Annotated in this window: 53 protein-coding genes and 3 pseudogenes (1 of these 56 cut by a window edge); 22 read left to right on the forward strand and 34 right to left on the reverse strand. The window is 37.7% G+C overall.

What is annotated here, in order from left to right; translation table 11 throughout:
* From ACQKNS_RS24960 to ACQKNS_RS24970, 3 genes and pseudogenes are all read left to right on the forward strand, one after another.
* Positions 1-115 carry the 3' portion of an FAD-binding oxidoreductase gene (locus ACQKNS_RS24960; protein ID WP_427645928.1) on the forward strand. The gene continues 1,295 nt to the left of window position 1, outside the view, so the window shows 115 of its 1,410 coding nt (coding positions 1,296-1,410); its start codon lies beyond the left edge, outside the window; the stop codon is at positions 113-115.
* A 1-nt stretch (position 116) separates the two neighbouring features.
* Complete coding sequence (locus ACQKNS_RS24965) at positions 117-1,421, forward strand: (Fe-S)-binding protein (protein ID WP_427645929.1); 1,305 nt, start codon at positions 117-119, stop codon at positions 1,419-1,421.
* 423 nt (positions 1,422-1,844) lie between these two features.
* Positions 1,845-1,967, forward strand: a pseudogene (locus tag ACQKNS_RS24970) (YitT family protein); the annotation flags it as partial.
* On the opposite strand, the pseudogene ACQKNS_RS24975 reads toward ACQKNS_RS24970, so the two are convergent.
* The 22 genes and pseudogenes from ACQKNS_RS24975 to ACQKNS_RS25080 form a co-directional block, all read right to left on the reverse strand.
* Positions 1,958-2,385 (reverse strand): annotated as a pseudogene (locus ACQKNS_RS24975) (IS110 family transposase); the annotation flags it as partial. The pseudogenes ACQKNS_RS24970 and ACQKNS_RS24975 sit on opposite strands and share 10 nt — an antisense overlap.
* A 387-nt stretch (positions 2,386-2,772) precedes the next feature.
* Positions 2,773-3,008, reverse strand: a pseudogene (locus ACQKNS_RS24980) (CorA family divalent cation transporter); the annotation flags it as partial.
* A 102-nt stretch (positions 3,009-3,110) separates the two neighbouring features.
* Positions 3,111-4,325, reverse strand: coding sequence for an MFS transporter (locus ACQKNS_RS24985; RefSeq protein ID WP_427645930.1), 1,215 nt, complete (start codon positions 4,323-4,325; stop codon positions 3,111-3,113).
* Between the two features lie 535 nt (positions 4,326-4,860).
* Positions 4,861-6,507 carry an amidohydrolase gene (locus tag ACQKNS_RS24990; protein ID WP_427645931.1) on the reverse strand — a complete coding sequence of 549 codons (1,647 nt, stop codon included), beginning with the start codon at positions 6,505-6,507 and terminating at the stop codon, positions 4,861-4,863.
* A gap of 343 nt (positions 6,508-6,850) precedes the next feature.
* Positions 6,851-8,095: a M20 metallopeptidase family protein gene (locus ACQKNS_RS24995; protein ID WP_427645932.1), complete on the reverse strand. Its 1,245-nt coding sequence runs from the start codon at positions 8,093-8,095 to the stop codon at positions 6,851-6,853.
* A gap of 150 nt (positions 8,096-8,245) precedes the next feature.
* Entirely contained in the window at positions 8,246-9,007 is a 762-nt protein-coding gene (locus ACQKNS_RS25000; protein ID WP_427645933.1) for a class II aldolase/adducin family protein, read from the reverse strand.
* A gap of 1,328 nt (positions 9,008-10,335) precedes the next feature.
* On the reverse strand, positions 10,336-10,815 hold the full coding sequence (locus ACQKNS_RS25005; protein ID WP_427645934.1) for a hypothetical protein: 480 nt from the start codon (positions 10,813-10,815) through the stop codon (positions 10,336-10,338).
* Between the two features lie 820 nt (positions 10,816-11,635).
* Positions 11,636-12,478, reverse strand: coding sequence for a conjugal transfer protein TrbL family protein (locus tag ACQKNS_RS25010; protein WP_427645935.1), 843 nt, complete (start codon positions 12,476-12,478; stop codon positions 11,636-11,638).
* A gap of 13 nt (positions 12,479-12,491) precedes the next feature.
* On the reverse strand, positions 12,492-12,980 hold the full coding sequence (locus tag ACQKNS_RS25015) for a hypothetical protein (RefSeq protein WP_427645936.1): 489 nt from the start codon (positions 12,978-12,980) through the stop codon (positions 12,492-12,494).
* A 1-nt stretch (position 12,981) separates the two neighbouring features.
* Complete coding sequence (locus ACQKNS_RS25020) at positions 12,982-14,571, reverse strand: VirD4-like conjugal transfer protein, CD1115 family (RefSeq protein ID WP_427645937.1); 1,590 nt, start codon at positions 14,569-14,571, stop codon at positions 12,982-12,984.
* A 1-nt stretch (position 14,572) separates the two neighbouring features.
* Positions 14,573-15,007 carry a hypothetical protein gene (locus ACQKNS_RS25025; RefSeq protein ID WP_427645938.1) on the reverse strand — a complete coding sequence of 145 codons (435 nt, stop codon included), beginning with the start codon at positions 15,005-15,007 and terminating at the stop codon, positions 14,573-14,575.
* 62 nt (positions 15,008-15,069) lie between these two features.
* The gene (locus tag ACQKNS_RS25030; protein WP_427645939.1) at positions 15,070-15,666 is read right to left on the reverse strand and encodes a hypothetical protein; all 597 of its coding nucleotides are present in this window, start codon (positions 15,664-15,666) and stop codon (positions 15,070-15,072) included.
* A 12-nt stretch (positions 15,667-15,678) separates the two neighbouring features.
* Positions 15,679-16,731: a lysozyme family protein gene (locus ACQKNS_RS25035; RefSeq protein WP_427645940.1), complete on the reverse strand. Its 1,053-nt coding sequence runs from the start codon at positions 16,729-16,731 to the stop codon at positions 15,679-15,681.
* Positions 16,732-18,084: a type VII secretion protein EssB/YukC gene (locus tag ACQKNS_RS25040; protein ID WP_427645941.1), complete on the reverse strand. Its 1,353-nt coding sequence runs from the start codon at positions 18,082-18,084 to the stop codon at positions 16,732-16,734.
* A gap of 14 nt (positions 18,085-18,098) precedes the next feature.
* Entirely contained in the window at positions 18,099-20,072 is a 1,974-nt protein-coding gene (locus ACQKNS_RS25045; RefSeq protein WP_427645942.1) for a VirB4 family type IV secretion system protein, read from the reverse strand.
* A gap of 24 nt (positions 20,073-20,096) precedes the next feature.
* Positions 20,097-20,756 (reverse strand): TrsD/TraD family conjugative transfer protein, encoded by a 660-nt coding sequence (gene trsD / locus ACQKNS_RS25050; protein WP_427645943.1) that lies wholly within the window; start codon positions 20,754-20,756, stop codon positions 20,097-20,099.
* A complete protein-coding gene (locus ACQKNS_RS25055) occupies positions 20,749-21,147 on the reverse strand; it encodes a hypothetical protein (RefSeq protein ID WP_427645944.1) in 399 nt (132 codons plus the stop codon). The genes trsD and ACQKNS_RS25055 overlap by 8 nt, the downstream gene beginning before the upstream one ends.
* A gap of 14 nt (positions 21,148-21,161) precedes the next feature.
* The gene (locus ACQKNS_RS25060; protein WP_427645945.1) at positions 21,162-21,491 is read right to left on the reverse strand and encodes a CagC family type IV secretion system protein; all 330 of its coding nucleotides are present in this window, start codon (positions 21,489-21,491) and stop codon (positions 21,162-21,164) included.
* A gap of 11 nt (positions 21,492-21,502) precedes the next feature.
* The gene (locus ACQKNS_RS25065) at positions 21,503-22,624 is read right to left on the reverse strand and encodes a hypothetical protein (protein WP_427645946.1); all 1,122 of its coding nucleotides are present in this window, start codon (positions 22,622-22,624) and stop codon (positions 21,503-21,505) included.
* 416 nt (positions 22,625-23,040) lie between these two features.
* A complete protein-coding gene (locus ACQKNS_RS25070) occupies positions 23,041-23,184 on the reverse strand; it encodes a hypothetical protein (protein WP_427645947.1) in 144 nt (47 codons plus the stop codon).
* A 439-nt stretch (positions 23,185-23,623) separates the two neighbouring features.
* Positions 23,624-24,097, reverse strand: a complete 474-nt coding sequence (locus ACQKNS_RS25075) for a hypothetical protein (protein ID WP_427645948.1) — start codon at positions 24,095-24,097, stop codon at positions 23,624-23,626.
* A gap of 57 nt (positions 24,098-24,154) precedes the next feature.
* Positions 24,155-25,405, reverse strand: a complete 1,251-nt coding sequence (locus ACQKNS_RS25080) for a hypothetical protein (RefSeq protein WP_427645949.1) — start codon at positions 25,403-25,405, stop codon at positions 24,155-24,157.
* 678 nt (positions 25,406-26,083) lie between these two features.
* Here ACQKNS_RS25080 and ACQKNS_RS25085 point away from each other — a divergent pair.
* Positions 26,084-26,986 (forward strand): hypothetical protein, encoded by a 903-nt coding sequence (locus ACQKNS_RS25085; protein WP_427645950.1) that lies wholly within the window; start codon positions 26,084-26,086, stop codon positions 26,984-26,986.
* A 1,006-nt stretch (positions 26,987-27,992) separates the two neighbouring features.
* Here ACQKNS_RS25085 and ACQKNS_RS25090 read toward each other — a convergent pair.
* Positions 27,993-29,114, reverse strand: coding sequence for a hypothetical protein (locus tag ACQKNS_RS25090; RefSeq protein ID WP_427645951.1), 1,122 nt, complete (start codon positions 29,112-29,114; stop codon positions 27,993-27,995).
* Between the two features lie 1,370 nt (positions 29,115-30,484).
* Here ACQKNS_RS25090 and ACQKNS_RS25095 point away from each other — a divergent pair.
* Together ACQKNS_RS25095 and ACQKNS_RS25100 are read left to right on the forward strand one after the other, a co-directional pair.
* A complete protein-coding gene (locus ACQKNS_RS25095) occupies positions 30,485-30,958 on the forward strand; it encodes a hypothetical protein (protein ID WP_427645952.1) in 474 nt (157 codons plus the stop codon).
* A gap of 11 nt (positions 30,959-30,969) precedes the next feature.
* Entirely contained in the window at positions 30,970-32,628 is a 1,659-nt protein-coding gene (locus tag ACQKNS_RS25100; protein WP_427645953.1) for a helix-turn-helix domain-containing protein, read from the forward strand.
* A 500-nt stretch (positions 32,629-33,128) separates the two neighbouring features.
* On the opposite strand, the gene ACQKNS_RS25105 is transcribed toward ACQKNS_RS25100, so the two are convergent.
* The 5 genes from ACQKNS_RS25105 to ACQKNS_RS25125 form a co-directional block, all read right to left on the reverse strand.
* On the reverse strand, positions 33,129-33,719 hold the full coding sequence (locus tag ACQKNS_RS25105) for a hypothetical protein (RefSeq protein WP_076371727.1): 591 nt from the start codon (positions 33,717-33,719) through the stop codon (positions 33,129-33,131).
* Positions 33,706-34,116: a hypothetical protein gene (locus ACQKNS_RS25110; RefSeq protein ID WP_427645954.1), complete on the reverse strand. Its 411-nt coding sequence runs from the start codon at positions 34,114-34,116 to the stop codon at positions 33,706-33,708. Before ACQKNS_RS25110 ends, ACQKNS_RS25105 begins: the two co-directional genes overlap by 14 nt.
* 238 nt (positions 34,117-34,354) lie before the next feature.
* Positions 34,355-34,654, reverse strand: coding sequence for a hypothetical protein (locus tag ACQKNS_RS25115; protein WP_427645955.1), 300 nt, complete (start codon positions 34,652-34,654; stop codon positions 34,355-34,357).
* A gap of 637 nt (positions 34,655-35,291) precedes the next feature.
* Entirely contained in the window at positions 35,292-35,573 is a 282-nt protein-coding gene (locus ACQKNS_RS25120; protein ID WP_427645956.1) for a hypothetical protein, read from the reverse strand.
* Between the two features lie 5 nt (positions 35,574-35,578).
* Positions 35,579-35,845: a hypothetical protein gene (locus ACQKNS_RS25125; RefSeq protein ID WP_427645957.1), complete on the reverse strand. Its 267-nt coding sequence runs from the start codon at positions 35,843-35,845 to the stop codon at positions 35,579-35,581.
* Positions 35,846-36,061: 216 nt separating this feature from the next.
* On the opposite strand from ACQKNS_RS25125, the gene mobQ reads away from it, so the two are divergent.
* From mobQ to rbsK, 7 genes are all read left to right on the forward strand, one after another.
* Entirely contained in the window at positions 36,062-38,074 is a 2,013-nt protein-coding gene (gene mobQ, locus ACQKNS_RS25130) for a MobQ family relaxase (protein WP_427645958.1), read from the forward strand.
* Positions 38,075-38,277: 203 nt separating this feature from the next.
* On the forward strand, positions 38,278-38,439 hold the full coding sequence (locus ACQKNS_RS25135) for a hypothetical protein (protein ID WP_307273756.1): 162 nt from the start codon (positions 38,278-38,280) through the stop codon (positions 38,437-38,439).
* 707 nt (positions 38,440-39,146) lie between these two features.
* Entirely contained in the window at positions 39,147-40,169 is a 1,023-nt protein-coding gene (locus tag ACQKNS_RS25140; RefSeq protein ID WP_427645959.1) for a LacI family DNA-binding transcriptional regulator, read from the forward strand.
* 101 nt (positions 40,170-40,270) lie between these two features.
* On the forward strand, positions 40,271-40,936 hold the full coding sequence (deoC, locus tag ACQKNS_RS25145; RefSeq protein WP_427645960.1) for a deoxyribose-phosphate aldolase: 666 nt from the start codon (positions 40,271-40,273) through the stop codon (positions 40,934-40,936).
* Between the two features lie 50 nt (positions 40,937-40,986).
* Positions 40,987-42,333 carry an L-fucose:H+ symporter permease gene (fucP, locus tag ACQKNS_RS25150; RefSeq protein WP_427645961.1) on the forward strand — a complete coding sequence of 449 codons (1,347 nt, stop codon included), beginning with the start codon at positions 40,987-40,989 and terminating at the stop codon, positions 42,331-42,333.
* A gap of 77 nt (positions 42,334-42,410) precedes the next feature.
* Positions 42,411-43,424 carry an aldose 1-epimerase family protein gene (locus ACQKNS_RS25155; protein WP_427645962.1) on the forward strand — a complete coding sequence of 338 codons (1,014 nt, stop codon included), beginning with the start codon at positions 42,411-42,413 and terminating at the stop codon, positions 43,422-43,424.
* A gap of 13 nt (positions 43,425-43,437) precedes the next feature.
* Positions 43,438-44,358 carry a ribokinase gene (gene rbsK, locus ACQKNS_RS25160; RefSeq protein WP_427645963.1) on the forward strand — a complete coding sequence of 307 codons (921 nt, stop codon included), beginning with the start codon at positions 43,438-43,440 and terminating at the stop codon, positions 44,356-44,358.
* Between the two features lie 615 nt (positions 44,359-44,973).
* On the opposite strand, the gene ACQKNS_RS25165 is transcribed toward rbsK, so the two are convergent.
* The 4 genes from ACQKNS_RS25165 to ACQKNS_RS25180 all read right to left on the reverse strand — a co-directional run bounded on the left by ACQKNS_RS25165 (position 44,974) and on the right by ACQKNS_RS25180 (position 47,985).
* Positions 44,974-45,501, reverse strand: coding sequence for an isochorismatase family protein (locus ACQKNS_RS25165; protein WP_427645964.1), 528 nt, complete (start codon positions 45,499-45,501; stop codon positions 44,974-44,976).
* A gap of 359 nt (positions 45,502-45,860) precedes the next feature.
* Positions 45,861-46,688 (reverse strand): hypothetical protein, encoded by an 828-nt coding sequence (locus ACQKNS_RS25170; protein WP_427645965.1) that lies wholly within the window; start codon positions 46,686-46,688, stop codon positions 45,861-45,863.
* A 164-nt stretch (positions 46,689-46,852) separates the two neighbouring features.
* On the reverse strand, positions 46,853-47,512 hold the full coding sequence (locus ACQKNS_RS25175) for a TetR/AcrR family transcriptional regulator (RefSeq protein WP_427645966.1): 660 nt from the start codon (positions 47,510-47,512) through the stop codon (positions 46,853-46,855).
* 269 nt (positions 47,513-47,781) lie between these two features.
* Positions 47,782-47,985 carry an alpha/beta-type small acid-soluble spore protein gene (locus ACQKNS_RS25180; RefSeq protein ID WP_230163494.1) on the reverse strand — a complete coding sequence of 68 codons (204 nt, stop codon included), beginning with the start codon at positions 47,983-47,985 and terminating at the stop codon, positions 47,782-47,784.
* 307 nt (positions 47,986-48,292) lie between these two features.
* On the opposite strand from ACQKNS_RS25180, the gene ACQKNS_RS25185 reads away from it, so the two are divergent.
* On the forward strand, positions 48,293-48,559 hold the full coding sequence (locus ACQKNS_RS25185) for a DUF3784 domain-containing protein (protein ID WP_427645967.1): 267 nt from the start codon (positions 48,293-48,295) through the stop codon (positions 48,557-48,559).
* Between the two features lie 211 nt (positions 48,560-48,770).
* On the opposite strand, the gene ACQKNS_RS25190 is transcribed toward ACQKNS_RS25185, so the two are convergent.
* On the reverse strand, positions 48,771-48,902 hold the full coding sequence (locus ACQKNS_RS25190) for a hypothetical protein (protein ID WP_427645968.1): 132 nt from the start codon (positions 48,900-48,902) through the stop codon (positions 48,771-48,773).
* 203 nt (positions 48,903-49,105) lie between these two features.
* Here ACQKNS_RS25190 and ACQKNS_RS25195 point away from each other — a divergent pair, with 203 nt between their 5' ends.
* The 6 genes from ACQKNS_RS25195 (at position 49,106) to ACQKNS_RS25220 (ending at position 55,442) form a co-directional block, all read left to right on the forward strand.
* Entirely contained in the window at positions 49,106-49,684 is a 579-nt protein-coding gene (locus tag ACQKNS_RS25195) for a sensor domain-containing protein (protein ID WP_427645969.1), read from the forward strand.
* A gap of 94 nt (positions 49,685-49,778) precedes the next feature.
* Positions 49,779-51,566 (forward strand): response regulator, encoded by a 1,788-nt coding sequence (locus tag ACQKNS_RS25200; RefSeq protein ID WP_427645970.1) that lies wholly within the window; start codon positions 49,779-49,781, stop codon positions 51,564-51,566.
* A gap of 415 nt (positions 51,567-51,981) precedes the next feature.
* Entirely contained in the window at positions 51,982-53,331 is a 1,350-nt protein-coding gene (locus tag ACQKNS_RS25205; RefSeq protein ID WP_427645971.1) for an erythromycin esterase family protein, read from the forward strand.
* A gap of 346 nt (positions 53,332-53,677) precedes the next feature.
* Positions 53,678-53,857, forward strand: a complete 180-nt coding sequence (locus tag ACQKNS_RS25210) for a DUF6440 family protein (RefSeq protein ID WP_403062916.1) — start codon at positions 53,678-53,680, stop codon at positions 53,855-53,857.
* 296 nt (positions 53,858-54,153) lie between these two features.
* Positions 54,154-54,681, forward strand: coding sequence for a sigma-70 family RNA polymerase sigma factor (locus ACQKNS_RS25215; protein ID WP_350302787.1), 528 nt, complete (start codon positions 54,154-54,156; stop codon positions 54,679-54,681).
* Positions 54,678-55,442 carry a LolA family protein gene (locus tag ACQKNS_RS25220; protein WP_427645972.1) on the forward strand — a complete coding sequence of 255 codons (765 nt, stop codon included), beginning with the start codon at positions 54,678-54,680 and terminating at the stop codon, positions 55,440-55,442. The genes ACQKNS_RS25215 and ACQKNS_RS25220 overlap by 4 nt, the downstream gene beginning before the upstream one ends.
* Positions 55,443-55,472: 30 nt before the next feature.
* Here ACQKNS_RS25220 and ACQKNS_RS25225 read toward each other — a convergent pair whose 3' ends face one another.
* On the reverse strand, positions 55,473-56,012 hold the full coding sequence (locus tag ACQKNS_RS25225) for a peptidoglycan-binding domain-containing protein (RefSeq protein ID WP_427645973.1): 540 nt from the start codon (positions 56,010-56,012) through the stop codon (positions 55,473-55,475).
* A gap of 512 nt (positions 56,013-56,524) precedes the next feature.
* Here ACQKNS_RS25225 and ACQKNS_RS25230 point away from each other — a divergent pair.
* Together ACQKNS_RS25230 and ACQKNS_RS25235 are read left to right on the forward strand one after the other, a co-directional pair.
* Complete coding sequence (locus tag ACQKNS_RS25230) at positions 56,525-56,704, forward strand: hypothetical protein (RefSeq protein WP_427645974.1); 180 nt, start codon at positions 56,525-56,527, stop codon at positions 56,702-56,704.
* Positions 56,692-56,883 carry an anthrone oxygenase family protein gene (locus tag ACQKNS_RS25235; protein ID WP_427645975.1) on the forward strand — a complete coding sequence of 64 codons (192 nt, stop codon included), beginning with the start codon at positions 56,692-56,694 and terminating at the stop codon, positions 56,881-56,883. Before ACQKNS_RS25230 ends, ACQKNS_RS25235 begins: the two co-directional genes overlap by 13 nt.
* The last annotated feature ends 204 nt before the right edge of the window (positions 56,884-57,087 follow it).

Genomic DNA, 57,087 nt, shown 5'->3' on the forward strand with positions numbered 1-57,087 from the left:
AGGGGTAGCCGGCCTCGATATTATGAAACGGATTAAAGCAGTATGGGATCCAAATAACATAATGAACCCAGGGAAAATTTTCGCTGAACCGGGACAAAAATTGGAGTTGAGCTAACATGGAAACAACTCTTAAACAGTTAAGAGAAGAATTACAATACAACAAAACGACAAACTGCGTCCAATGCGGCTATTGTTTACCTGTGTGTCCTACTTATACAACATTCGGAAAAGAGACACATTCACCTCGTGGTCGGATTAACTTAGTGAAAATGGTCGGTGAAGGAAAAATTACAGACTTATCTGTTCTTGAAGAACCATTCGATTTGTGTTTAGGCTGCAGGGCGTGCGAAACAGCCTGCCCGACGGGTGTAGAATATGGTTCCATTTTAGAAGCCACTCGCGCAGCACTTGTCAAACGCAAAACCTTTTCTATTCCTGTGCGACTACTTCGAAAATCAATGCTGAAAATGGTTTTCCCAAGTAGGAAGATGATGAACGTCACTGGACACTCCATTTGGCTGTACAAAAAAAGTGGACTACAAAAAGCGACTCGTTCATCAGGTATTATGAAAAAGTTACCTTATAATCTTGGTGCCTTCGAAGCAATCATGCCGGAACCTGTTTCACCGGTGGAACGAGGGCGTGCCCTGACAGAAGTGAAAGTAAAAATGAAGCAAAAATATAAAGTAGCCTTTTTCACCGGTTGTATTATGGATGCGATGTTCCACCATATTAACCAATTATCCATTAAGCTTCTTTCAGAAGCCGGCTGTGATGTTGTAGTTGTATCAAAACAAACATGCTGCGGCGCACTGCACGCCCATTCTGGAGAAATGGATGAAGCACGCAATCTTGCGAAACAAAACATTCTTGCTTTCGAAAAAGTGGAAGCTGATTTTGTTGTCAATAATGCTGGAGGATGCGGCGCCATGTTATATGAATACGGTCATTTACTTTCAGATGACAGCGAATGGGCAGACAGATCAAGAGCTTTTTCATCTAAGTCAATTGATATCAGCCAAATTCTTGTTAAATGCGGATTGCCAGAGATAGTGGCCCGGACTGGAGAGAGAGTTACGTATCAGCGTTCTTGCCATATGACGAACGTGCAAAAAGTAACACAAGAACCAGTCGAATTATTGAAAAAAGTGCCTGGAATACAACTTATTGAAATGGATCAGGCTGACATGTGCTGTGGATCTGCAGGCATTTATAATATAGTAAACTATGATGCATCCATGCAGATTCTTGATGAGAAAATGAAGCACACAATAGCCACAGAGGCATCTGTTATTATTACAACAAACCCTGGCTGCTTATTACAGATGAAACTTGGTATTGAACGTGAAGGACTCACACAATCAATGCGTGCCCTTCATCTAATTGAATATTTAGCTGAAGCTGCCGGAATCGATTATTAAATTCCTTCATTTATTGCCGTTTCCTGAAAACATCCTCTGCATCGGCTTGTGAAATACCCAATTTTCGCAGGTACCTATAAACGATATTAAGCTCTGAACGAACGCTTCTTTCATAATATGTTTTCTTAAAAATTTTACTTGTAAAAACGTACTTTTAAGCTTGGTGATACGCTAGCTTAGAAGCAACTCCAGTAACTTGACGAAATCCTTCTTGAATGATTTCCATTGCTTTTATGGAGCTTCGGTGGATTGTCAACACAACAGCACTGTGCCACCAGAAGAATATATAAAATTGACTATACCTTATGTTACGCATAGAATGGACTTACTTGTTTCAGAAGAATTTTAGAATAAAACAATTATTTAAATTAACCAAACAAAAAGGTCGCTTACTTAGTAAAGTTTAATACAGTAAACGACCTTATTTTTGTCATTTTGGCCACTGGATTAGAAATCTTTTTAATTCCCATTCATGTAATTGATGGTGGCATTACAGGTATTTCAATTATGCTTTCTCACGTTACGGGTATAAAACCGGAAATCTTCTCCTGTTGTCTGGACAAATTCCGAAGGTCTAATAGCTGAATTCCTCTAATTATATGAGGTTCTAAATCCTCTTTGTAATACAGCACACACAACTGGTACGCATCGATAGCGTGCGTTTTTACCTTCCGTAAGCTGTACTTCTTTGCCTGATAAGAAATAAACGGATTTAGTAAGATATATGGAATCCCTTGTTCCTCCAGGTATTGAATAACAGGAGAATGGTAATGCCCTGTAGATTCTGAAATGACCAAAGGCATCTGCCCTGTCACTCTTCAATTTCTTTTAGAAATTCTAAAAAATGCTCTAACTCCTCTTTGATATGCTTCATTGAAAAGCTCTTCCCTTACGGTTTAAATTAATCTAAGAATGCCTGAACTTGAATCTCTCCTTTTGCCACATTCTTATTAAAATCCACCATCTAAACCGACAATTTTCACCCTCTACTCCAATCGATCAAGCTCCGGGCATTGTTTTCATTCATTATTTTGTTCCTGCCAGTCCTTTAAAGACTTCTACTGCTGTTTCTATTATTTCATCCCGGAAATCCTACTCATATGTGTGTACAGATGGATAATTTTCTCCGTTTCCAATATAAAAATAAGCACCCTTTACCAATGTGGCTTCAAGGTGACCGTCTTTTTGTGCAGCGTTTTAAGAATTAAATTGGTGTACTAAATGTTCAGGAAGATTTTTTGGCCCCGTTTAAGTACATTTATTCACAAGCTTCAATGAAGAAGCCTGACAAAATAAAAAAGCAACGATTTATTATTAAATCGACTGCCTTTTTTAATTTATACGTACCAAATTAGAATATCCTTCTTCTCCATAGTGCCAATCCGATCCAAATAACAAAAATTAATGCTATTATTAGTGTATTGATCCAAGAAGAGGGATCTCTATCTGCAATTGGTAAGGTAACATTCATACCAAAGAAACTAAATACAAGTGTTGGAAGTGTTAAAAAAATGCAAATAATGTCAGGGTTTTCATTGTATTATTCAATTCATTAGATATTAGCGAAGAATACGCCCCCGTTAGATTTAACCAAATGTAATCGTTTCACGAACGAAATGATTCTTTTTTTTGCTCAATTATTTCTTTCACAAATTGAGTGAAATTAGCTGTTTGAGTTCATGAACCTCCTTAAAATCCTGCCCTTTGAAAGGCTGGCCTTTCTATTTTTTTCTTTGTACGAATTGTGCTGATTGTAATCATACATAATACAGCAGCCGCTATTAACATCCAGAAGGCTAAATCGAAGCTTCCTGATTTGTCAACAATGAAGCCGATGACCATAGGTGCAATAAAACCAGCTAACTGGCCACCCACATTAACAAAGCCCATAGCAGAACCAGCAACTGCAGTAGGTATATTTTTTAGTAATAGTGCACTTAATAAAATAATGACTACTGCACCGGACAGGCTTACAACCGTTTCACAAATGATAAAAACCACAATGCTTGAAGCAGAAAACATGAAAAACGTTAGGATTGCCATAATACCTGTAATAACGACTCCAAGATATTTCTCTTTACCTTTTGGCATTAAATCCATAATGTAACCGGCAGCTAACATACCGACAAATGAAGCAATGCCCGGAATAATTTGAATCCAACCAATTGAAACTAAATCTAATCCTCGCTCTTTTGATAAGTAACTTGGCAGCCAAGAAATAAGTCCCCAAGAAATAGTATAAATTGCAAAAGACGAAAAAAACAAACTCCACAATAATGGAATTTTAAGTACAATTTTTAACGGATTTTCAGTTTGTTTCAGTGGTTGTCCTGTTTCTGTTGTTGTCACGTGCGGAACTTTAAAGTAGAAAAAATAAAGTATTACAAACAATATACCGGAGCCTCCCATGAGAAAAAACATCCAGCGCCAACCAATAGAAACCATTAAATAGGCAGCAAAAATCGGTGTTAAAATCCCTATTATCCCACCGCTTGATAGTAGAATCGATTGTGCTCGAGAACGTTCTTGCTCAGGAAAGACAGTCGAAATTGCTTTTGTAGACGCTGGCATAAAGCCACCTTCCCCAAGACCAAATAAAAAGCGAATCACTATTATCATCATGAATGAATTTACAGCTCCAGTTAGACCTGTAAATAGGGACAATAATAACATTGAACTCGTGATTACATTCCTTGAACCAAATTTATCCGCTAGCCATCCCCCGGGCATTTGCATAATGGCGTATCCTAAGAAGAAACTACTAAGAACAAACCCTTGTGTTGTTGCTTTTAAAGATAAATCTGCCGAGATGTCGACAATCGCATAGCTCATGACAAATCGATCGAGATTCCCGAGTGCCCAACCAAAAAATAACAGTGCTAAAATAAACCATTTCTTGTTCATAAAAACCCCCTTGTATTCATAATTCAGATTACACTCAATCAAATTCCTATATTTTCTTTACATTTTTCTTTTAAAATAACGGCTTTGTTAAAGTTAGTGTTGATAATTGGGTCAAATTATCATAATTGATGCTCACAAGGCTCAACCATGTTTGTAATCCCAATAACGAGACGTTCCTGTTTGCGAGGGACGAATTGTATATATCAAATTTTCTATTATGATAACTTTTCTTCTAAAAAGACGGCTGATTTTTATTTCTTCTGGATCAGAGACGTCTTTATTCTTTGCCAATTTCGTACATATCCTGGCGATAGCTATTTATACTTAACTCAAGTGCATTTCTTTAAATCATGAACAATTTTCCTTTTTGCCATCTATCAAACTTTTTAATCTTAAAATCCTAAGCAAATTTCATACACAATAAAAATCTTAATCCTCTGGTTTTCTGATACTCTAACAACAGGAAATCAACACTATTCTTTAACATAGCCTTAATACTTAATAATAGAATGATTGATATTATGCAGTTGAATCTTTACATAATGAAATTAACGGTTTCTTCCAACTCATCATCTGCATCCGGGGATTTCCCCAGCTGGTAAACGATTTCCCCGTCAATCATCGTCATTTCAACCCTTAATTGATCAATTCTGTCGATTGTTACATCTAATATTCGGTCGTTTAGCACAACCAAATCGGCTAATTTCCCTACCTCGATGCTTCCTTTTCGATCTTCCTCGAAGCTTGCGTAGGCTCCGTTCCAGGTGTACAGCCTAATCGCTTCCATGACGGAGATTTTCTGCTCTTCCCCAACTACCGCGCCGGACGGCGTCAGTCGGTTGACCGCCCCATGAATGCCGATAAGCGGATTGCAGTTCGAGACCGGGCTGTCGGAGGCACCTGCTACAACAATTCCTGCTTTCAAGCAGGATCCAATTGGGTAAAAATAGTCGCTGCGAGCGCCGAAGTGCTTAATGTATATATCTCCGAACTCAGTGAAAAAGTTCGGGTTAGGAACGGTCACTATGCCCAATTTAGCCATTCGCTCGATGAGATCGGGCATTGCTAAACCCGCATGCTCGATTCGATGTCTGTGATTGTCTCGCGGATATTGTCTAAGCGCTTCTTCGAACGTATTCAGTAACATCTCGATCGCCCGATCACCCTGGGCGTGAGCAGTAATTTGATAACCGTCGCGATGGGCTGCGATGAGAGCATCGTTCATATTTTCTTGCGTGTAGTACAGAATGCCGCTGTCTTCAGGATTGGTCTCATACGGCTGACGCGTCGCAAGCGTAGGCACGCTTGAGGCGCCGTCTATAAAAATTTTCGCCGGACCGATCCGGAACCGCTCGTCGCCGAACCCAGTCGACAGGCACGTCTGTCTCATTCGGTTAAAGTTAGGCTCGTGAACGACCATTGCATACACCCGAACCTTTAAGCGACCGGAACGAACCGATTGATGCAGGATGCGCACATTGACCGGCTCGAACCCACCGGCATCATGAATTGTCGTAATGCCTAACGATACGAAATCGCGCGAAGCGATTTCCGCCGCTCTGGCCAAGTCCTCTTCCGTCGGATTCATGGCATGTTTTACCTGATCCATGGCTGCTTCCACGAGTAGCCCGTTTAATCTCCTGGACTCGTCTCGACCGAACACTCCACCTTCCGGATCGACCGACTGGTCGTTTACGCCTGCCAATTCCAACGCTTTACTGTTCGCAATCATAATGTGGCCGCATGTTCGCATAATTAGAATCGGATGTTCCGTCGACACCTCATCATCCAGCACATGGCGGGTCAAATACCGTCCTTCTAACATAGCCCTTTCGTTGTAGCCTGCTGCTACGATCCAACCTCCCGCAGGAGTAGACACTGCCTTCCTTTGCAATTTACCGATAAGATCTACATTCGATTGGATAGAAGCGTCTTTGCAATTAATCGACAACCTTGTTCTTCCATAACCGATCAGATGCAAATGCGAATCGATAAATCCAGGCAAAAGACTCCTACCTTGTAAATCGATCACCTTGGTCCGCTCTCCAATCCAACGTTTGATTTCCTCGTTCGTCCCGACGGCTTCAATTCGGTTACGTTTAACGGCAACTGCTTCTAGTATCCGATTGTCTGAATCGACTGTAATGACTTGTCCATTTACAAATACAACATCAGCAAACATATGATCACCTCTTATTTTTCTGTAATCAAAATCTAATGACAATGCTTTTGTGGGGTTCTAATTTATCAGGCAATTCAGCCTACAAAACGAATTGATTTCAAGTAAGCTTCTACTTGATTCATAGAATCGGCATTAATAATACTGTTTGAAGGATAATTAAAAACCAATAAACATCTGCCCTCTTCAATCATAGGCTTTGCCCCTCCTAGTATTACCTCTTCCACAAACTGATGGATAAGATACCGTTTGCCTCATCCCTCCAGATAGGATAGCAATTTAGTTAAACTGATTGGTAAACATGATGGATAATAAAGGGTTGGATGAACTTATAAAAGTATATTGGCTAAATAGGCCTCTGTTGAATTTGCGAAAGTAAATCATTTTTTGAATCATCAAGACTCGTTTCCTGGTGTTCGTTAAGATAATGGTAAGTCAGACTTAACATCGTTTTCCCAGCAATCACCAAGGCTCGCTCATCTATATCAAATTTCGGATGATGGTGTGTGAACATTTCGCGGCCATCTGGATTAGCAGCCCCTACATGAAAGAATGCTCCTGGTACACGCTCAAGATAAGCTCCAAAATCTTCCCCACCCGTTATCGGGGGAATTTCCGCCACTTTGTCGGCTCCTAATAGATCCTTGGCGACTTTAAAGAAAAGGTCTGTCTCTTTGTCATGATTGACAACCGGAGAATATCCGCGCTCATATCGAATCTCTGCCTTTGCGTGAAGAGCAGTGCAAACTCCTTCAACGATTGTTTTGAACTCTCTTTCAAGATAACCTCTGACTTCCGGATCAAAGGACCGTACCGTCCCAGTAAAATGGGCCTTGTCAGAAATGACATTGTTAGCGACACCAGCATGGAAGGAACCAACAGAAAGAACGGCTGTTTTTATTGGATCTACTTGACGGCTGACCAACAGCTGCAGTTGATTGATCACTTGTGTTGCAACAATGATGGAGTCAACCGTTTCATGTGGGGCAGATCCGTGTCCGCCCTTGCCATAAATCGTTACCTCAAATGAATCTGCTGCAGCCATCACCGGTCCTTTTCTTGTTCCGACAAATCCGAGGGGAGCAGGTGATGCCAGGTGATAGCCAAAAATCGCATCTACTCCCTCCAGACATCCGTCGGCGATCATCTCAACAGCTCCTCCAGGTGCCTTTTCTTCCGCATGCTGATGGATTAAAACGACATTTCCAGACAATTCTTCCCGAACCTCACTTAATACCTTAGCAACACCAAGCAGTGTAGCTGTATGCCCATCATGTCCGCAGGCATGCATGACACCGGGAACTTTAGATTTATAAGGTACATCCTTTTCATCCTGTATCGGCAGGGCATCAAAATCCGCTCTTAGCGCCACTGTTTTCCCAGGATTTCCCCCTCGAATGATTCCGACAACGCCGCGGCCGCCCACACTAGTTCTTACCTCAATTCCTAAATCAGTAAGAATTTCCGCGATAAGTTTTGGTGTCTCTACCTCCTCAAAAGAAAGCTCTGGATATTGGTGGAAATGCCTTCTCCATTCCACCATTTGATCGTACAAGTCTTCTAATTTTTGATGCCAGTTATTTATTACCATAGGTCCTCCTTTTTAAATCATGTTTTTTGAAAAGATGGTTTATATTAAACTAAAACTTTATGACATTTCGTTATATAAACTTTATTCTAAAGAAGTGGGCGGCGTATACTCCGACATCTGTGAGTGGACTCACAACAACTTAAGAAGTGGCTATTCCAATAAATCAGGCTGTTCTTTGACGATTCGACTCCATAGAGGCTGGAACTGAAACCAACCCGTTTGCGGAGATCCGACATAGTTACTTGTACGCTCTGCATGATGTTCGTCAATGAGTACAGGATTACCGACTGATTCCGCCATTAGTTGCGCTTGACAGGAACGTTCCATTGTGATGAACCACCATGCACACTCATCTACCGTTTTCCCAACAGTGAGTAAACCATGGTTACGCAAGATGACCGCTTTATGAGGACCAAGCGCTTTGCCTATACGTCTACCTTCCTCAAGGTCATGGACCACACCTGTGTAATCATCAAACACCGAATGATCCTTGTAAAAGGCACAGGCATCCTGCGTGATGGGGTCGAGCAAACGCCCCAGGGTCGACCAAGTTTTCCCGTATACGGAGTGCGAATGGGCCGCAGCGATAATATCCGGACGTGCAGAATGTACTTGGGAGTGAATAGTGAACGCCGCCCGATTAACAGGCCTCTCCCCTTCTACCACATCACCATTGTGATTAACCAGGATCAGATCAGAAGCCTTGATTTGGCTAAAGTGCATGCCGAACGGGTTCACCCAGAAACAAGCTTTTTCTCCCGGATCTCTTGCCGTGAAATGACCGGCTACGCCTTCATCAAATCCAAATTTGGAGAACAAGCGAAAAGCAGCTGCAAGACGTTGTTTGATATGTTTCCGTTCTTCTTCAACAGAACTGAAAGTCGGTGGTTCTTTAAAATTTTTTGTTACCATATTTTATCTATCCTCCTTAATTTTTGGCCTCTACCAAAAGGGTTCGGTTAAGTTCCACCACAGATTTTCTGCCGGAAAGGGCCATTGTTAAATCAAACTGCACATCATTACTGTAAGCATCGAAAAAAACAAATATTTTATTGGTAGTGCAAACATCCTATTCTTTAGATTTTTCGGAATATTCAATATATTCACAAATATAGCGTACCAATTTATTTCATTCTGATAAAATAGCTATTAATCATGATAAACATGACTAACAATCATATCTAAGCAAGTAATGGGCGAGTTGGTCATAAGTTTCCTGCAAACCCTTCTGCACCATTTCATATGATCCCCCAAAGGTCTTGGTTTCCTCCTCTATTTGGGATACATGCTCTCCATTCATCGCAAGAGTAAGCTGCGATTATTAAACATAAAAAAATTCCTTGATTTCGATCAAAAATTAAGGAATTTTGGCATTTTAATGGACTTAGGGATACGAATAATCTATGGTTGCATTGTTGAAGAAACGCATCCTTTCGTATTATAAGGTCAGCCAGATATTTAAAGTGTACCCTTTGTAAAGGACAAAAAGGGTACATGGAAAAGATGATTATGTATTGAACAGGATATATTTTTGGGAACAAGGATTCATAATAAAATATATATAAGGATACGGGGAATGATCCATGCATATTGAGCAATTGGAATATATCGTAGAAATATCAGAAACCGGTTCATTTCCAGTAATAGCTATTCCAACAACAGCTGGAACAGGATCTGAGGACCGGCACGTATTGTGGTACGCGTGAATAGCCACATACACAATGTCCTTCAACCCGCCATCTTTTCCAATAATGTCATCAAAAGTGTATTTTACTTTATAATGAGCATTCATCTGCTTTTTAAGCTGCCGGACTTTCTCATTTTGTTTTTGAAGTTCAAGTGACAATTTATGAACTTCAGTTAAGCTTTTGCAGACTGACACAGCGCCAACAACCTGTTCATTGAGAAAAATTGGGGCCATATCGACCGCATATTCCCGGTCTTTTGTCTTTCGGTAGACCCCAAAACGACACTGACAATCTTTTAGTGTTTTTGTAAGTTGCGCCCCGGTCCGATATTTTCCCAGTGGCTTCCCTATGATATCTGGTGTAACACCAGTAATACGTGTATATTCAATCAGTGGAACACCGTCATTGATGGACTCTATAATTGCTTTTCACCAGCATATTCTGTTTTCATTAATTGAAGCTGTGTTTTTATTAGTTGATTGCTCTTTCAAGGAATAAACTCCCTTCACCCTTATATACTATTGTTAATCCAAAATTACCTCATCATTTAGGTCATTTTTCAGCTTTTTTCGCCTGGATCATTTCTTTGATTTTCTCTCTAAATTTCTCATTCGTAAAAATATCCTGTGTGGTTGTTAAGTGTCGCTTGGCATGTCTGGAGAAGTTAGTCGCTGCCAACCACTGACCACAATATGGACATGGAAGCTGTGCGTCTACTTGCCATTGTGTCGTTACGAATCTATTTGTATTTGATTGACTTCTTTTTGCAACCTTCTTGACTTCCTCTGTATTCACATTGACTACATCATCATTCATTTTGTATTCGTCTGTGATTGCTAGTTCTCCAGATACCCTTTCATTCCCTGCCATTTCACGTTCTACCAGCAGACAAATCGCTTCACTGATAGATAAATTCAGTTCGTCACAGTAGCCTTTGAAATCACCGTACAAACTTTCTGGAATGCGCGCCGTTAATACCTCGGTCTTTTCTCTCCTTCTCCGATTACGAGCAAATTGTTCCAAGTATGTCATGTAATTCCCTCCTAAATCATCTTATGGACTTATTCTGTATTCATCCCCGTACTTCCTTCAACTCACCTTGTATACAATCCGAATCACAATCAAATCACTTAGAAACTTTTTCAAATCACTTTAAAGCACTTAATTTAAATACCTTGTATACTGGTATATTTGTTAGAATTATATATTCTATCGAGGTTAATTCTAAAATAATTTATAGGCAAACCTCACTATAGCAACAACTTAAATTTGTCTCTTGGAATCTATGAGGATTGTTCTTTAAAACGCTCATACCGCGTAGTTTTTTGTTCAAATTACTTATGTAGGCCAGAACTAGTACGATGCCCCTTGAATATGAGAATATGTAATTCAACACCTTTGTTCTGCGTGCAAAATAAAAACGACAATTAAGTCGCCTTTTCTCTACCTTTTTTAATAAAAATCTTCTAGCAGCTAGTTTTGTTGTCCCACTCTCAGCCCCCATGGTTCATCCCCCTACCCGAACCAGATGAATACCACATATTTCTTAGAACCGATTGTGAATTCTGTATTAAATACAAGATTAGATGAGTTTCCCCATTACTTAAATCCTCGCCTTTGTTAAGTGTGAAAACTAGATTTGAAAACTAATCTAAACTAATCTAATCTAAAAATTACTGATTGAGGCAACTTTGCTCTGTTTTGAGCATCTACTTTGTATAACTCCATATAAGACTTGAACTTAAATTTCTTTTACCCTAGCCTATAGAATGGGAAAATATAGATATTCAACTCAACCTTTGCCACGTCCTAGGAAGTTTCCTTAAATACGTTTTATGAAGTCGCCCTTCCATTAACGTTTTAATAAAAATCTTCTAGCAGCAAGTTTTGTTGTCCCACCCATAGCCCCCATCATGCCTCTGCCCGCCCCAGATGAATACCACATGTTCCTAAGGACCGAAGGACTCTTAATCAAGAGAATACAGCATCCCATGAGTAATAGAAAATTAAGAAATGTAAGGTTTTCATTGATTAATATACTTAAAGCTATTACGAATAAAAAGATTTTGGAAAGGATCGTTACGATCAGACTTAGTAATTCTCGCCACCAAACCCCTAAGTATTCATTATCATCCGCAATAACCGACACACAAGCAAGCGGACTTAATAAATATAGGAACATGACGTCCGCATGGAATATCGCTACTGAAAGTAAGAAGGCAATAAACGCCAATGCTAAGACAGCAAGCAGGATAAGAAGTGCAGCCCCCTGAAAATGAAGTGTTGAAAAGTTGTTGGGATCTAACATGGTTTCTATTTTACCCTTATTAACCCTACTCCCACTATTAATCATCCAGTTGCCCATATTATAAGCAACTTTTTCTAATAAAATTTTCTGAACAAATGGCATTGCTGGAATCAATAGGGCACTTTTTAACGTATTTACAATCACAGGTCCGTAGGCAACAGCGTCACCAGCCGCATTTCTTGTCATAATCTCAATAATCTTATATAAAATGATCGTTACAGCTATCGTTGAGGTAAGGGCAAGCAAAAGGTTATTGACCGATGAAAAGAACTCGACTTCAGCGTTTTGCTTCAGTAACAGATCATTACACATTAAAAGGGCCCATTCAATAAAATCCTCTAGCATTCCCTGAATGGCTTCTACAATCTTTTCCTTAAAATCAAACAAGTAAAATCACCTCTTATTCAGGATTTTGAACGGTTATGATTTTCCAAATGCCTTCCTCCCTTTTCAATGTAATCAGTGTATGATCGATTTCAAAACGCTCCATATCAAAAACGTATTTCTCTTCTGTTTCATTAAAACTTACATTTTTAATTTTCACTTCTTGACTAAATAGCAAGTTTGATTTTGTCTCTCCATTAAGCTCCTCTGCTTTATTAACAGTCAAAAGATAAAGTAACCTCTTTTGATCTTCCTTTGATAAATCTTTTGAGATAGCTACAGTATTTTTTTCTTTTAGTTTCTTCCAAGCGATTACATTTGCTTCATCCCTTGTTTTCGCTTCAGCCACCTTCTCTTGATCCTCGAATGAAGATAACACACTGTTTATCACGGATGTCGCCTTTTCTTGCTCAACCTTCGGATCAAAGCTTTCACTGTCTCCATTACAAGCAGCCAGGAATAGAAGTAAAACGAACATTGGTATAAAGAACGTTACTTTTTTCAACTTAAGATCCCCCTTCTTTTGATGGAGCGGCACTGGAAGTAGTATTCATTTGAGAAAAGAAGCTCATGGCCAGTTCCTCTTGTCTTTCCGCCTCTTTTTCTGCTTTTTCGATTTGTTTCTCATGCATTTCACTGTCCGCTTTTTCTACTGTTTCTTGCCGTTCCGTTGATCTAACATACTCGTCATATGCCTCTCTTTTCCCTTCAAGCCAATTCAACACTTCTTGTGATGGTTTATTCTGATAATGTAATTGGCTTACACGCAATGAGCTCGTTACATTTGGAAATAAGATGTATTGGTAGGCTTTTTTTACCCTAATTGGGTGTTTTCCAGTAATGATTACGATAGCTTCATCTTTATGCATCGTTAAAATTTCATCCACATTCATCAAGTTGCGTGCTGAATAGGAAAAGCTTGAGGAAGAAGACGAACTGGATGATTGTCCTTTTGATTTTGAAGTTGAACCAGTTTCCATTTTCGCGGTGGTCTTCCCCATTAACCCTGAGAAGTATTTAGCGGTGGTTTCATTGACATTCCCTAAACAGATTTTTGTTCCACAGTTCCCTAAAATGGATTCTGCTTGTTCCCGGCCATACTTCTCCTGCAATTGGGTGATGCTTTGAACGATGGTAAGTACGCCAATTCCGTAGCCCCGGCAGGTGGCCAAGAATTTTTCATAGTCAGGAAACTTTCCTAAGTTCGGAAATTCATCCAAAATGAAAATCACCGGTTGAGGCAGCGTTGCTCTGTTTTGAGCTCCTACTTTATATAACTCCTGAAACATTTGGTTGAAAAATAAGTTAATTAACCCTTCCCATGTAGAATCCATAACGGGAATAATCACATATAAGGCCATTTTCCTTTTTCCCACATCACCTATAAAGAAGTCAGAAAAGCTTGTAAATCGAGAGACCGAACTTGAAGTAAAGTCACCTATCGTCGTAAGTAAAGAAATAATAATATTCGCCCGCGTTTTTTCTTGGGATTTTTTAAAACCTAACTCATAAGCCCTTCTAGCTGGATGTGATTTGTCCATTCTTAAAAACTGGGCATCTAGCTCGCTTGCTCCGTCTTTACTTTCTTCTGGGTCAAATTCCTGTAAGAAATCTAACAAACCCGTCATGTTACGTTGTTCGGGTGGTAATTCATGAACGGCGTATAGGATAAGTGCTTTTAACAAACTAAATTGGGCATTGTACCAAAAATCTTTTCGTTTCGGGTCATTTTTGGAAGCTACTATTGCATTCGCTACTGTGGAAGCCTGTATCTCCTCTCTTACGTAATCAAAGGGATTATATCGATCTGAGTATCCCATTTCTGAAAAATTCACCACATGGACTTCATAGCCTTGTCTACGTTTGACTTCGGAAGTTAGTTCATAGACCTCGCCTTTGGGATCCGTTACCACTAAGGAACATTCCTTTTCATGTAACACATTGGGCACCACATACCCTTGAGTTTTGGATGAACCAGGTCCCCCGACTACAAAGTGGTTTCGGTTTGGAAGGGTTGAATCCGTTGGCTGCACAATCACGGAATGGTTTAAAACGCCTGCTATGATCCCATTATTCTTCATATAATCGGATGCCACGTCATTTCCCTCCTTTCGAATCTGGCATACTCGCATCAAGATCCTGCATAAGCTGTTTGGCCGGTACCTCAACCGTCTCCCCACGCTTGAATATTTCGGATTTTTGAGCAAATCTACTTGAACCATGAACCCCGTATTTATCTGCCAATTCATATGTACCCTTGCCACCCTTCGTAAAAAAGACCATAAAGACGGATAATATGATGACAGCGCCACTACCAATGAAGAAAAGTGGATTCTTCTTTTCGATCATGCTGGTGGATGTTCCAATAGGGCTCATGAGGTTTTCTATGACAAAGTCCATAAACGGGGCACTGGATATGTTGGCTTTATGTGCCGCAAGAAACGGAAGGATCCCCGCTAGGTTGATCACAATCAATTCAAACAGGGCTAATATAAAGGCCATTAACAACAGGCGTATTCCTATCACTTTCAAAAGGATCCACTCCTTTTTGATTACTTTCCATTACTGCAATCCTCGCAAAACATGCGATAGGCTCAATTCTCTTCAAAAGGTTCGAAGGACCCCATTAGCTCTAATTTATCAACGACCCTTTCCTCTCCATCCAATTCGACCGTGACCTCATACAGTTGATTTTTCCTTGGGAATGCACTCCCCCCTACCGAGTATTGTGTTTCCATCATCACAAGCGCTTTTGCTTGGTCTTTTTCAACAGCACTTAGATAGACATGTAAAGACTTCACTTCATTTTTGAATTCAATTTCCATACTCCCCATTTCTCCTGAAGCTTTCAATTTTGACATGACGGACTCTGCTAACCGATCTTTGACCTGATCAAAACGTGCAGCATAATTTTTGTTATCGTAATTAAATAGTCCTCTAAAAGTGTCGTCTACAAAGCTTTTAACCTCTTCACTATGTTCAATTTCATAATTGGTTGCATGTCGTTGAAAAGCAATCAGTTCCTTGTCTTTTGCATTCGCCTTACTTTTCAACTGAACCATCTGTTTTTGGGTTTCGATATTTCGATCTTCTGCTTGAGTCGTCATGGTCTTCTGACCAACATACATAAATCCTAAAATCATATTCGCTAGGATGGATAGTCCTAACAATGTAGTGAAAAATTTATTCATGGTGTTTTCCTCCTAATGGGACACTCTACCAAAACCAGCTACATGAGATTTCCAGTAAGGCGAATGTATGTCATGGATTCCAATACCCGAACCGTTAGAGTCGAACATTTTGCCCTCTCCTATGTATATCCCGACATGTGTGATATATTTGTTGGTTTCATAAGTTCCAGTAAAATAGATAAAATCCCCTGGCTTTGCTTCAGATGGCGGGATTTTCGACGACACATCATATTGCTCTTGGGCAGTCCGTGGTAGCTTTATCCCCACTTTAGCAAATATCCATTGTGTAAAACCCGAACAATCGAATCCCCTATGGGGATCTGAACCTCCCCATACATATGGCCAGCCTACATATTTATTCGCTTCTGTGATAATCGCATTAAATGCTTGTTCCCCTAATGGGGGAACTTCTTCACTCCCGCCAGCAAGTCCCGTCGGCATTAGGTTCCCCATCACTTTCTCCACATACGTATAGTCTCCATAGCAGTAAGGTGCCCGCCAATCCGAACAACTCCATCCTTGTTTTTCAGTTTGGGCCAATGAGAATTGTTGGGCTAATTCAATGGAATGTTTTTTTCCGTTTGAAGAAATAAAATTCAGGTAACCGGAACCGAAATTGTATGACTGAACAATAGCTGGGAAATCCACCCCGTGCTTTTGTCCATCCTCTAACACCGATTTAAAATGTTGAACCCCTAAATTCACGGACATTACCGGGTTTTGAATGGCGTTTGGCGGTAACCCGACAGATTCAGAACTTTGCATGATATCCAAGGTTTGTGAGTTCCCTATTTCCTGATACATGAGGGCTAGTAGAAAATCTGTGTATTCCGGTATTCCGTACTTCGTCGTATATTCTTGAAGCAGGCCCTTCCACTGTTCAATATGAGGTGGAACATTAGCCGTTCCAAAAGGCGAGTTTATATACCCCTTTGGCTCCTCTTGAGTTTGAGTTCCGAGTAACAAGCCCGCCATTAGTATTAAGGAGACTACGACACCTATCGTCATTTCCTTCCAGTACCGAAGGACAAAAACGGTTCCCTTTACAGCAACTGTAGCGGCCACTTAATTAAAACCCGATTTCTTATCAAGTTTATCAAGTTCCGTTTTATAGGTTGTGAGCTCCTTATTCTTTGGATCAAGCTGTTCCTTAATGTCTTTTGGTTTCACGCCTTTCTTTTTCTTGAGATGCTTTATTTGTTGTTCTAATTGAGTCACTTGGTTTTGCAACTCTTTTTTCCTGATCGTCATCGTTAATTCTTTGTTTTTTAACCGCTTATTGAGATCGTTGGCATCTGTAAGATCCCCATGTTCGGCAAAGGCTTTTCCGATTCGAAGTTGTTGGTCCTTATCTTTTGTAAAAGCCTGCATCGATAGCAACATGCTGTAATCATAGCTTACGATTTTCTTTTCGATGTCCAGATAGTCACTGTCGGCTACCAATCCTAATATTTCTTCCTTTCTATTCGCTTTATATAAGGCTTCTACACTAGGTTTTATCAAGGTATCGTCTGCTTCGATTGCCTTTTGATATTCTCCTTTTTCAAAGTACAGATTCGCAAACTCTGACTTTGAACCACCCGTTTTTTCCAACACGGAAAGGGCATCATCATATTTGTCTTCACTTAACAGCTTATAAAATGTAGATGTTTGTTCAGCTTTTTTTAGTTCTGTTGCATAGGCCGTTTCAGCTTCCTTGACTGCCATTTGTTGAAGAAAAAGAGCCAAAGTAAAGACTGCAGCAGAGATTCCGATAGTCATGACTGTCAGGATCCTCTTTTGCCTTTTGATTTTTTGTCTTTCCTCTTCTAATCCGAAAAAATGGAGCATTTCCTCCTCCTGAAGTTTATTCGCGATCAGCTCTTTCAAACCCTCAACGGAGCTAGCATATTCAATCCGGAAGAAAAATTCATCTGTTTCCTTTTTAAGCAGGTTCTCTTTTTCCCGTCTATACTTTTCATAGGAAAAACGGGAAAACATGGATAGGGTTAGGATTTTGTATTGTTCTAGTTTTTCCATCTGGCCTTCAAAGGGCAACCACTGATTGCTTCTGTATAGAAACTTTAGTTTTTTCATATCTTTAAAGAAAATGTTTCTTGGATGAATCAGCACTTTTTGATTAAAATTGTGTAAAGGATCCAATTCTAGCAATTGATTTAATAAAGCAAGCCGTAATACGGTTGAATAGGATTTTGCTAGTTGTAGAGGTTGATAGCCATCCTCCATTTCATAACCAAGAATCAAGCGATCGTTTTCCTTTTTTATATCTTTCAGTGTAAAGAAATAAGGATGTTCTTCCTTAAGTTCTGTAAGGTCCTCTACCCGTTCAGCCAACACCTTATTTGTCGCAATCTCTAAACGATAGAGCCCTTTTTTAAGGATGAATAATGTTCCGAGTTCAAATAATTGGATTTTCAAAGTTGTCTCCCCCTTTACAGAACAAAATTTCGAACTTCTTCTTTTTCAATGGGAGTCATTTCATTCCTTGCCTCATAATCAGGGATTTCATCCGGATCTAAACCATATTTTTCGAAGTACCGTTTTTTATTCCAAAGGCGTAGCTCTTCTTGCGTGAGCTCAACCCGTATAAATGCACGTTGAGACCCGTATACAATTAAGGCCTCTCCCTGACGCTTTGCTCTCAATAAAGATATCTCTTCATCAGAGAATGATAGATTGATTTTTTTAACCACATCTTCAACACCCTTATTGTCCAGTCCAAAAAATAGTTTTGTATGGCTATTTTCAATCATGGCTGCGCCTAGGTTATCCTCGGTATCCAGCACATCGATTATTTGTTGCGTGCCTGCGATAGCGCCGGCATTATACTTCCTAAATCGCTTATAAGCTTGATAAAAGAATCTCATCGAATCCGGGTTCTTTGATAAAAAATGGAATTCATCAATAAATAGGTACACCAATTCCTCATTTGTTTTCGTCACTTCATCCCATAGGAAACCAAAGATATTAAAGTAACAGGCAGCCTGCACATCCACTTCATTCTGTAGCGATTTTAAATTAAAGGAGAATAAAGCGTTATTGATATTCACGTTCGTATGGCCATTAAATAACGAGTTAGATCCATGTACATAACTTTCCAGGATAAAATAAAAATCCTGTATTTTTTCATAACGTTCTACATCAATAGTCTTCAATGTACCTAAATCGTCATAGAAATCCTTGAGAATCGGGAAGTCCTTTGCATCTAAACTGCTGAAATCGCTCTCTTCGTTAATGGAGAAACGATTGTAAAGGTTGATCAGTGTCTTATCTAAAATACTAGATTCCACTTGGGATAAGTCAGCTTTCAAAACTTTGAAAAAGGCCTTAAGACGTTGAACCTTCTGTTTCACAAGGTCCCTAATGAATTCCGCATCATCATTAAAGTCTTCGGTGTCCGTAACTTCTGTGGAGAATATCTCCAAAGGGTTGATTTTCGTCGAACTGTTACTACTGAGATGAACAATCTCTCCTCCAAGGATTTTCACTATATGCGAGTACTCATTTTCTGGGTCAATGATATATATCTTGATCCCCATGGCGTAGCAGCGAAGAATCTTTTGAACCATAAATGTAGATTTTCCAACACCTGATGTCCCAATGACCACCATATTTTGATTTAATGTACGTTGTGTATCCAAATAATCTATCGCCACCAACGAATTGGTTGTCTTATTGATCCCTTCCACCTGAGCCGTCGGGGATAAACAGCAAATCTCTGAATCATCGAACGGAAAGAAAGAAGAGGCCGCTTCACTGTTGCACATCTGATAGGTATAATCCTTTAATTGATTATCCCCTAAAGGCAGAGCCGACCAGAATGCCATCGGTGTTGCGTAATGAGGGTTTAGAGCTTTCATCCTTAGTTTCGTTAAAATCCTCTGGACATTGTCTTCTAAGGTCTTCAGTTCTTCCAAGGATCCAGCTTGAATGAAGATGTATGTATACAGATACATAAAGGTAGAACGGTTGGATAGTACCTGATTTAGTTGATATTTTGCGCTTTCCAGTTCGGATTTCAGCCTGATGCGGGTGGCTGGATCTCTTGTTTTTAATAGTTCCGCCTCCTTATTTTTAATAGAGTCATTGTAATAGCTGATCATGCCTTCTGAATTGGACGGTTCGAGGTACTGGACGAAGGATATGTTTCCTTTTAACCGCTTCAGATCCGATAGCCAGTTCCCTTTTTGTTCTTTAGGATAAGCAACGACCGCCAACACCTTAATAAAGTTGCCACCACTTTCGATATGATCCTTATTTTCTTTCCAGACGAAAGGATAAATGGAATTGAGTTCTTCGGTCTCTAACATCCCATGTAAAATGTCTTCGGGACTCTGTTTCACCTGTTCGTCCTGCTTATTTTCACGTTTTATCAAAGAAAATAAAGTAGCCAAAGAAAAAGGCATTTGACTTCCTCCTTTCCGAACCGGTTAGCCGTATAGTTTTGACATTTCAAAATCAAAGTACCTGTATAACAACGTTAACGTATTTTTCTCAGACAATTTTCGTATCGTGATATCGTACGATTCAAAAGTGGATCGCAGGGAGTTTGTCATTTCCTCCACCCTTTTTGTTAGAATCGTTTCAGCCCGTTCTAAATCTTGGAACGTACGTTTATTCATTTTCTCTCTAATGACAACAAAATGCTGTTTTGTCGACATTTCATCTTTCATCCTTATCTTTTGGAAGTGATCGATGTAAGATGTGATGAGGGTTCGCTTGTATTCATTACCTGTGTTATCCTTATTCTCTAGTTCATGCAAATAACGTTTTTTCCAACCTAAGTTATAGGAACGGAAATCCACTGGAACCGTCATCGAGATGGTTTGTAATTGATCTTGGACTTGACTCATTAAGAATGAACCGTAATCTTCAAATAAACGATTCTGTTCATACTCCGCCAACAAATCAAGGTTGATACCACTCACCTGCAGAATGGTCGTCAGGTAACCATTTTTCAAAAGGACATAGTCCTTGTATATCCCTTCGATGATACTTATGTCTTGAATTGTCGATTTTCCTTTTTTTATAAGGGTCTCTACTTCATAGTCGAATTCTTCCCTATCCATTTTCTTATTGTGATTAACCACGGAAATCATCCCTTTTATTCGTATTCATAAAGAACATCTTCTGTCTATTGTGGTAATGGATCATTCGTTTTAAATAGCTACTATATGTGATATTGGGCCGGGAAGATATGGGACGTAAAACGGCAAAGGTTAAGGAGCCTAACAGCAAAAGGGCCATGAAGAAGCATTTAACCATCATAAATCCCAATGAATAGGGTGGGATGAACAAGATAATGGCGGAAATAACGACCGCCGGGAATATAAATCTAAAGAAATTCATTAATGATAAGCCTTTAACAATGTTATAGGATCGATCGACATTATCAGGGAAAACAAATGTTTTCCCCTTGCGACTATCTTTTTCTCCAAGTAACTCTTTGAGAGCTTCTCTAAGTTCTTCTTTTGCCGTCATCTAGTTCACCTCGATTAAGCGAATAACGCGTACATCCACGGAACAATCCATACGATTGCAGCTGCTAACCCCACCCCTGCCAAAGCCATTCCTACTCCACGAAACATTTCGTTTTTGGTATGAGGATCATCCACGCCTGGCAGTTTTTTAATGATGATCCAGATGGATACGCAGATTCCGACTGTAACCACTAGGCCCGTTAACAGTGTTTGAACTTGTTTCAGTCCCTCTTTGATTTTTGCTGATACATTGGCGGCTGCAGATGCTTGCTCTGGAGCGATATGTACGATTAAAAGAATGGCAGCAAACATCAGTAAGATTTGTAATTTTTTTAACGAAATCATATGTTTCCTCCTTAGTCGGTTTCCAAAATTTCTTTGAAATGAATATCGGTTTCTACCTCTTTTACCTGTCTTTCTTTCCGATTTTCTAGTTGAATGTGATTATTTAAATTTCCCAACTGTTTCTCGCCCTCTTTCTCTGAGAAGTAAGGGGAAACTTTTTTCACTTTGCCATTGCCACCCAATTTCCCAATATACGAGCCAACTTGATTGGTAATCACCTCAAAATCATGTTGTTTCGCTTGGCTTTCTTTCTTTATTTCCATGCCATAAAAGGCAAGGAAACCTTCTGCAATGGAACGACTATCCATGATCACTTCATTAAAGATTACCTCCATTCCGGGATTACCTCTTACTCTTTCCATCCATTTTTCTGCAATGTCAGGCAACCAGACGTCTCGCTCTTTTTGATTCTCAACTAGTGATAGCCTGGTCCCTTGACCATCATTTGAAATAGTTTGGATTGTAACGGTCTTTCCTAAAAGATCTGAAGGGATAAAGTACTCTTCTAAAGCCCTACGAAGAGCTTGTTTTCTAAGTTTAGGATCATTTTTAAGTTCCTCTTTTACAACAAAGGTGCGTGCCTGTTCGATATTTTCATAAGTTGTTAGGGGTTTATAAGATTTTGCTAAATTTAGCCGAAGTTGTTTATTGTCATGGAGGGAGAATGCTTTTCCATCATCCACAATGAAGAATGAGCGCATTCTAAACTTTTCAAACTGGGAGGTTCCGAGTGTATTTTGAAGCAAATCCTCTTTGGTTGGAAATACGGGTGTGACGATGTGCGCTTCCTTAGATTCCTGTTTATAGACCCCGAAGTACGCATCTTTATTTTTCAGAATGGAGAAAATACTTTTTTCCTTATCGACTGGGAATGTTTCCATGCATTTCCCTTTTATTTCAAATAACTGAGGGCGATGTTCCTTTATCATGGCGTAATATAGCTCATACTCAGCTTCTGTCTTCTCTTCGGTTGACCAAGAAGTGGAATCTGGTTTCAAACTCTTCTTTTCCTGGTCCATGAGACTTGTCTTATTTAAACTTTTTTGTTTAGACTGTTCAATCATTTGTAGAATAGAGTCAGCAATCGTAAGCATGGAATCGTTGATCGATCTTTCAATCGAATCATTTCTCATAAGAAGATCATCTCCTTCCTGGATCGAAGTGATTTTACAGAATGAAACAACTTAGCGTATAAGGAAAAAGGATGCTACTGCAATTCCTTTGACGTCTCTCTTGCTTGTATTTTACCAGCGATATTCCTTTTATTGATTAAATCAGCCAAAAAAATACAAAAAATGAACCTATTGATGGGATGCGTAGTCATATAACCCTAACTTTTCTGGTTAGTATTCTAGAGACTTTAGTCTTGTTATTATCCTTTTTACTAATCCTCGGTCTCTTTTCTGGCTAGATCAGCCGTTTGATTTCAATTACGTTTTTTAAGTTCATAACGGAAAAACCCTTCTTTTAAGAAGAAAGAAAACAAAAATACGCGGCTGTATTATTCCTTGAGAATAATACAGCCGCGTATTTTTGTGTTTTATTATCGTTATTGTTCCATCATCTTAACGTCGTCCATATGCTTTGGAACATATTCATTGAATTGATTAAATAAATATTTAAGGTAGGAGTTTAGTTCAAATCGATCTTCCTGAATAAAATGGACAAATGGGGTTTTATTTTCTTCTTCCATCTTTTCCTCCCCTTTACTTTATCTTTAATATCATCCAGAACCTTAAGGACACACCAATTTGAAGTTCATTGCATTTTCTGTTTAGAAATAGTTTAAATTGAATCATCATTTTTATTAATGTTTATTGGCCTTGCCTACACCAACATAACATCGCTTGTTTTCATTATAAAAGAAAACGCTTACATTTTCCAACGCTATTGTCATACAAATTTTGACAAAACCTTCTAATATAAAATGTCCGTCCTGCTTTGAGAACTTTGTATAAAGACCCAGCCACTCGACAGAACCCCCTATATATAAAATTTCCAGTTAAAAAGGGCTCTTTCCATTTGAATTGGGTGTAAAATCAACAAAAAAAGAGGTTGATTCAAATTAGTCGTTATTCAACGACCTTTTGAATCAACCTCTTTCATATATCTAAGCTCTATTTTTTAATGTTTTATCCCTTTAAATTGGTCATCTTCCCCAACTTCAATAGTTTAGAAAGGGCTTCGTTTGATTGACCCTTACCTTCCTTAGCATCTTCTTCATGATTCACAGGCGCTTCAGATGGAACGATTGGTGAGGAAGCTGGCTTACTTTTCTGGGATACCGGCTGCGCCATTTGCTGGGCAAGCGTCGCCCCTTCGGGATTTCCTACAATTAAAGAAACGATATTATAAAGAATCCTTTGCCCTTCCTCCGTTTTCAAAAGTGCTAATTGATCATTCGAAAAGGTGTCTAGTGGAAGGTAAATACCTTGTTCTTTATAAGATCCATTCCGAACCTTTAACCCATCTTCAATAAGCGCGCTAATAAGTTCATTTCTGCTTTTAAAGCTGTCTACCAACTCATTAAATTCATTAGCCCATTTTATCGAGGTTTTTGGGGTATATTGAATGCCCCTACCTGGAGTGATTTTTCTATTGGACAACGTTACCACCACCTTGTATCACAACTAAAAGAAGATGCTGCTCCCACTCTTGAATTTTTATGCTTCAATTGATTGCTTTTCAATTTCAGCAATGATATTTTTCAAGAGATATGCTTTACTTGTAAAGAAACTGGCTTGATCGATATTTGGAGGAAATAGACAATCTTCATCTTTAAGTTCCGCTAGATATTGGTAGGCGAAGAGCAGCCCTCCCCCTACGATAATCATTTGCCCAACGTTGGTATCAACAAAATACCGGATGACTTTATCTTTCACTTCTTCGGCATATTGATTTGTATATTTCTCCACGATCCCGGTGATATCGGCTGTTTTGGACTGCCATGTCGCCTTAAAGACAGGAGAATATTTTGGTTTTTTGACCATTTTATCGATTTCTGGCTTGATGAACTTCCTCATGAATTCTTCGCGTGTAAACGAAATCTTAGGCGTTTTATTAACGCGTTCAAAACGAGCCCTTATGCTGTCGAACTCTTTTAGTTCAGCTGCTTCTTTCATGATTAAATCAATGTATTTATTGGTACCAATCAAATGGTTTGTAGATTTTGTTGAGTTTAATCCATTTTCATCATAAAGAGCTAAATCCAATGTTCCGGCTCCCAAATCAGCTATGGCAAACTCATCATGGATTTGTGATGAAAATTCAGTTTCCACCACTTCCCCGTCCACTAAATCAAAGGCTAAGGCTAAGTAGCTCGTTACGCCCTCCACATTCAGCTGAACATTCGTAATGTTAATGGTTATGGTTTTGCCTTTATAAGGCCCTTTTATTGCCGTGATTTCATGCTCACCCATATATAAGTTGATTTTTTCGGAAGACGCCTGTTTGGCCTCTTCTATTGGAAGACCAAAACTCAATGGGACGTCTACTTTATTGCTCTTACCCGATTTCCAAGCAGCTAAGGCTAATCCAGCTAAAGTGGTTACAACATGTATTTCATTCCCTAATTTATCTCTTGCATCACTGCTGGTTTCCCTTAAATTATTTTTGTCATTCGTTGAAATTTGAGCATATTCCCCTACCGTATAATAAGCATTTGTCCGATTCTTTGGTAAGGCTTTACTTTTAATATGTAAATGAAGGATCATATCATCAGGAAAAGATTTATCTGCGCTTTCATCAGGCATATCTTCGGCTGTCGTTTCCGCGTTTTCCCCGATAATACTCGCGATATTTAATGAAACAACGTTCCCTTTCTGATCGATATACGTAATTTTATTAGAAATGTTCCCACTATCCACTCCTGCAATTAAATAATCCTCTTTAAATAAAAAATCAAGCTTTGTCATGGTCTTCCTCCTTCGGACTAATCTAGTTTAGTCTACTTACTATCCAATATATCGAGAATCCTTGTTAAAGTCAACGGAAAATTAGCGCTAATTTGACGTTATCGCCATTTTAACGCTGTCACCATACCGTTAAATTAGCGCTACCTCATCGCTCAATAAGTATTTTCGAGTATTTCTGTCGTTTATTTGACGGTAATTTGACGTTATCGGTAATTTAGCTTCCTTTATCAATCGATAATTAACTGCAATTTATCGCCAAATTAACGCTATCGATTGTTTAACGTTGTAAATAAAATGCACCTCACTCGCAAACTAATCTAGTCTAGATTAGTTTGATTTAGTATAGAGCTACTCATTCTCAAATTATCGCTGATATAATCATTTTATCGCATGCATTCTACCATCAATCCATGTTTTCAGTTATATATCACAAGAAAAGCAGAAAAAACTCATGTATTATCTAAACTAGATTAGACTAGATTAGCTATTTTTCTCATTCCAATTTAATCTAGATTAGATTAGTATTCATCAAATGCATTCATAATTTCAATTAAAGCAAACAAACCTAGTTGATTAGTCTTTATCTAGTAGGTAAACTATAGATAAAGATAAATTGACGCTTAGCGATAGGGATATAAAATAAGCTAAAGTTAAACTAGCGTTAAGAGGAGGGTTATCGTGACAAACAGAGTCCAAGCAAACAAGGACTTCATTACAGAAGCACTTCGTGATGATGCTTTATTCACTTCATTGGTGCTTGATAAGGAATACAGTGCCAAACTTTTTAAAAAGGATATTCTAGAGTTGGATCCGAATGCCATGTATTCAACCACCGATTGTTCCGATAAAATCTTTAATATCGCTAATTCGACGTTAAGGTATTACGTTAGAATGCTAGAGGGATACTTAGAGATTTATGTAGAAGGTAGAAAGAAGCGATTGCCATTTCTTACTGTTTTTAAACTCCATATGACTTTATTGTCCATTGAGAGGGGAGAAACGATTTCTGATATTCAAGTTAAGTTATCGCTAAAATCGATTCCTCAACAAAATGGTGGAAAAGCAAAAGGGAGTAAATATAATGAGGATACCTTAGATCAATTATTCTCGGAATTTGATAGAAGGCAGAATGTCATGATGAGAACCTTCACGCTACAAAACACAATCAATCTAATTGAAGTGGAGCTGCTGAGAAGGAGAACCGGAATAGCTGATAGACAAAGACAAATTGAAGTGTTAGAAGAAAAGATTAAGAATCATCGGTTAAACCGAAAAATGGATAGACAAGCTGCTATTGTGTTACGAAAAAGTTTGGAGCAAAAGAAAAATACAGGTTTTTTCTCTTTCTTTGCAAAAAAGAGTACAGAAGATACTCTCAATATAGAATCGGACATACTAGTGGATGAAAGGGATATAAAAGCTGACCATATAGAAGTAGAATACATTGAAGAAATAGATACGATAAGGCAGAAGATCAGTCAGATGGAAGAAGAATCACTTGCTTTAGAAAAAAGATTAAAATCCGAAACAGCACTTCTAACAAATGAAAGGAAAGTACTGGAACAAACGATGGAGGATTAATAAATCTTATTTATTTTTAGTCTATGTGATCTTTTAAACGTAGGACGCTTGCTGGTAGATGGGTATTAACATTTCTTTTTGTAGATTCAAATGAGGAATAAGTGTTCCTTTGCTTTATGAAGAACAATGATGTCCATATCTTATCTAAGGGCTCTCTAAGCTCTGTAGCAGGGGAAAAGGGAACTAAGGTCCTTATCCCTTAGTTAAGTAGATCGCATGCATGAATTGGATAGAAGTTTAGACCACCGGCTTGGGTGGTCTTTTTTTACAAAATCTTTTCATTTTTAAAATATGGTTTACAAAATTTTGGGTGAAAATTGATTTAGTGAATAGCTTTATAGAATGCTGCTACTTTCACTAATGCTGAATTTGCATAGTGGTCGTTTTAAGTTTGCCCCAACTGATTGGATGGTTCTTCTGTTGATTGTATAAAACTTATAATAAATGAACTTTAATTTATTTAATGTAGTTGATTGTTTTCTAATGATTGAAAGGCTCATAGTTTTACAGGGAGTAAATGATTCTTACTAATCTATATTTTAAATTTTGTTTGAAGTGATTTATTTCGTAAATAAACAAATTTAATAAAAAGGCATATTTAATAAGAGAAAACAGATTTAATAAAAGAAACAGAAGTAATAGGCATATTTCTATTGTGAGGTATATCCCTTGAGGGACAAGGGTTCTAGCCATTTCTAAGAGTCATTTTAACAGAGTTTCCACTTTCCCACATATCGAATGTAAATGAAGTCACATATACACAGGGCATTTTTTTAACTATTTACATATTCACAGGAAGGGATTTTTAATATTCACTAATTCACAAGGTTACATTCGGAAGCTATTACGCATAAAAAAATAATCCCTCTCAAAAATTCTGCCAGAATCCGTGACAGAAGAGGGAAGGAAAGACATTTGTTTGAAGGGAATAGGTCAATCGTTTTTCTTGCGCCTATGCGAATAGCCCTGTGAATGTCTTATTTTTTCACAAGGCTGGGTTACGCTATTAAATTACACCGTGTAGCTCGGGTGCTTGGCCGGTTTTAGTGTACTCCCTGATTTTGGCTTCATGGATTAATTCATAAGGAATACTTTTTAAGGCCCCAGGAAGATACTTTCTAAAGGCCATTCGGAAAAAGGCACCAATCGAGTAGAAATGGAAAGAACCTTTTCGCTGTTTTTCTGTATGTATATGAAGGCCTATCTGATCCATGGTTTGTAAAAAGAAGGTTTTCATGAATCGATCACGTATGGTAAAGCTTTCAGCGTCTTCATCCATAAGGTAGTTCAGTTTATTCATTACTTCCTGTTTAAAGGAAATCATGACATCGATTTGGTCTCTTGGTTTAAATTTAATTTGGTGTCCATCAAAGAAGTAGGTGAGCTCATTTGATAGTTTCGCCATGAGTGAGTGGACATTGAATTCATCCGTGTTTTCTTCCACACATTCCGGCTTCAAGGAAAAAGTGGCTTTTTTAATCCATAATTGCTTGCCACGAATCTCTATCCCCGTGAATTCGATGGAAAAAAGAGCTTCTAAAACGCTTAAAGTTTTACGAACCCCTTTTGCATTTTTGTTTAGTTGAAGTTTTAGTGTCTTCATCGTCCGTTCTTGTTTTATTTTCTCCATTTCACCTGTCTTGCTGAAAGACAGACCAGTCCGGAACTGGTTAAGTAAGGATAAGAGAAGTTCGATCCCTTCCGGGTTTGAGGTACGTACGAATTCTGCTAAAATATTCGTTTCAAAAAGGGCGTGCGGTATGATTAGATAGTTGAGAGATACACCATTAAGTTCAGGTGTATTATACTTATCAACATCTTTTAACCTGATAACAGGTAACCCTTCGTGGATTTCCTCTTTTACAAAATGATGATCTTCTAAAAACCTTTTTCCTCCCCAAAGGGTGGAATATGAGATTCCAAGTTTCTTTGCCCAGTAAGCAAGATTATATTCCTTAAGCATGCCTCGTTGGTTTTGTTCTACCTGTAATTGGTTTAACATGGTCATATATACGACATAGGCAGAGGCAGGAGGGCGCTCAAATGACTGATCACGAAGAAAATGGAATTCTTTTAAGATGGCGTGATGCATTCTAAAACCATCGATTCTTATTCTGGATTCTTTCATTTTAGGCCCTCCTCTCGTCTATTTTTCTAGTTTGAATTATAGCAGAATGGAAAAACAGGAAATGCTGTCCTTTATTAAGGGAATTTCAAAGTTGCACAACGTGTGCTCATCCCTTGGGGGGCAAGGGATTGAAAAAAACACTAAAAATTTTTGTGTGAAAGGAAACGTCATTTTTTCACACCATTTGTGCATGTTGTGAAAGGAAACGTCATGAATGGATAGGTATGTAAATTAGGACAAATACTGATATATCAATGTTTTCATGAAATAGACCATCCAATAATGGACCAGAATAAAAAAACTTGCACAGAAATGTGTGCAAGTTTGTGTGAGAGCAAACGTCATTTTTCTTCATTTTAGAACAAAAAGAGATAAAGTTAGGCACTATTTTGTTTGGGCCTTTCATTTTTGCTGAAATTTTGTTGGTGATTTAGGGGTAGAAAAGGTTGGTTGATTAAAATGTTGGGAAAAATCTCTGTAAACAAGGGGAATTGTGCACATTGTGAAAGGAAACGTCAAACCAGAAAAAGTTGCACAGCTTATTATGCTGAGCCAGAGATGCAAGAAAGAGCCGAGTTTAGGGGAGGTTGTTAACGGAAGATACACTTGCATCCCCTTATCATTGTGCACATTGTGAGAGCAAACGTCCAATGGAGGAAAAGTTGCAATCTCAAATAATGCTGTGCACATTGTGAAAGGAAACGTCATTCTTTAATCATCTAGGGATGAGGCAATCCCTTGTATATCAACAATCTAATGAAAAAAGCCATACATAATCGAACTAAAATCGTCAAACTTGCACAATAAGGTGTGAACGGAAACGTCAACTCCCTTTTTATTTGACCAGATGCAGAGTCTTATGCGAGGCTTTAGGTAAAGAACCTATAGTTAATAGAAGTTTAATAAGCAGACTTGTGCACATTGTGAGAGGAAACGTCAAAAGTAAGATAAGTTGCAATTTTATGGAGAGTATCCAATCGGTTGCTTTTTTGCTTTATTTTTTACCAGTTGCATTCCTTATGGTGAGGCATCGCAAGCCAAGAAGACAGCCAAAAGATCAACGGGCACCAAACTGCATACATACAGACGCTAGCGTAATTTAAAAAACTAAGTGCACAACATACGCAGGAGCGATTGTTCATGCGAGTTTTTCGTTCTGCTTGCAAAAGGGTAAAGCATCCTTTTTGGTGAAAAGATGCGCTTCGCAAGTTTAAAGGGCACATATTGCAAATGAACAGAGAAGAAGTGTTTTGTGCACATTGTGAAAGCAAACGTCAAAATAAAAAAGTTGCACGGTTGGACCGCGTGTTGACAAAAGCAACAATGCTCACTCATAATTACCATATTACTAGATTAGAAGGGGAACACAGATGGATTTTTTAGTAGGAGTTAAAGAGGTGGGGGAAATTCTCGGATGGGATCGGAGAAAGGTCTCCACCTACCAGCTGCGTGGGGTGCTTCCTAAACCAGTGGTCCATTTATACAGTGGTCCCATTTGGTTTCGAAAACAAATCGAATTTTTTAAGGATGGGAAAGAATTTGGTGTCCGGACTTATTATATAAAAGATGAGATGGTCTATGAATGTATGCGTAATCAACCTTTCAAAGATACAATCTATTCCCCTAAGGACATTACAGAACAGATGGGAAATTATATCCTTTATCAGGAAAAGGACATTCAACAATTGAAAAAAGCCATCCTAGAAAAAAATCCAATCGTTCAGTTCCTTTCTTTTGAGTCCGTTAGCTTTCTGCACGATTTGGGTATTTTGGAAACCGTTGTTTTTCAAGATTACATTCAACAGTACTCATTTGAGGACTTAGAGTCGACAAAAGAAGGGTAGGTTAAAGAATAATGTTACAACCCCTGCAAACGAAATTTTTGAATGTCATGAAAACGATTTTCCCAGATTTTCCTCAACTCTTTGTCGAATGGAATATGGATATCAACCATCTTATGTCCGGTCAAGATGATTACCAGCCTAGCCAAACATTAAAAGCATTTTTTGTGATTTTGGATAGCTTGGTGAAAAATTATGGATTGAAATTCGAGGAAATGGAACAGTGGGTTGATGATTACATAGAAGAAATTAGAAATTTTGTCCTTCCATACATACAGATTATAGGAGAAGAGAATTCAGCACATTCCCCAAAGTCAAACAACAGGGAAGTGATAAATGCCCTGTTGAATCAAAATTTTGCCGAGTCCGGTTCGGCCTTACTATTTCATAAGTTAAGGGAGACCATCAGTAAAAATGAATTTGACATTGCGACGACTGATATCCCTACTGCTAGGATTGCGGAGAGGGCTTTAGAAGCGACGGCTCAAGTGAGGGCTGAAAATGATTATCTGATGATCAAATCCAATGTAGCCATCGAACAATGGAAAAATCTCACTTCTCAAGCGATCACGTCGATGGATGACTTAACCGCAGATATTTTTGATATCGTCTCGATTCTTTGGATGCAACAGGCTACTCATAAGGACCAAATGATCCATTTCCATACGGATGATGCTTTGAATCTAAGGAGATTGCAAGGTCGGAAAGAAGATTTAGACGGCTATCAAATGTCTTATCGAAAAAAAGAACGTGACGATATCATGAAAAGGTTGGCCGCTCTCACAACGATATGGATAAGAATTGAAAAAGAGAATTTGAGGTTCATAAATGAGGACCAGGGAGATTTTGAAGAAATTGGACAAGTCCAGTTTAATCCCTTGTTTTTGGTGGATAGCGTGACGGTGGCCTATCGGGGGGATAATCCGATCGGTATTTATGAATGCAGCATTCGTCCAGGGGAAATGCTCGCAAATTTCTTATACGGTTCCCAAAGGAGTAGTGGGCTGCTTGCATTAAAGACGCTAGAATACCATCCAATTAAGCAAAAGTACCATAAACGGTTATCCAGGTACCTGTCCTGGCAGTGGAGGATCCGCCAGAAGAGTGCAGACTATCTCAGGGCTTATCATATTGGGGGAGACAAGGGGCTTTTAAAAGTCATGGATTTGGACGTGAATCCGCGATACGGTTCAAGGATTAGAGAACAATTTGAGGAAATATTGGACACCCTGCAGCAGGATGGAATCATTAAAGGGTGGAGCTATAAGGAAAAAAACCTTGAGAAACAAATTGAGCAGGAGAGAAATTGGTTCGCAAATACTTGGTTGAGGGCACGTGTCCAAATCATCCCACCTACTGAAATCACGGGAATGGGAGATGACCAGGACTTATTATTGATTGAGGATCAGGACTATGACACAGAAAATTTTCTAACTATGTTGAAAGGGATGACGGACAGGGAAACTGGTGCAACCAAGGAGATGGTTGAAGAAAAGCAAGTTTCCCCCGAAACGATAAATAAGGAAAGAACGGATCGGGGATTAAGCATTTTAGAGGCGGCTAAGGAAATGGGGATCTCCCATAGTACCTTGTCCAGGTATGAAAGGAATCTAATTAAACGTCCATATACAGTCAGTTTAGAAAAGATGAAAGAGTGGTTAAATGCAAAATAAGCATCTAAACGATGCTTATTTTTTTGAAGGTTTTCTTACCCTATCATGCGGAGCAACATCCTCTTAGTTTGCGCTGACAATAGAGTTGCAGGGTGTATGAAGCACCTGATAATTTGCATGTGGAGTAAAAGGCATCCGAATGGGTGAAATGTGAGTTCCAAGGGATGATTGTACATGCTTTAAACAAGAAACAAAAGAACGTATATCGTTCATTGAACAAGCAAAAAAGATTGAGGACATTCAATTTTTTGTGATTGAAGCAGAGAGCAAGGACCACTGGTGAAAGTGCTATTGGTGACTAAGTTTCCTTGCTCGAAATATATTATTCCCGTAAAAGGTTAATGTTACTTATAAGCAACAATCTGTGATAAGAAGAACGGATGTTATGGGATAACGAAGGGGGCTAGTGCAGAACACCAAAATGCATAGGTTCATATTTTGAAATTTAGAAAGTGATTTATGGACGTTCCTCAAAAGCTTTCCCTGGCCTTTCGTATATGCTATTCGGTTTCATCATCAAGCAGGCGCAGGATATTTTCAATGACACCCGCATGATCACCTTTTCGAAATTTATCAATAAAGTCTATATAAAGAAGCTCAAATACCTTTTCTAGAGTGTAGCCATGTTCTGGCTGAACTTCCTCCATATCGGCAAGCAAAATCTCTCCGCGTAAGGCGTATTTCCTTCTCATGCGTAAATTCAACGTTTTTATTTCTTGGTTCTTTTCTTTATGGATTAATTTAAAAGCAGATTCCCCATACTTTTCAAGTCTTGAATCTTTACCAGCATATCGATCCAATGAGGTGAGCAATCGGAATATGGCGTTTGAATCTGGATTCTTTTTCGCAAACAGCAAAAAGTCATTATATAAAAGATTCATCAAGTCGTTTTGTTCGAAATGCAGGTCTGATAGGTCTTGAATATCTTCACAGAAAACTTCTGCTCGTAGAAATAAATTCAAGGGGACGTCTATACTCAGTAAGATGGTTGATGATTTATTTACTCTGTGGAGTAGCTTTCCGATAAAGTTTGTTGATCCGATTAAAGATAATTCTTCATCTATAAGATTGGCTTGGCTATATTTCCCCATCGGTTACTCCCCCTAGTTGCCTTTTTTTGTATGCTTCGATAAATATCCGATGTGCCGCTTTTCGAACACTGCATTTCCAACCGGCCGCATAATCGCCTATCCTTTGATACGTTTCATGATCTACTTTGCAATGAACCGTGTAAGGCTGGTCTGTATAGGTGACGTCAGGGTAGATAAGCACCTGTTCAAGACCAAATAACAGTATTTCCGTGCCCAAGGCTGTTTTGGAGCCATTCCAGTATCGTCGGGATTCCCGCCTTATAATCATGTCCATGGGTTCGTCCACGGGGATTTTTATGTCATGAAGCTTATCCGAACGAACTTTTCTTTTTTGTGGTTCAATCGTTTTTTTATTAGAAGAAGAGAGAACCGGATTCAAATGTTTAACCTTTCCCATTTGGTTTTCCCCTTTCAGAATCGTCTTTTTCTTTGGGTTGGTTGGTCAGTTGGTTACATCGTTACGCTCTGCCAAGAGTGGAGGGAGGTATATTTACTAGGGATTGTGGCAAGGCTTTTTTTAAGTGAGGTGATACGAAATGAGTAAAGATATTTCAAAAGAACTGGCTGAAAAGCTTGCTAATAAGGCATCCACGCTACATTACGTAAAGAGCACAAATGAATCTAAAAAGAAGTAATTAGCCTAAAATAATCTTGATTCCACCCTGTTCAGTGAGTTTGTATGGGGCTTGATTCTGTTTTGTAATATAGTTTTGATCTGTCCAGCAACCATCTTCATCCCGCCCCCAATCCGGGCAGGGGAGAGGGACGTCAGCAATTTTATGTTTTTGAAGGATACTTTTATACTCGTTTGAATGTGCGGCAACAAATAAGGCCAAACGAATGATTTGATTACGGTCCAGGTCGGTCGCTTTAAACACATTCTCTATATAATTCTTATAAACGTCCGGGTATCTTACGGTAGGTCTATACACCATTTTCCTTCCTCCTTTTTAAATAGTATATGGACGTCCGCTGGTTAAAATGACATTTGGTCAAATATGGAATAGTGAAAAAATTCTGAGATTGATCAAGGAATAATTAATCTAGATTAGTCTGGTCTGGTTTTATATAGAATTAAACTAGTCTAATCTAGTTTAGATTAGTTTGGTGTGGTTTAGTTTAGTTTATTAGTTGATCCATGGAACTTCCAATGAATAGGGATCGTTAAAAAAGAATGAATATGTGTCTGTTTGTTTTACTGCAACGCCGTTAGATTAAAAAGGTAGGAGGGGGGCATGTCCTACCCGAAGCAGAGTAAACTACGGGCAATTCAAGATTATGATTGCCAGAAGGGATCCCCTAAAAAAACAAAGTACGTCTGCCACGGTATTAATATCGGTTGTTAACCACTACCTGTAAGGTTAACTCAAAAACTGCTTCATTTAGTCACCTTCTGGGCTATCGGCACCATAGAACATTCTTTGTCTTCCTAAAATTGAAGTAAAAAGGCAAACACATAGTAGTCATGGCTACTATGTGTTTGCCTTTTTTTCGAAGCGAAACAATGAAGAAAATAGCGAAACTGTATATGTGTGGTTAATGTATGGGGCGTTCAAGAATGGCTTTATCTTATTATTTTTCATGGACTTCTTCATCATCCAAACTTTTTATCTGTCGAATTACATATTCTTTATTTTTATTTTTAAAATTAGCTAATACTTTTAGTAAGTTTTCAGTGTCCTTGAGGGACATACTTTCTTCTTCTAAGTACTTTTCCCAAAGGGCTCCTTTTTGAATCAGTCTGCGTGTTCGTTCTTTTCTGGCTTCGTTTGAAACTTTATGTTCTAAAACCCTCTTCTTTTGCTCCAGAACCTTTATTCTGTCCTTCATTTTTTGTAATTCTTCATTCGGCATATGAATTACCCTTTAGGTGGATCCTGTGAAAAATTCTTCCCTTCCTCATCATCCTCTTTTGAAGAAGAGGCTTCACTAAATGATTTCACTTGATGACTAAAGGAATCAATTAATTCCTTTGCTTCCTTCACATCCCCCACTTCCCATGAATCCATAAGATACTTCCCAATTTCCCGTTGAGTGTTGTTTAATATCCTTTTCTGTTTTTCCTTCAATCTTTTGATCTGTTCTTCAATACCTAATATTTGCTCTTTCGTATTCTGTCTTACCAACACAAGCACCCCTCATGGATATTTTTCCTAATTGTAACACTTGTCCTAGAATATGGAAAGTGATAGAATGATCCCGAAGATAAGAATCAAGGGCGCACTTATATACCACTATCGTGATATTGTGCTTTGGCTTCTCCTTTGGAGAAACCAATTTCGTGAAGCGTCTGAAAAATTTGCTTCGCTCATGTTAGGAAAAGAAAGGGAGGTGCATGAACCGTGGCCATCTATCATTTCTCCAATCAGATTATCTCAAGAAAAAAGCAACAAAATGCCGTTGCTGCAGCAGCATATCGTTCCGGTGAGAAATTAGTGGATGAAAGAACCAATGAGTCCAAGTTTTATAAAAGACAAGTGGAACCGATCACTCATATTCTTGCGCCTCGCCATGCTCCTAAATGGGTATATGATCGTCAGCAATTGTGGAATGAAGTGGAGAGAGTAGAAAGACAATGGAATGCTCAACTGGCCCGTGAAATAAATGTCGCCTTGCCAAAGGAGCTATCTCATGAGGAGCAAGAACAATTGGCCATTGAATTTTGTAAGGAGATTTTTGTGAAGGATGGCATGGTCGCCGATTTAGCGATCCATAGGGATGGTGAAGAAAATCCACACTTCCATGTCATGTTGACCATTCGGCCGTTTAATGAAGAGGGAACATGGGGAAATAAACAAGTGAAGGTGAAAGAAGTCAATAATGGAAACCAACATATAAAAGCCATACATACAACGGATTGGAATACCAAAGAAAAGCTTGTTTACTGGAGAGAGCAGTGGGCGACGTATGCCAATCAATACCTAGAGAAAAATGGTTTTCCTGAAAGGATCACACATCTATCGAATAAGGATCAAGGGCTTGAAACTCTCCCGACCATTCATGAAGGAGTTGTGGCAAGGCAGCTGCAAAATGAAGGGAAAGAATCGGAAAGAATTCGGATAAATATGGAGCGTAAAGAGTACAACAAAATCATCATCGAACTGTCAGAAGTGAAGAAAGAAAAACAGAGAAAAGAAAGAACAGAGAAGTTTGTTCGCCGCTTCACTCCTTTAGAGAAAAAACAACTACGCGAGACAGCCAGATCCTTACGGCTTTTTGTCAATGTCGAAAACATCAACACTAGAAGGAACCAGTTGGACAAATGGCATGCCCGACTAAAGTTTAGTCAAGAATCCGTTGATACATTTAAAAAAATGAACCGGATTGAAAGAGAAACGGACATGTTAGATCAAGCTGAAATAATTTTGGAAAATGAGGCTTGTAGGTTTTTAGAAAAGTATTATCCGAATGTTAATATGGAGGATCTATCTAAAGAACAAAAGATTGAAGTGGTAGAAACGACGGTCACGCAGAATAAAAGGTTAAGTAGCCATGAAATTGAAAAAGTCATACTTGATTTAGAGAAAAAACAAATCGAAAAGGACTTGTATGTCTTACTGAATAATAGGCCACAGTTTGTCCTTTCCGTACAAAAAGAAATAAAACGTACAGAAAAACAGTTCGAGGATTTGCGTTTGAAAAATGGGGTTAATTTTGCTGATGGATCAACCATCCAAAATGCTTCTGAAAAAGAGTTACGTAAAATGCGATTAGTATTAAAACAAAAAGAGGATTTGAACAAATCATTAGGCCTGTTGGGACTGCTTTATGACCACCAACTTCAAGCTATGTATCCCAATTGGGATGGACGTAAGTATTTATCGATTGAACAAAAGGAATTCTTTGTCATGGCAGAAGAATACTATGGGAAAAGCATTACGCCTGAGGATTTTTCAAACCCACCAAGAAAATACTCTAAAGACGAACAAATTGAAATCATTTCCTCTATTAATCAAATTAGTAAAGGGCATACGAATTCATCTAGACGAAATCAACCCATTGAGCTCATAAAGAAGAAGTATCCAGATTTCCAAACGGATAATCAGTCGTATAAACATATGTTCTATTATGAGTGCATGCGATATTCAGATGAAATTGGACACGAACGAATGAATCAACTTAAAAGTGTATTTGATGTCCAGTCTGTTGGTAAAGAAAAGGACTTCCAACTTGACCGCTCCACAACTTTTGTTCCGAAATCTAATCATCATTCAAATTTCTTTTCTTATGATGGTTCCGATTTCTTTTCAATTCTTGAGAGTGCAATCCGTGAAGCTGACCGAAAATGGAGAGAAGATGAACTTGAACAGAAGAATAAAAACAAGAGGAAAAGACAAAAGGGAATGGAACGCTAGGTTATTAACATTTTTCATATGTAAACATTAGATACTGGGTAATTGAATTAGTATATGTTTATATAGACCATTATTATGTGAGTTTTTAACAAACATCCGCCTCGTTTCCTACATAAATATGGTATAATTACCGTATGTAACTGGCCGGGTGGGAGGTTGCCCTAACCCTATCTCTTATATCTAAGAGAAGGGAGGTGACCGCAATGGATCTTCTAAAAGACGTACTAGTGGAAGTAGCTAAAACAGTTGCCAATTCGACAGTTGTTTATCTTTTTAGCTTGCTTCCCGCTAAAAAAGTCAAAAAGAAAACCACCCGTTCTCTGTCCAAAAAGCACGGGCGGCCTTCTAATAAGCGCAAAATTTAGGAGCAACCGACCCACTTTGGATTGGTTACTAAGGCGAGATGTTAGCGCATCTCGTCTTTTTTATATATTCCACATTATAACATAAATATACGAAAAACATAAAAAAGAAACTTCATTTTCATAGTTCTTCTTTTATTTTTCTCCGGACAGATGATCCTTTTCCATTCTTATTTAGAACCGCACGAGCAAATCCTTTACGTATGATTACTTTCCTCCTCATTCTATTGAAAGCAGGTAAAATAAGTTTGGTGGACAAACTTTATTATTACCATTTGGGTTTAGGCGGTACGGTTAGCGAATGTAGACCATGTCGTAAGGAAAACTATCATAGACACAAGATAAAAAAGCCTAAATACAGTAAAAAGTTATTATGAAGTAAATAAAGAACTTGTAATTAAACGTGCTAGGGAATCTTTTTCTAAGGGAATCGGAAGGTAAACAAAATGATCCCCGGACAGATATTAACTATACCGGGGCGTCTATTTAAGACATTGTCTTTAATCCCTAAAAGCAAACCGAATTCAACTTTATTTATGTAACCGTATTCAAAAAATTCTTGCTATGACACCACAAACATGCTAATCTAATTCCAAGAACGAAATCTAAACGTTTACATTAATTACATTAGTCATTTAATACTGTTTTCCTTGTTTGATACATTTTTTTATAAAAAAATCTAAACGTTTACATTTTTGGAGTGTTGAAAGATGGAGTCGAAACCAAATATTCATGATGTTGCAAAGCTTGCTAACGTTTCTATTGCAACAGTCTCCCGGGTCATCAATAACCAAGGAGGCGTCCGCAGAATAACAGAGGAGCGGATCCTTAAGGCGATTGAAGAACTGGGCTATATCCGCAGTGCAGCAGCCAGGACCATGAAGCGAAAAGAAACGAATACAATTGGCGTGATTGTTCCTGATATCAAGAACCCGTTCTTTCCTCTTGTAATGGCAGGGATTGAACAAAAAGCACGTGAAAAAGAATACTTTACTATCTTAAGCAGTACAAATGAATCCCCAAAGGTCGAAGAAGAGATTGTGAAGAATTTTATTGAGCGCGGTGTGGATGGTGTGATTATCACAACGGCCAATGAAAATGGTGACCACCTGAAACTGCTTCAAGAGCAGGGGATACCTGTTGTAGCGGTTGACCGCAGCATCAAAAAGTTTGAAGTTGATACGGTTCTTGTTGATAACAAGAAGGGGTCTTACCAAGCGGTTCAGCACTTAATTCTTCAAGGTCATGTAAAGATTGCAATTATTTGCGGTCCACAGGACACGACCCCTGGACTAGAGAGGTTCTTGGGGTATAAAAAGGCACTTGAGGAATACGACATTGAATTAGATGAACGATATGTCCTTCATGGAGATTTCGGGGAGCAAAGCGGTTATCAGAGTACAGAGAAGCTTTTTGAGCTGGATGATAAGCCAACTGCTATTTTTTCTTCCAACAACTTGATGACTATCGGCTGTATGAAAGCGCTAAAGGACTTGAACTGGAGGCTTGGCAGCGAGGTGTCGTTTATTGGTTTTGATGAAGTGGATATTGCGACATTTTTGAACCCGAAGCTTAGTGTAGTTGCAAGGCCAATGAATGCTATAGGAGAGATTGCTTTTCAACTCTTGCATGAGCGGATTTCTTTTAAAGGAGCCCTTCCGAAGAGGGAGTATTTATTGTCTCCAGAGCTGAACATCAGGGAGTCTTGCCGGTTACAAAATCATACATTCTGAATATAGGAAAAGGGCACTAGGAGTCATATTCGTCTAGGCGCCCGCTACCTTTCTATATATTGAAAGCGCTTTATTTAATTTAAGGAAGAGGGGATATCGAAATGAAAACAGCAAAAATGATTGACCATACGTTGTTAAAGGCAGAGGCAACAAAAGAACAGATAGTGAAGCTTTGTGAAGAAGCAAGAGAATACGGTTTTGCTTCTGTTTGTGTAAACCCAGTTTGGGTGAAAACGGCGGCAGAGGAGCTTAAAGGAAGCGATGTGAAGGTTTGTACAGTCATCGGCTTTCCACTTGGAGCTTCAACGTCTGCTGTAAAAGCGATTGAATCAGAGGAGGCAATTCAGAATGGCGCTGAAGAAGTGGATATGGTCTTAGCGATTGGTCTATTAAAATCAGGCGCAGATGAGGCGGTTGAAGATGACATTCGTGCGGTTGTTGATGCTGCTAAAACAAAGGCGCTTGTTAAAGTGATCATCGAAACATCTCTGCTTACTGAGGAAGAGAAGGTGCGTGCTTGCGAACTTTCACTTCGAGCCGGAGCTGATTTTGTGAAAACGTCTACTGGTTTTTCAACAGGAGGAGCAACGGTTGAGGATGTGGCATTAATGCGCAACGTTGTTGGGGACAAGGCTGGCGTGAAGGCATCGGGAGGAATTCGTGATCTGAAAGATTTGAAGGCGATGGCTGAGGCTGGTGCTAACCGTGTTGGAGCAAGCTCCGGCGTGAAGATTATGAACGGTGAAGCAGTTGAGGGTGGATACTGATTAAAGTGTAAGAGTTTTGAAAAACTAACGGACACAAGGGGATGTTAGAAATGAAAACACAAAACATAATTCAGCTGCCAGATGGTTATTTGAATCGTACACCTATTTTTCAGTTTATCCTGTTGTCTCTGCTGTTCCCATTATGGGCGGTAGCGTCCAGTTTGAATGATATTCTGATTACACAGTTCAAACATGTGTTTGAACTAAGTGATTTTGCAAGCGCTTTAGTACAGAGCGCATTTTATGGCGGCTATTTTCTGGTTGCTATACCTGCTTCAATGGTGATTAAGAAAACAAATTATAAGTTTGCCATTATTACAGGATTGCTTTTCTATATTATAGGCTGCTCGTTATTTTACCCAGCTTCACATATGGCTACCTACACAATGTTTTTATTTGCGATCTTTTCCATTGCGATTGGCTTAGGATTTCTTGAAACGGCTGCGAATACATATAGTTCAATGATTGGCCCGCGCAAGTATGCGATCCTTCGTTTGAATATCAGCCAAACATTTTATCCTATTGGTGCAATTTCAGGGATTTTGCTTGGAAAATACCTGGTGTTTCAGAAAGGAGCAAGTCTTGAGGCGCAGATGGCTACTATGTCTCCGGCGGAGGCACAGGCTTTTGGATTGAATATGCTCGAACATACTCTAGAACCGTATAAATATATTATTTTCGTTCTTGTTGGTGTACTGGTTCTGTTTGTTCTTACTAAGTTCCCATCATGTAAACCGGAAGTAAAAAGCAGCAACTCTTCAGAGAAATCTCCTGGAATGATTCAAACTCTGAAATACTTAGGTAAAAACAAACGTTTCCGGAAAGGAATCGCTGCTCAATTTTTATATGCGGGTATGCAGGTAACAGTTTGGTCATTTACCATTCGTCTTGCACTCGACCTTAATCCTGACATCAATGAGCGTACAGCTTCAAATTTTATGGTTTATAGTTTTATTGCATTCTTTGTAGGGAAGTTCATTGCGAATTTCTTGATGACTCGCTTCTCACCTTCTAAGGTATTGGTTAGCTACTCAGTCATCGGTTCAGCCCTTCTTGCATATGTGGCATTCGTGCCGAACATGACAGCTGTGTACGCAGCGGTTGCTGTAAGCATGCTGTTTGGACCTTGCTGGCCGACGATCTATGCAGAAACACTTGAAGTTATAAAAGATAAGAAATATACAGAAACGGCAGGAGCAATCCTCGTTATGGCTATTGTCGGCGGAGCATTTGTCCCTGCAGTACAAGGATTTGCCTCTGACCTTTTCGGTTCCATGCAGACGGCTTTCCTTGTATCGATGGCATGCTTTATCTATGTCGGTTTCTATTTCTTCGGTGAAATGAAAAAACAAAAAACATCAGAGAATCCTGCAAAAAAACCGATAGCATCAGCGTAATAAGAAAATTTTAACTGACAAGGGCAGTCGCTAAACGTGCTGCCCTGTTTGTATAAAACAGGAAAGGGATGGGGAGTATGACAGGTACAATTGAACTGCAACGGGAGTTTTTTAAAGAAAGCAGCAAAGTGATTTTTACAAACAGTGAATTCATTGTAAAATTATTCCTCTATCCATCCGGTATTGAAGCAATTGAGCTAACAAGTTCAAGAGGAAGAATGGTTGTTCTTCCATATATGGGCCAGATGATTTGGGATTTGGAATTTGACGGTGTAAATCTTAAAATGAAGAGTATGTTCTCCCAACCAAAAAAGGCAGATAAAATTATAGATACATATGGATGCTTTGCTTTTCATTCAGGTTTAATTCACAATGGGTGTCCGGGCCCTAATGATAACCATGAATTGCACGGAGAAATGCCATGTGCCGAGATGGGCAGGGCTTGGCTTGAAATTACGGATAAGGGCATAAAAGTCTGTGGTCAGACTGAGTATGTCAAAGGGTTCGGTCACCATTATGTTGCCACTCCGAGCGTTGAAATGTTCAATGGAGAAGGTTTTATTGAAATGAACATGAATGTGAAAAATCTATCAGGTGCAGAAATGCCGCTTCAGTATATGTGCCACACAAATTATGCATATTTGGAAAATGCAGTAATGGAGCAGAACATTCCGAACAGTGCCTTCAAACTTAGGGAATCGATTCCAGGCCATCTGAAGCCGACAGAAAAATGGATGGACTATAATAAGAAGCTCCTAAATGGAAAGGAATCGCTCACTGTATTAAACAATCCGGTAATGTATGATCCGGAGATTGTGTTTTTTGCAGATGAGCTGAATATTTATCAGGATGAAGCCGAGTTTGAAATGAATTCGCCCGATGGAGTTACTTTTTTTACTAGATTTTCAACAGCGGAATTGAATTATGCCACAAGGTGGTTATTACATAATACGGATCAGAGAGTAGGAGCATTTGTGCTGCCTGCAACATGCCGCCCAGAAGGCTTCAATGTTGCAGAAAAAGCTGGAACATTGATTAAGCTTGGGGTAGGGGAAGAGAGATCATTCACGATTGTAACCGGAAAGAAATAAGGAGGAAAAAGAAATGGATATAGCAGTGATTGGATCGAACATGGTGGATCTTATCTCATACATTGATAAAATGCCTAAAGAAGGAGAAACGCTTGAGGCGCCGGACTTTGAAATTGGTTGCGGGGGTAAAGGGGCAAACCAGGCAGTAGCAGCTGCCAAAATGGGCTCAAAGGTGATGATGGTAACGAAGGTTGGAGATGACCTTTTTGCAGATAACACCATCCAAAACCTTGAAAGCTTCGGAATCGATACAGAGTTTACAAGTAAAGTTTCCGGCACATCGAGCGGTGTTGCACCGATTTTTGTGGACCCAGAGTCAAAAAATCGCATCCTAATTATTAAGGGAGCGAACCAGCACTTAATGCCAGAAGATGTGGACCGAGCAACCGAGAAGCTTAAGGCATGCTCGATAATTGTTCTTCAGCTCGAAATTCCGCTTCCAACCGTTTACCGCGCGATTGAGTTCGGCAACGAGCATGGCATTCCTGTCATTTTGAATCCTGCACCGGCATCAAAAGACCTTGATTTTGATTATGTGTGTAAAAGTGACTTTTTTATTCCGAATGAAAGCGAACTAGAGATTTTAACAGGAATGCCTGTTGAGTCTGATGAGCAAATTAGAGCAGCAGCGTCTGTTTTAAATGAAAAAGGTGTTACAAATGTCATAGTGACAATGGGAAGCCGTGGCGTCATGTGGGTAACGAAGGAAAAAACTCAGACTGTTGAGTCACATAAAGTGGCAGCGATTGATACTACGGGGGCAGGTGATGCATTTATTGGATGCTTTGCTCATTTCTTTGTGAAAAATGGCGACGTGCTTCATTCAATAAAAATGGCAACAGCTTTTGCGGCATTAAGTGTCACTAAACGAGGAACACAGTCTTCCTATCCAACTAAAGAGGAAGTAGAAGAGTTTTTGAAGTCGAGAGTTTAAGAGGATTAAAGCATTGCCAATAAAGATATTGGACAATGCTTTTTGTTTTCGGGAAATCTAAATTTACAGAAGTGAAATCTGTTTGCACGTTAACACTATACCTCCGTTCGCAAAAGTACAACTTTTACGAACGTTTTTGGTAGAATAGTAGAAAGGAATAGAAAGTTGAGTAATAAAATGGATGTTCGTAAATTCGGATACACACATTTCAATTAATGGAAAACGAATAATGCTGTTTCTAGAGTAAACACTGATAAGGTAGGAAAAAATCAGTATAGAGGTGTAATAGAAATCATTCCAAAGAAGAGCTGACAAATCATTATGATGTAAAATTTAATCTTGATGCAGTGTTAAACCAAATTGGGCAATGGTCAATAAATTTTTCTTTGTGAATTAGTCAGAATATAAAGATGGCTTTTTTTTATGGTAATAGTATAGACAATAATTCGTATGTCTTAATGAACTAACGGGACATGAAGAAAGAAGCTAACATTCAACTCGAATTTATTTTTGAGGTGAACACATTATATAGAAAAGTTTCAAAAGCAGAAGTGGAACAATTGCCCTTCTTCCAAAAGAAAAAGAACGGTAAATAACCGTCCTTTAAGTAGTAATTTATAATTTTGTTTCACCATCTATGACAGTTAGGAATCTATTATTCCAAATAGATTCATGATGATTAATAATATCACTTGCATTTAAAATTACACCATTTAATGTACTATGTGTCTCTTTAAAAAGTAGATTTTTTTGATACCCTAAACTAAAGGCAGCTCTAATAGTTGTGTCGAGACAAAACTCAGTCTGTGCTCCTGCAAAAATAAGTTGTTCTATTTCATTGGTTCTTAAGTAATCTAAGAGCTCAGTTTGATAGAAAGAATCCCATTTTGATTTTTTGATAATTTTATCGGTAGAGGATACTAATAAATTTTTATGAAGTTTCCAGTCATTTTCCCCTTCAAAAAGTTCGTCTTTTTCGTTTTGACTAGTATGTTGAATAAAGATAACTTGTACATTTTTTTCATGAGCCTGCTTAATTAGCTCGTTTATATTATTAACTAATTGCTCATTATTAAATAAATAGTTTTGGGGATAATTAAAGAATATTTCTTGCATATCAATGATTATTAGAGCCTGTTTCATCAAATAACACTTCCTGTTAGTTTCTTTTTAAATATAACAGGTGGAAATTAAATTTTGCAATAAAAGAAAATGTCCTTGTGGAACTAACGGGGCAGATTAGTTGAAAAAGAAATGGTAAGATAAAAAGGATGAGTACCAAAGGGAAAGTAGGATGATATGGAATATATTTATATAAAATGTATGACCTTTTTATGCTTTCTTGGAAGAAAAGAAATGATTAAGAAAAATCCTGCTGCCTACGCTAAGCTCCTCTGAGATCCTAAAAAAAATTAGAAGAGAGCTGGAAGATAATGAAATATAGACAATTGAAGACCTTTTAAAAAGCAGAAAAAGAAGGAGGATCCTCCTTCTTTTTCTTTTTAATAAATCTTTATATTACCCACAAAGGAAGTTATATTTAATTCCTTATCTCCTTTGTATCTATTAATGACTTTCTTCCCTGGGGGAAGTTGTTCTACATTATAAATGTTTTCTCCTGATAGTTTATTGTTTTCTGAAATTATTCTACCAGTTTTAGTTGAAATATTTAATCCTACTTCATTAAGAGTCTTTTCGCCAGGTATTCCTACTTTTATGGTGCCATTATTAGATTTAATATTATTCTTTCCTTTCATATTAGAAAGGTCTGCGATTTTTATTCTACCAACTAAACTATCTACATTGATATTTCCATCGATTGTTCCTAAATTAATAGTACCAACATTTGATGATACATTTAGAAATTCTCCTTTGAAATAATCTACATTAATAGTACCTACATCTGAATTTAGGGTTAGTTCTTTAATTTCGCTCGGATATCTAACATCTATTTTTCCAACTCCGGTACTAATTTGAACTTGGTCCATTAATTTAGATGGGATGTTCAGAAATAAGTTTCCTCTGCTTGTGTTAATTGGTGCAATTCGTCTCCAATTATTTACTTCTCTTATCTTAATAACAACTTGATCGCCTTCATATGTAACATCAACTTTGGGATCACCTAGAATAGATTTTTTACCTGTGTACTCAAGATCCATCCTAGAACCATCAGAACTGAGATGAACATTGACAACATCACTATCCACAATAATTTTGGAAATATCTTTTAAGTCCTCCTTATGAACAAAGTCTTTTTTTAGAAAAAATTCAATAGTTCCTGAGGCTATTAACAATACTGAAACCCCTCCTGCAATTAGAGCACCCTTCATAATATTTACCTCCCTTTCTTTGGCTTATTTTAATCATTGAAACATTTGACTCTGCATCCAACCACTTATAATTGATGCTACACCCACTCCGACACAAATCAATCCAATTATCAATTTTCAACATACATATATATGTATGTATATATCCAAAAAAATAAACTGCCTTATGACAGCCTATTTAAATTGAAGTTTTCTCTGTAAAAAGTTTCAAAAGAGGTTAGTATTTGCTCATCAATAATTGGCAAACCAATACCGTTAAATAGTTCTTGCAAGTGTTTTACCTTTTGCATATATTCTTCTGTATTTACTGAAAAAATAATTGGACTCAACCAAATGTTCGATAGTATCACAAGTGTTTCAGCAGATTGTTTTGGATAGTGAACAGAAATTGAACCATCCTCTACACCTTCCTCAATAACTGATTGTATACTTGGTGCTCCTATTCTGACACATTCTATTAATTGATTGGCAATAAGTGTAGGACTTTTTAAAATAGATGGGATAGACTTGATCGCATCACCCTGTCCTTGATTATTAGTAAAGGAAAGCTGAAAAGCAGTTTTTAGTTTCTCTAAACCATTTAAACCATCCATTTTCGCTGCGTGTTCAAAGGGATTATTTTCTGAAGCCAATCGTTTGAGAACGGCATCTATAATATCTTCTTTAGATTTAAAATGATGGTAGAACGCGCCTCTAGTTAAATCCCCCAATTCATCAATAATGTCTTGGATTGTTGTCTGGTCCCATCCTTTTTCAAGGAAAAGTCTAGTTGCAGCATCTAAAATTCTCTGTGCCGTTATTTCAGGATATTTATTACGGGCCAAATTATCACCTCTCACATACATACATATGTATGTATTATATTTTGTGAATATTTGTATGTCAATAGATAGTTCCTTGTTAAACTAAAGGGTGCGTTAGCTGAAGATTGGAGCTATCTTTAAGACAGCTATTTTCTTATGGAATTAAAGGGGAATAAGCGTAGTGTATTCGTACTGCGACATAGCAAAATAACAGCTACTGTTGTTACTAGTTGTAGAATTATAAATAGGGATAGTCGAATCACTATCCCTAACAGTACATATGATTTCGATTAACGAGTTCTTCCGCCTAATTGTTGTTCAGCCATTTGTACTAAACGTTTTGTAATTTCTCCGCCAACAGAACCGTTTGCACGGGATGTTGTATCAGCACCAAGTGTAACGCCGAATTCACTAGCGATTTCGTATTTCATTTGTTCTAGAGCTTGCTCTGCACCATTCACTACTAATTCATTACTGTTGTTATTTCTAGCCATGTTGTCAGCCCCTATGAATGTAATGTGTTGCTGGTCATAGGTTTTGATATTGTTTAGAGTTATATACATAGAATTTAAAATAAATTAAGGCAGTGATTGGCTTTCTCCTCCTATTGCACAGTTTGTGTCAACTATACAATAAGGCAGGTCGCTGAGGCTGCCTTTTTCTTATGGAATTAACGGGGCAGGTTAGTTCCATAAGGGAAATGGTTTTTTGTGGTAAAATCAATAAGGAAAGGTAACTTTTACCTTTTTTGTTTCGTATTAAAAGTAGCAAGAAATAAAATTTTCCTTTGGGGGGGAAAAGGTGGATTATGGATTATTGGTTATTGGTATAGCTCTTCTACTTGTATCGTACTTAGTAGCTGTGAAAAAACAAACCCGGTTGTTAGCAGGATTTAATGAAAAAATGATAAAAAATAAGTCTTTATTAGGTACAGTGACAGGTGGAACTTTTTTTCTGCCATTAGGATTGTTAGTAGTTTTCAATAGTTTTATTGACTATCCTTATGAATTAACGGTTCTTATAATTGCTATGTTGCTTTTTAACAATTGTATATGTTTTTATCAATAGAAGGTTACTTGACTAAAAGTGCTATAGTTTTAATGAGCTGTGACGATCACGATCAGCTCTTTTTCTTATGCAACTAAAGGGGCAGGTTAGTTTAAGTGAAAACATTCACAAATCAGAACGTATTCTTATATTTGTAAAACCTAAATTCATCCTCGTTGTTCTACTAACGGAAAAATTCTTAACTTAGGGGAGTAGTTTATTTTACCATTTATTAGAAGTGATAAACACTTAACCCCGAGTAATGATCGGAAAGCTTCTGTTTGGTTAAATCCTTACCATTCTGATAAAGGATATTGAATAAACTAATACATGTGATTTTATGTTCAAGTGTGTAATTTTCCATGTGAGTACTCCTTTTTTTCCAGGTTTATCTTCTCGGGATTGTTTTGTAGAGGATTAATAAAATCATCTTTTTTTTTATCCAGGAGTAGGCTGTTCCCCCATTTTTGCATTATTTAAAAGTGTCATATGACATTTTGACACTGGTGAGTTTGACAAAGTAAGCATTATGGTGGGGTTATTAAACAGAGAGGAGTGATGAACCTTATGAAATCAAGATTCATCCAAAATGGTTATTTTTTATTGCTAACTTTCGTTACAGGATTGTTTTATTTTTGTTTTTACCTTGTAGCTCTGTCACTCAGTTTTACCCTTTCATTTACAGTAGTTGGGATCCCACTAGTTATACGCGTACTACAGACTACCACAAGTTTTATACAATTCGAGCGTATACAAACGAAAATTTATGCTGATATTTCGACAGACTCTTACAATAGAAGTGTCACAACGGATCCATCGGACTGGGCTCAAGTGAAATTGGGGCTTACGAATCGTCACACCTGGTCTGCTGTCTTTTGGTTAATGCAGAAATTTGTTATTGGAATTTTCAGTCTCATTAGTGCGGTCATTTTCTATGTAATGCCATTTATGTTTCTGTTGGCACCAATACTGTATCGATACATCGACATGAATATCCTTTTCATGCAGGTAGATACTTTTGCCAAGTCACTCATTGTAATGTCTATGGGTATAGTGTCTATCTTCATAAGTATTAAAATAGTAGATGGTTTGGCAAAAAAAATTGGAGGTTATACAAACAGTATGATTCGGCAGCTAAATCGATAGAAATTTTCAGGCTAATCTTAAAAGCTTAAAAATATAAGAAAGAATAATCTATAATATAGGAAATAAGAAGGAAGGCACTTAGGGGGTAAATTACTTGTTGGATATGGTTAAGTATTGGTTTTGGTATGATTGGATTATGTTTGGAATCCGTCTACTTGCTAGTGTGTCAATCATCCTAGCTACATTAAATTTTCAGGATGGTTTAACATTACCACTTTGGATTATTATTCTTTGGGAGGTTGTTGCCTTCTCTATTCCATGGGTAGCCTTACTGTTCAATTACAAATATTACTTGTTCACAGAAATACTGCTATATGGCGGACTATGTATATATTTAACCTCTTTATTTCCAGAAGCTTACACGTCATTTCTTATATCGGTGTTTTTTATCGCAGCAAATAGTAAGCATTTGTCCTATTATTGGACAGCTCCAACAACAGTTTTTATAATAACTGGAATTTTCTATGAGGTTGCACCAAGTAATAGCTATTGGATTATGGTCACCTACTACGGACTCGTTTATGTAATGGGGTTCGCTTTTCATTTATTAATCGTCAATCATAAGCAAAATGAAGCGATTTGTAAGCAAAACGTGGTACTTGAGCAGTATATGTCTCAGATCGAACGTATTACACTTGCAGAGGAACGAAGCAGGCTGTCTAGTGAGCTTCATGATACAGTTGGCCATGCTTATACTTCCATTATTTTGGGGATGGAAACATTGCGTACCGAGCTTGTTACCGAAATGGGTATACAGAGGCTAGATTCTCTGCTTGAAATGGGACGTAAAAGCATCGAGGACGTGAGAGGTTACCTACATCAAATGGAGTCTCCGTGTCAATCGCTTTCCTTGATTCAATCTCTACAAGATCTTGGAGCTGAATTTCAGGAGTACGCTCGGGTGAATGTAAGCTTTCGAGCATTCGGAGAGGAATACCACCTGTCTCGGCAAGCGAGGATAGCGTTCATTCGTTGCTTACAAGAGTCCCTTACGAATGCAGTACGTCATGGTCAGGGGAATGAAATTATAGTTTCATTACATTTTGAACAACAATATACGAGGTTGGAAGTGCAAGATAATGGAAAGGGAAATGTAGAATGGCAGGAAGGCTTCGGTATTAATGCGATGAAAGAGCGGGCAATGAATTTGCAAGGTCAATTGTCTGTATATACAAAGCCAGATGAAGGAATGCTTGTTACATGTACCTTACCGAGACAAACTGAAATAAAAGATGGACTTATCCGTTTGTTAATTGTCGACGACCAGCCATTTGTTCGGGAAAGTTTGAGTACACTACTCGACAAATATGAAGATTTAAATGTAGTCGGTTTGGCTGAAGATGGCGTCCAAGCTATCGACTTGTGCGAGCGCCTTCAACCCCACGTTGTACTTATGGATTTAGATATGCAGCACATGGATGGAGTCGAAGCAACCAAAAAGATTAAGCAACAATGGCCACATATCCGCGTATTGGTTTTTACAACGTTTCAGGATACGGAACAGGCGGTGGACTCGCTTCGTAACGGTGCAGATGGTTTTTTACTTAAATCTATTGAAACGTTGGAACTAGCTAATACGATCCGACTTATTCACAGAGGTGGGACACTGATTGATCAGGGAATGTCTCACAAAATATTTGAGAAGTTTGATGAGCAAAACGAGACACCACAATCAAAAGCAATTGTTTATGAGCTAACAGCCAGAGAGATAGAAATATTGCAGCTAGTAGCAAAGGGACTCCGATACACTACCATAGCTTCAAGGTTATATTTGTCGAATGGTACGGTCAGAAACTATGCTTCCGCGGCTTACATAAAGTTAGGAGTGCGTAACAAGGAAGAAGCTGTCCTTAAGGCTCAAGAAATCGGAATTATTGAATGAGAAAAATATTTGTTGTTTCTTTAGGATTAAGTGGGGTAGCACCACATCACAATCAAACTAAGAAAAATAAATACCCTAAAATGAGAAAATTGGCATCTCCAGGTGAAAATGTACAATTATTGTAATGTTCATTGCTTTTATCTGGAAAAAGAGGATTTCTTTTCTAATTCAACTAAGGAGCGCGTTAGTTGAACAACAATAGAGGATGTTCAAAAATGATCGTCCTTTATTTCGCTAAATGGCAGATTAGTAGTTTCATTGTAAAGTTTCACAAATAGGTATTTTAATATTTGTGAATTGTTTCATTTTTTAAGAAATAAGTAAGAATAAAGATAGGAAATTAATCTTTGTTTATAAACTATTGAGGATATGAATGATTCAAACATTTCTATCAAGATATTTTAAGGAGGAAGAGATGAAGAAAAAAATTATTTTAGCAATCGCAACTGCTGCCTTTGCATGGACAAATTCTCTAGGCACTACTTATGCTAGTACAAAAACAGAGGTTTCAATAAATAATATAAGTGCACACGAAGGTATTAAAAATGACCTGAGGAATGTTAAATGGCTTGAAAACCATTCAAAGGCTATTAAAACGACGATCCCTACTGATTCCATTCAAGATCTGAAACCTCTTAATGAAATGGTCGGTTCAGCATCGATTGTTGGTCTAGGTGAAGCAACTCATGGAGCCCATGAAATTTTTACAATGAAGCATCGAATTGTTAATTACTTAGTTTCAGAAAAAGGATTTTCAAATATAGTTTTAGAAGATAATTGGGATAATGCATTAATGCTTGATAAATATGTTCTTACGGGCAAGGGGGATCCAAGTAAATATCTAAATCCTGTCTTAAATACGAAAGAAATCGTAAACATGTTGAAATGGATAAAAAATTATAATGCAGATCCAAATCACAAAAAGAAAATACGTATCATTGGAATGGATATACAAACCGTAAATAAAGGTGTTTATGAAAAAATAAAAAGATATGTAAAGAAATATAGTCCTGACCTAGTTCCTAGTCTAGAAGAAAAGTTAAATGGACTTATGCTTGTTACAAAGGATCTTAACACGTTCAGTAGTCTACCAAAAGAAGAAAAAGAAAAATATATTTCAGATGGTAAGCAAATAAGTACGTTATTAGAGCAGAATAAAAGTAAATTAAATGGAAATTCAAAAGAATTTGCTTGGATTCAACAACATGCTCGAATTATCGAGCAGTTTACAACAATGACAGCTGAAATGCCAGAGAACCCCTCTGAATTTTATTTGAAACACGATATAGCAATGTATGAAAATGCAAAATGGGCAGAAGAACATTTAGGGAAAACAATTGTTTGGGCACATAATGGACATATTTCTAAAACGAATATGTTACCATTTGTGTATCCAAAAATGTCAGGTCAGCATCTAGTTGAACATTATGGAAAGAGGTATGTAACAATCGGAACGTCTGTCTATAAAGGAAAATATAACGTTTATAATGCTAACCATGAGTATGGGCCTTATGGGGAATTGGACACAAAAGATTCAAACAGTTATAACTACACTTTAGGAAAAGTCAAAAAAGACCAATACCTTATTGACCTGCGTAAAGCAAACGGCTCGGTAAAAGCTTGGTTAAATGAACAACATCCAATATTTGCTGGAATTACAACTGTTGGACCTGGTATTCCATCTACAGTTGATATTAAGTTGGATCAAACCTTTGATATACTTGTACAAATCCAAAATGTAAGTCCGACTCAAATAAATAAATAATTATATAAGTTGTTTGAGATAAAACGTTTAAAGATGACCGAAAAGAAACTATTGAGGAATTGAGAAAAGAAAACAAATGATGAAGAAACGTAATACTATGCACATATTTTTGTGGAAGATAGGGGTTTCTTATAACTAGCGGATTGACTTGAAGAGCTGGCTTCTATGGCCGGCTTTTTTTGTTATTAAATTATAGGGGCAGGTTAGTTTACCAATTGTCATTACCTTTTTTCAACAATCTGGCAAAATTCTTGAGTAATAGTTTTAAATTGAGTAGCGTATATATATGTTGGGCTATCAAGAATTGTACTTAAATTAATGAATCACTTTAGCAATTATCGGGATAATGGATAGCAATCGTTTTGAAATTATTTATACTCAAGGAAAGCTAGAATTATTTAAGATTATTCGTGATAACCAGACCGGTGTTCTATACATGTTGAATCTTTCTGCTGCTGGAAGTGGATTAACCGTTATGGTTGATCAAGAAGGAAAACCATTGGTAGATGAGAATTTTAAAAAATAGTCGAAAATGAGATAAAGTGTCCATTTGGTAAAGGCTTATTCCAGAATCGGGCACTTTTCCTTAGTAAGAAGGCGTCTTTTTTATATGATCCTATACAAGAGATTGTGAATATTATCACTTAAACTAAAGGGTGCATTAGCGCCATAAGAGTGCCGCCAATTGGCGGCTTAATGTGCGGTCTTTAAAAAAATTATACATTCATATTCAAAAAAATATATATATAAATAAAATAAAAAAAGTAAAGCCAAATACTCTAGATTTTCGTCTAATATTTGTAATAAGAGAAAAAGAAGGTGATGAAAATTGAAAGGTTAGTTAGAAAAGCACAAAAAGGTGATAAAAACGCTTTTGAAACATTATTTCAAAACTATAAAGAGGAAATATATCGAACTGCTTTTACTTATATGGGAACTCAAGAAGATTCTTTGGATATTGTACAAGAAGTAGCGTATAAAGCTTTTAAATCAATCAAATTCTTAAAAGAACCAAAGTACTTTAAAACATGGTTAATAAAGATTGTAATAACTTGCTCTATTGATATGTTAAGAAAGCATAAAAAAGTTTTTGCCTTAAAACCCGAACACATGGAACTAATAACTATTGATAAAAAAGAAGAAGATACCGCATTATCTTTGTACTTACAGACTTTAATTGGAGAGATTAGCGAAGTCGAAAAAAGTGTTATTCTTTTAAAATATTTTCATGATTACACTTTAAATGAAATCGCAATCACATTGGATATGCCTTTAGGTACAATAAAAACCACTTTGTATAGAGCATTAGAAAAGTTAAGAAAAAGATTAAATAAGGAGGATATCCTATGAAAAATAAGATAAAACAAGAACTCGAAAATATTGAAATACCCAAAGAGTTCGAACTGATGAGTCAAAAAGGAATTAACAAAGCCTATAGTGAAATGAATAACAATAGAAAAAAGTTAAAATGGTTAATTGGGTTTATTGCAAGTGCTGCAATTCTATTACTTAGTATTGGATCATTGTCAACACCCGCTGTAAAGGCATCCATTCAAAACGCTCTTAACGTAATACTGGCTGATAAATTCGAAAAAATGGACAGTGGTAGCAAAATATCACCTGAAGAAATACTGGTAAGTGTTGAAGAAAACAGCAACGGCGAATTAATCACAACATATATTTCTGGTAATCAAGAACGAACTGAAAATGAAAACGGGGATTTTTCAGTATCGGATGGTAAAACCATCACTTCTTATACAAAAAATGATAATCAATTTTTAATTGAAACAAATGATAATCCAGGGCCATCTATTGAATCAAAGATATTTTCAGAATTTGAAAAAGAAAAAATTCAATCGTTAGGGACGAAAAAAATATTAGATAGGGATGCAGAAGTCTACAAAATAACAATATCAAACGAAGAAACACTTGAGCTTTGGTTTGATAAAAATACTGATGTGTTAGTAAGAGAGATACAGATTATTGATGGTGAAACTTATGAAGAAGGGAAGCTAATTTCACTTAAAACAATAGATAAGAAATCTAATTTGGACCTGTTTAAAGTCAAAGCGCCTAAAGAGGCCAATATAATTGACCATACAAAAAAGTAAGCTAGGAAAAATCCTAGCTTATTTTTTAATTTAATATGCTGCAAATGATAGATAATGATAAGTCTTTTTACCAACTTGTCCATCAACCGTTAATCCTCTTCTCTTTTGAAAAGCTTTAACGGCTGCTTCAGAACCATCACCATATATACCATCAACTGTACCTGTATAGTATCCTAAACATTTTAATGTAACCTGAATACCTTTTACATAACTAGCTTTGTTACCTGCATAACTTTTCTTTACTAAGTGGGAATAGCTAAAATCGATTGTTGTGTCTTTTAGAACGACACCTAAAGTAACTCCACCACGGGCCGCATTTTGGACATATCCCTTAGTACCATTTGATTTAATCCTAGTATAACCAGCAGACTCAGTCCAAGGTTCATACATTTTCGCCGTAGCAGCTTGACAACTAAATGACCTAGCATATTCTTTACCAACACTCAAAATTTGTCCATCATAATTTGCAGAAGGAATATCTTCTACCCCCTCTGCGTTCGCAACAGGGGCCGAAATAACACTAAAAACAAAAATCAAAGTAAATAAAATACCGAGAACCAATTTCCTCATAAAAACCCTCGTATAATTCCTTATATAAATGTAATATTCTACAAAAAACATGAAACACCTATTACATTTTTACTTTCTTGGTAATTTTTATTAGTTTTTTGTCCTATCATTTAAATAAGGAGGAAGTACATGATCTTACCGAAGATTATTGCCATAGATAAAAAGGCGCTAACTTGGTGGACTTTTTAATGAACGATTTTTACACTTATCATACGTTCAATCTAAAGTGAGAAAGTACCCTTAATTAACTAACGGGGCAGGATAGTTGAAGAGTGCTGTTTGACCTTTGTTCAACAATCGGGCCATATTTTGAAGAAACTTCATAAAGTTAAACCCTTAATGGGAAATCAATTTATCTTGGTTATTCAAGAATAGGAGGTGCAATTCTTAAAGAAAAGAAATTACAGTTTAATCCAATTATGGATTTTATGTTAAGATAATTCTTGTGATTAAGTTTGTTGCGAACTGAATAGAAAATTATAAAATAAGTTTTGATTGAGGGAGAGAAAAATTTGTCTAAATTAAAAAAATATCTATTTTCAACTTTTTCAATCACTTTTCTTTCTTGGGGAATGATTGCTGTTTATACGCAAATTAAAAATATTCCTTTTGGTTCATCAATTGCTTTATATATTCTTTATATTTTAGGTGGCTTACAAGCCGTTTTTCTTCTGCTGGAATGTTCATTTTAGCAACAATAATAACTATTATATATAATGTTCCTATTAACAAGGAAATCCAACAATGGGATGCAGACAATCCACCCACTGATTGGGAGGAGATAAGAAAACGATGGATGTTCTTTCAATCTATTCGTTCTTGGTTACTTCTTATTGGTTTCGTGTTATTTTGTTTCTCAGTGTCAATTTGATATAAATATTATCTTTCTTTCTTTACATTACCCTATAGAACTAAAGGGGCAGGTTAGATTAATAAGGAATGCAATAATAGCCTTAATTTTAAAACGGTTTTAAGGAGTAAAACTCTTATGATTATAAAAATTGACTTTGGTGACGATTTTATTCAATACATTTCTTGTTCAACAAAAGTAGGTAGGAAGATGAACAGTATTCAG

This window comes from Peribacillus sp. NPDC094092 (assembly GCF_050279365.1).
Taxonomy (GTDB): Bacteria; Bacillota; Bacilli; order Bacillales; family DSM-1321; genus Peribacillus.

Bases quoted from the DNA above. Each gene is read 5' to 3' on its own strand.
- ACQKNS_RS25190 (WP_427645968.1), bottom strand. From the start codon at position 48,902: ATGGAAAATTACACACTTGAACATAAAATCACATGTATTAGTTTATTC.
- ACQKNS_RS25215 (WP_350302787.1), top strand. From the start codon at position 54,154: ATGAAAATTGAAAGGTTAGTTAGAAAAGCACAAAAAGGTGATAAAAAC.
- ACQKNS_RS25070 (WP_427645947.1), bottom strand. From the start codon at position 23,184: ATGGAAGAAGAAAATAAAACCCCATTTGTCCATTTTATTCAGGAAGAT.
- ACQKNS_RS25110 (WP_427645954.1), bottom strand. From the start codon at position 34,116: ATGGGAAAGGTTAAACATTTGAATCCGGTTCTCTCTTCTTCTAATAAA.
- ACQKNS_RS24985 (WP_427645930.1), bottom strand. From the start codon at position 4,325: ATGAACAAGAAATGGTTTATTTTAGCACTGTTATTTTTTGGTTGGGCA.
- fucP (WP_427645961.1), top strand. From the start codon at position 40,987: ATGAAAACACAAAACATAATTCAGCTGCCAGATGGTTATTTGAATCGT.
- ACQKNS_RS25205 (WP_427645971.1), top strand. From the start codon at position 51,982: ATGAAGAAAAAAATTATTTTAGCAATCGCAACTGCTGCCTTTGCATGG.
- rbsK (WP_427645963.1), top strand. From the start codon at position 43,438: ATGGATATAGCAGTGATTGGATCGAACATGGTGGATCTTATCTCATAC.
- ACQKNS_RS25090 (WP_427645951.1), bottom strand. From the start codon at position 29,114: ATGAAAGAATCCAGAATAAGAATCGATGGTTTTAGAATGCATCACGCC.
- ACQKNS_RS25065 (WP_427645946.1), bottom strand. From the start codon at position 22,624: ATGAGAAATGATTCGATTGAAAGATCGATCAACGATTCCATGCTTACG.
- ACQKNS_RS25195 (WP_427645969.1), top strand. From the start codon at position 49,106: ATGAAATCAAGATTCATCCAAAATGGTTATTTTTTATTGCTAACTTTC.
- ACQKNS_RS25105 (WP_076371727.1), bottom strand. From the start codon at position 33,719: ATGGGGAAATATAGCCAAGCCAATCTTATAGATGAAGAATTATCTTTA.
- ACQKNS_RS25000 (WP_427645933.1), bottom strand. From the start codon at position 9,007: ATGGTAACAAAAAATTTTAAAGAACCACCGACTTTCAGTTCTGTTGAA.
- ACQKNS_RS25210 (WP_403062916.1), top strand. From the start codon at position 53,678: ATGGATAGCAATCGTTTTGAAATTATTTATACTCAAGGAAAGCTAGAA.
- ACQKNS_RS24995 (WP_427645932.1), bottom strand. From the start codon at position 8,095: ATGGTAATAAATAACTGGCATCAAAAATTAGAAGACTTGTACGATCAA.
- ACQKNS_RS25140 (WP_427645959.1), top strand. From the start codon at position 39,147: ATGGAGTCGAAACCAAATATTCATGATGTTGCAAAGCTTGCTAACGTT.
- ACQKNS_RS25055 (WP_427645944.1), bottom strand. From the start codon at position 21,147: ATGACGGCAAAAGAAGAACTTAGAGAAGCTCTCAAAGAGTTACTTGGA.
- ACQKNS_RS25030 (WP_427645939.1), bottom strand. From the start codon at position 15,666: ATGAATAAATTTTTCACTACATTGTTAGGACTATCCATCCTAGCGAAT.
- ACQKNS_RS25225 (WP_427645973.1), bottom strand. From the start codon at position 56,012: ATGAGGAAATTGGTTCTCGGTATTTTATTTACTTTGATTTTTGTTTTT.
- ACQKNS_RS25060 (WP_427645945.1), bottom strand. From the start codon at position 21,491: ATGATTTCGTTAAAAAAATTACAAATCTTACTGATGTTTGCTGCCATT.
- ACQKNS_RS24965 (WP_427645929.1), top strand. From the start codon at position 117: ATGGAAACAACTCTTAAACAGTTAAGAGAAGAATTACAATACAACAAA.
- ACQKNS_RS25115 (WP_427645955.1), bottom strand. From the start codon at position 34,654: ATGGTGTATAGACCTACCGTAAGATACCCGGACGTTTATAAGAATTAT.
- ACQKNS_RS25045 (WP_427645942.1), bottom strand. From the start codon at position 20,072: ATGCCTTTTTCTTTGGCTACTTTATTTTCTTTGATAAAACGTGAAAAT.
- ACQKNS_RS25120 (WP_427645956.1), bottom strand. From the start codon at position 35,573: ATGCCGAATGAAGAATTACAAAAAATGAAGGACAGAATAAAGGTTCTG.
- ACQKNS_RS25080 (WP_427645949.1), bottom strand. From the start codon at position 25,405: ATGACAAAGCTTGATTTTTTATTTAAAGAGGATTATTTAATTGCAGGA.
- ACQKNS_RS25155 (WP_427645962.1), top strand. From the start codon at position 42,411: ATGACAGGTACAATTGAACTGCAACGGGAGTTTTTTAAAGAAAGCAGC.
- ACQKNS_RS25095 (WP_427645952.1), top strand. From the start codon at position 30,485: ATGGATTTTTTAGTAGGAGTTAAAGAGGTGGGGGAAATTCTCGGATGG.
- ACQKNS_RS25180 (WP_230163494.1), bottom strand. From the start codon at position 47,985: ATGGCTAGAAATAACAACAGTAATGAATTAGTAGTGAATGGTGCAGAG.
- ACQKNS_RS25100 (WP_427645953.1), top strand. From the start codon at position 30,970: ATGTTACAACCCCTGCAAACGAAATTTTTGAATGTCATGAAAACGATT.
- ACQKNS_RS25005 (WP_427645934.1), bottom strand. From the start codon at position 10,815: ATGACATACTTGGAACAATTTGCTCGTAATCGGAGAAGGAGAGAAAAG.
- ACQKNS_RS25220 (WP_427645972.1), top strand. From the start codon at position 54,678: ATGAAAAATAAGATAAAACAAGAACTCGAAAATATTGAAATACCCAAA.
- ACQKNS_RS25235 (WP_427645975.1), top strand. From the start codon at position 56,692: ATGTTCATTTTAGCAACAATAATAACTATTATATATAATGTTCCTATT.
- ACQKNS_RS25135 (WP_307273756.1), top strand. From the start codon at position 38,278: ATGGATCTTCTAAAAGACGTACTAGTGGAAGTAGCTAAAACAGTTGCC.
- deoC (WP_427645960.1), top strand. From the start codon at position 40,271: ATGAAAACAGCAAAAATGATTGACCATACGTTGTTAAAGGCAGAGGCA.
- ACQKNS_RS25165 (WP_427645964.1), bottom strand. From the start codon at position 45,501: ATGAAACAGGCTCTAATAATCATTGATATGCAAGAAATATTCTTTAAT.
- ACQKNS_RS25170 (WP_427645965.1), bottom strand. From the start codon at position 46,688: ATGAAGGGTGCTCTAATTGCAGGAGGGGTTTCAGTATTGTTAATAGCC.
- ACQKNS_RS24990 (WP_427645931.1), bottom strand. From the start codon at position 6,507: ATGTTTGCTGATGTTGTATTTGTAAATGGACAAGTCATTACAGTCGAT.